The sequence below is a fragment of the Streptomyces sp. NPDC088810 genome (assembly GCF_044750305.1).
Lineage (GTDB): Bacteria > Actinomycetota > Actinomycetes > Streptomycetales > Streptomycetaceae > Streptomyces.
Genome location: NZ_JBIVJQ010000002.1, coordinates 915,592 through 963,957, shown reverse-complemented (window position 1 = coordinate 963,957; position 48,366 = coordinate 915,592). Strand labels below are relative to the sequence as shown.

Here is a 48,366-nt window from a genome sequence, read left to right as displayed (position 1 = left end):
CGGTTCGTCGAGGAACTCACCCAGGCCCAGATCGGCGAACGGCTCGGCGTCTCCCAGATGCACGTCTCCCGGCTGATCACGCGTCTGCTGGCCCGTCTGCGCGAAGGCATGCTCAGCACCACCTGATCCCCACGCCGCACACTGGTGACTCCGCAATCGGCGGGCCCGGCGCAGCTGCCGGGCCCGCCGACCCATGCCCGGGGTGAGGAACAGCCGCAGCCGGCGAGAGCGCCGGGTCACTCCCGAGACGCTGCTCACAGCGGGTCCCGGGCACGACGGGGTATCCGAACGGGGAGACTCACGGCCCCTACTGTTGCCGTTTGACAACAATGGCCGTGAGGCAACAAAGTGTCGGAGTCGTGACGCCCGGGGAAGGATCCGTAATGTTCCGGTGGACGGAGGTCGCTCCGTGCGCCGGCCATCCAAGCCCTGAAGTGCAGGGGCGACCGGTGGCCCGGCCCGGTGTTCAGGCCGTCTGGTCTCCGGCGTGCGGCGCGTTGTCGTGTATCTGCAGCGCCGCCGTGTCGCAGAACGCCTCCAGCCCTTCCAGGAGCGCGGTCCGCTTGGCGGCGGGCATCAGCTCCAGCACCGCCTGCAACTCCTGCTCCCGGCGGGCGCGCAGGTCGTCCAGGAAGGCACGGCCGCGGCTGCTGAGGTGCAGCCGCACCTCGCGGCGGTCGGCCGGGCTGACCGCTCGCTCGACGAAGCCGGCGGCGACCAGGCGGTCGCAGAGCCGGCTGGTGGACGGAGGCGTGGAGGCGAGGGAGTCGGCGAGGGTGCGCAGGTTGATGCCGTCCTGGTGCTCCAGCATGAGCAGGACGCGCATCTGTGACGGAGAGGCGGGCGCGGTCGAGGCCCGCCCCCAGAGGACTTCCAGCAACTCCACGGCCGTCAAGGTCACGCGTGCTACCTCGGCGGGCTTGGGGCGGGGGCGGAAGACAGTCACCGTCACACTCTCGCAGGCACTGGGACGGCCGCCAGCGTACTAGGTGCCGGGAGCGGCAAGAGATGGTTCGGACGATCGGCGCGACCGGCTCCGGGGGCCCCGTCGCCTGGGCGAGGCCCGTGTGTCCGTCGAAAGATTGGTGTATTTACCGTCGTGAACAGATTTGTGACCGCCGAGCGCGCCCTGCGCACGGCGGCGCCGCACGAGTTGTTCGACGCTGTGCGCCGGGTGCTGTCCGAGGAGTACTCCGCGTGCTCCGTCGACTTGTATCTGGCCGACTACGGCCTCACCGTCCTGCAACCGCTGTCGGTGCCGCCTTACACGGCGGAGCCGGTGTCGGTGCACGGCAGCGCTGCCGGCCGTGCCTTCGGCGCCCAGGAACCGTTCGTGGAGGTGGTCCACGAGGGGTCCGCACGTGTCCACCTGCCGGTCACCGTGCGCGGGGACCGGCTCGGGGTCCTGTCGGTCACCCTGCCGGACGGGGGCGGTGGGTCCGGTCTTCTGGGTGAACTCGCGGACATCGCCGAGGTGCTCGGGCACGAGATCGTGGTCGCCGAGCGGGACACGGACGTGTATCTGCGGGCGAGGCGCAAGGACCGGCTGACCCTGGCCGCCGAGATGCAGTGGCAGCTCCTGCCGGGCCGTTCCTGCTCCCGCCCCGAGTACGAACTCGGCGCGCAGCTGGAGCCGGCGTACGCCATCTACGGTGACAACTTCGACTGGTCCGCCACGGCGGACCACCTCATGCTCTACGTCACCAACGGCATGGGCGAGGGCATAGAGGCCTCCCTGCTCACCAACCTGGCCATCAACGCCCTGCGCAACGCCCGGCGGGCCGGTATCGCCATCGACGACCAGGCCGCCCTGGCCGATCAGGCGGTGTACGCGCACTATCAGGGGCGCTGCTATCTGTCCGTGCTGATGTTCGAGTTCGAGCTCGCGACGGGCCGGGCGAAGGTCGTGGACGCCGGTTCACCGCAGTTGCTGCGGCTGCGTGACGGAGCGGTCGAGCGCGTCGCCTTCGAGGCGCAGCTCCCGCTGGGGATGTTCGAGGAGACCGACTACGTGTGCCAGGACTTCCAGGTCGAGCCGGGCGATCGGCTCGTCTTCGTCAGTGACGGGGTGCACGCGGTCGCCTCGCCCAAGGGGGAGGCGTACGGGGATGCCGCCCTGGCCCGGGCGATCACGTCCACTCGGCTCCTGCCGGCCGCCGAGGTCCCGCGTGCCATCCTGCGCGAGCTGACCGGCCATCGGGGCCGGTCCGTCCCGGACGACGACGCCCTGGTGGTGTGCCTGGACTGGCACGGGCGCTGATGCGCCGCTCCGGCCGTCGCGTGCGCGAGCCGGATGTGTCGATGCTGTGTCGTTTCACCGCCCTCGCAGTGCCCATACTTGTCATGAGGCAATAATTGTCGCAGTTGCGTCCGTCTTCGGCGCAGCGGCCTGTCGCGGAAGGAAACGATGCAGGTGTCGGAGCAGGCCGCGCAAGGAGCGGCGGCGCGGGAGCTGGGAGCCTTCCTGGAGCGCCGTCGCGAACAGATCGCCCAGCGGTGGGCGGACGCGCCGCTTTTCCGGACGGTCTTCACCGTCTCGCGCGACGAGGCCGTGGAGGCGTGCAAGGTCGTCGTCGACGCGCTGGGCGAGGTGGCGTCGAGCGGCCGGCTGGAGGACGTCGCGGCCCCCGGGTTCGACCCGGCGCGCGAGCAGCTGGGCCGCATGGCCGCCTCCCGTGCCCGCAGGGGCGTCAGCCCGGCCCGGATCGCGAACGAGGCCGCCCGGCTGCGGACGGTGACCGCCGAGCTGCTGCGCGGCGAGGGGCTGCCCGATCGCGAGGCGCAGGACGCTCTGCTCGCACTCACCGTGCTGATGGGCACGCTGAGACTGGTGATCATGGAGACGACGGTCCTGGCCGGTGAGGAGCTGATAGCCCGGCAGCGGCAGCAACTGCTCGAAGTGGCCACCCCCGTCATCAGCCTGTGGGAAGGCGTCGTCGCGGTGCCCCTGATCGGCACCTTGGACAGTGCCCGCAGCCAGGTGGTCATGGAGTCGCTGCTCCAGGCCGTCGTGGAGCAGCGGGCCCGTTACGCGATCCTCGACATCACCGGCGTCCCCACGGTCGACTCGCTGGTCGCGCAGCACCTGATGAAGACGGTCGCCGCGGCCCGGCTGATGGGCGCCGAATGCATCGTCTCCGGCATCCGCCCGGCCATCGCGCAGACGATCGTGCACCTGGGCATCGACCTGAGCCCGGTCCTCACGCGCAGCTCGCTGGCCGACGCCCTGGCCTACGCCCTCGCCCGGCAGGGCATCGAGATCTCCCGACGCGCGGCCGGTGCGGCCCCGCGATGACCACCTCCCTCCCGGGTGGCTCGGCCACGGTGCCGCCCCCGGCGCCGGGGGGTAGGGGATGACGGCCTCCGACCCCGCCGCCACGACCAGCCTGCCCATCGGCACCGACGCGGATCTCGCGTGGGTCCGTCAGCGGGTGCGGCAGTTCGCGGCCGGGCTCGGGTTCGGGCTGGTCCAGCAGACGAAACTCGTCACCGCGGCGAGCGAACTGGCCCGGAACACCCTGGTCCACGGCGGAGGGGGGCGGGTCGAGATCACCGCGCTCGCCGACGGCCCGCGGCGTGGGATACGACTGGCCTTCCGCGACACCGGACCCGGCATCGGCGACATCGAACTGGCGCTGACCGACGGCTACAGCAGCGCGTGCGGTCTCGGGCTGGGCCTCGGCGGGGCCAAGCGGCTGGTGGACGAGTTCAGCCTGGACAGCCGGCCCGGCCAGGGCGCTGTCGTCACCGTCGTCGTCTGGGTGGCCGGCGTACCCGCCGCTCGGGCGGGGTCCGGATGACGCGGAGACCTCCGGGGGCACGGGCACCGGGCGAACAACCGCTGCGCCGATCCTGCCGGAAGCCGCCCCCGACCGCGATAGCGTGGAGGTCACAAGGGGAGAGGATGGAGACACCGTGAATGCCTCTGAACCGGTCCCGTCCGTGGAAGCCCAGCTGCGCGCGGCTCCGCCCCACGCCCTGGTGGCCACGGCCGGCCGTCTGCTGGCGCAGCGCTTCGGTGCCCGGGACGTGACGCTCCTCCTCGCCGACTACGGCCTGACCGTCCTGCAGCCCGTCACCCATCTGCCGCACACCGGCGATCCGGTCTCCGCGCACGACGGTCCCGCCGGTACCGCCTTCACCACGCAGAAACCGGTGGTCGAAGTGACCACCGACCCGGTCACCGAGCGGGTCCACCTGCCCATCACGGTCCGCGGTGACCGTCTCGGCGTGCTCTGTGTGCGCGTGCCCGACACCGCCACCGACCCGGGCACGGTCCTGCGGCTCGGCGACTTCGCCACCGCGCTGGCCCACGAAGTCGCCACGGCCGGGAGGGACACCGACCTGTACCTCCAGGCCCGCCGCACCCGTCGGCTCACCCTCGCCGCCGAAATGCAGTGGCAGCTCCTGCCGGGCCGGGGCTGCGTGCGCGACGAGTACGTCATCGGCGCCCACCTGGAGCCGGCCTACGCCATCGGCGGCGACAACTTCGACTGGTCCACCAGCGCCGACCACCTCACCCTCACCGTCACCGACGGCATGGGCCAGGGCATCGACGCCTCCCTGCTCACCAGCCTCGCCGTCGGCGCCCTGCGCAACGCCCGCCGCGCCGGCATCGGCCTCGCGGACCAGGCGTGCCTCGCCGACCAGGCCGTCTACTCCCAGTACGGAGGCAAGTCGTACGCCTCCACCCTCCTGCTGCACTTCGACCTCGCCACCGGCAGGGTGCGCGCCGTGGACGCCGGGTCCCCCCAGCTCTACCGCCTGCGCGGCACCACGATCGAACACGTCGCACTCGAGGCCCAGCTGCCTCTCGGCATGTTCGAGGAGACCCTCTACGAAGAGCAGGCGTTCCAGGTCGAAGCGGGCGACCGCCTGGTCGCCATCAGCACCGGCGTCCACGGCACCCGCTCGGCGACCGGAGAGGTGTTCGGCGAGAGCGTCCTGCGCCAGATCCTGAGCGCAACCCGGCAGACACCCCCGCACGAGACCGCCCGGTCGGTCGTCGCCGGGCTGCTCGAACACGTCGGCCACGAGGGTCTGCTCGCGGACGCCGCCGTCGTCTGCGTCGACTGGAACGGCCGCCCTGCCGGGACGTCCCGGGAGGCGCGACCGGACCGCTGACCCTACGGCGCCTCCGGTGGCCGGCACGGTGTCTCGCCGTGTGCCGTGAGGAAAGCCCTCATGCCGCGGACCAGCGCCGCCCGCTCCGCGGGTGCCATGTGCGCCAGCACACCGGCCAGGGCCTGGGTGCGCCGTCGGGCCACGTCTGCCAGCACCCGGCGCCCCTGACCCGTGAGCCTCAGCTGCACCTCACGGCGGTTGTGCGGGTGCAGTGCGCGCTCCAGCATCCCGGCGGCCTCCAGCCGGTCGCACAGCCGGCTGGCGGTGGGGAGCCCGATGTCCAGGCGTTCCGCCAGCCCGGTCAGGTTCACCTCCGGTGCCGACTCCAGGGCCCGGAGCGCCCGCAGCTGGTGCGGGGACAGTCGTAGGGCCGCTTCCTGAGCGGCGAGGGACCACAGGTTCGCAAGGCACTCCACGGCATCGGCGATCTCACGGGCGCCGGCGCTCGGCTCGTCACCCGAGCCCTCAGCGCGATCGTCGGCGCCGCCGGGAAGAGTCACGAACACATCACTTTCCGTAAGATCCGGGTGCTGCGGGGACAACCCATAATCTCTCGCTGTACCCGAGGGGCCGGGGGGCAAGCAGCGTTTGCGGTGCGGGACCACCCGGCCGTGCCGACAGGTACGCCTGAGCGGCCTGCTCACGGTGCGGGCGGCGGCCGTGGGCGCTAAGGGGCGGGTAGGGGACGATCGGCTCCTTTCCGCCGGGCGGGCTTCGCCAGCTCCGCGTTGAACTGGGCGCCGACCAGCAGGGCCAGGTTGGACAGCCACAGCCAGACCAGGAAGACCACGACACCGGCCAGCGAACCGTACAGGCGGTGGTAGGTCGTGACGTGAGAGGTGTAGACGGCGAACCCGAGGGAGACGGCCAGCAGGAGCAGCACCGCCAGGGCGCCGCCCGGCGCCATCCTCCGTACCGGGCGGGAGGGTGCGGGGCCCGAACGGTAGAGGACCAGCACCAGGGTCACGGCGACCACGGCCACGAGCGGCCAGCGCAGCGCGTCCCAGGCGACCTGCGGCCCGGTGCCCAGGTTCAGCGCCCGGCCGAGCCACCGGGTCAGGCCGCCGGTGAGGAACAGCGCGAGGGTGGTCGTCAGGAGCAGCGAGATCAGGACGAGGGCCGTGGCGATGATCCGCGGAGCGGTGCGCCAGACCGGCCGGTCCGCACTGATCCGGTGCATGGCGTGCAGCGCCCGGCGGAACACGCTCAGATAGCTGGAGCCCGACCACAGCGCTCCCGACCCCGCCAGGAAGATCAGCGTCCACGCCGTCGACGGCTGTCCGGCCATCTCCAGCAGGGTGCTGCGCAGCAGCGGGCGGGAGGCGACCGGGGCGGCCTGCGACATCCGGTCGATGACCTCCGGTTCGGCCGTCGGTACGGTCAGACCCACGATCGAGAGGATCACCAGCAGGACCGGAAACAGCGCCAGGACGGCGTAGTACGTCAGCGCGGCGGCCCAGTCGGTGACGTCGTCGTTCCAGACGGTCACCGGCGTGCGGCGCAGCGCCGCCCACCAGCGGGCCGTACGGCCGTCTGCGTCCTCCATGAGGCGGATGCTCTCACCTCCGGCGCTCGGTCGTTCCCCGGCCACGACTGCCGGTCGCCTTCCCGGAAACCCCGCTTTCATGCCCGGAACCCGTCAGCGCGGGCACGGACGTAACCGGATGTGATGGTCCAGTGCGGCTTTTCCGGACGGGTTGCGAGGGCGGGTGCGGGTGCGGGACTGTTGCCGTAAGACATCTATTTCTCCATGGCAGGAAGGTGGTGGGGTGCGCACGTGCGTGCCTCCGCTTGTGTCTTCTTCCCCCGGTACCTCCGCCCGTCCCCCCGATGCCGGCCACCCGGTCGGCGCGACCTGGACTGAGGCCCCCTGTCCCGTTCTCATCGTCGACCGCCACGGCGGCCTCGTCGACGTCAACGGGGCCGCCCGGATACTCCTCCCCGGTGCCGCCGGCGGCGACAGGCTGCACGAGCACGTCCCGTCCTGGCTCTGCGAGGCTCACCAGCGCATCAGTGCCGGCCTGCGCGGTCCGCACGCCGAGCCGCTGAGCGGACCCATCAAGGAGCGCCACTTCGAGGCGCATCCCACGGCGGCCGGCGACGGCGACGTGGTGTGGTGGCTGGTCGACGACACCGACCGCCGCCTGGCCGAGGCCGCGCTGACCGACGCGCAGACGCGTACCGAGATCCTCTCGCAGGTCTCCAGCACCCTGCTGTCCACGCTGAACGTGCCCCGCTGCATGGAGGTGACCGCCGCCATGGCCGCGGAACACCTCGCCGACGCCGCGGTTCTCGTCGCCCCGCCGAAAGGGCGGCGCCACCCCCTGACCTACGCGGTCAGGGGCGGGCCCGTCACCCAGGTCGCCCGGCTGGTCGACGTCACCGGCGTCCCGGGCCTGACCGAGGCCCTGCAGGGCTTCCCGCCCGTACCGGCCCGGTGGATAAACCCCGCCGACATCCCCGACTGGGTCACCCCGGACGGTTTCGCCGGTCCGGTCGGCTCCGTGATCGTCGCCCCGCTCCCCGGTCACGGCGTACCCGCCGGGGCCCTGATCCTGGTGCGCTCCAGCACCGAGCAGTCCTTCACGGAAGGCGAGGAGGTCTTCGCCCGGCTCTTCGCCGCCCGCGCCGGCGCCGCCCTGTCCGCCGCCCGCCTCTACAGCGAACAGGCCACCGTCACCGCCACGCTGATGCGCGAGTTGCTGCCGCCGCCGCTGAGCAGCGTGCACGGGGTGGAGTACGCCGGCGGCTACCGCGCGGCCAAGGACCACGAGCGGGTCGGCGGGGACTTCTACGACGTCCACCCCGGCTCCGACCCTTCCCAGGACACCTTCGTCGTCCTCGGCGACGTCGCGGGCAAGGGCCTGGACGCGGCCGTGCTCACCGGCAAGATCCGCAACACGCTGCACGCGCTGCTGCCGCTGACCGACGACCATCAGCGGGTGCTCGACCTGCTCAACGGCGCGCTCCTCTCCTCCCACCACGCCCGTTTCGCCACGCTGGTCCTCGCCTCCGTCCGCCGCCGCGGCAGCCGAGCCGAGCTCCGGCTGACCAGCGCCGGCCACCTGCCGCCGCTGATCGTCCGCGCCGACGGCACGGTGGAGGAGGTGCCCGCCCAGGGGTCCCTGGTCGGTGCGCTGCCCACCGTCACGGCGCACACGGTCCGCACGGTGCTGGCGCCCGGGGAGACGTGCCTGCTCTATACCGACGGCATCACCGAAGCGCGCGGCGGCCCGCTCGGCGACGAGTTCTTCGGCGAGCACCGCCTGCGCCGGGCCCTGTCGGAGTGCGCGGGCCTCCCGGCGGAAGCGGTCGTGGAACGGGTGCAGATGCTCGCCGCCCAGTGGCTGGGCGCGGGCCGCCACGACGACATGGCCGCCGTCGCCATCAGCGTTCCCCGGACCGGCCCGCTGACCGTTCTCAACGGGCGGGCAGGCGGGAAGACCAGGAGGGGCACGTGAGGTATCCCACCGCGGCGGCCGATCTGCCGGACCGGCTGTGGCAGGCAGTGGCCGACGGCGACGCATTCGCGGCCGTCGACATCCTCCACAAGGCGGCCGACGGTGTGGACGAGGAGACGCTGCTCCTGGAGGTGATCGCACCCGTTCAGGAGAAGGCCGGGACCGAATGGGCCGCCGGCCGCATCACCGTGGCACAGGAACACGCCGCGACCGCCGTCAACGAGCGGGTGGTCGCCACCCTGGCCCACCGCCGCGCGGCGCCCGAACGCCACGCCCCTCGCCCCGGCCGGGTGACGGTCGGCTGCGTCGACGGCGAATGGCACACCTTCCCCGCCCGGCTCGTCGCCGAGGTGCTCCGGCTGCGCGGCTGGCAGGTCGACTACCTGGGCGCCCGGATCCCCACCCCTCATCTGGTCGCCCACATGCACCTCACCAACCCCGACGCCGTCCTGCTGTCCGCATCGGTCCCCACCCGCCTGCCGACCGCCCACGCCGCCGTCACCGCCTGCCAGGCCATCGGCGTCCCCGTCCTGGCGGGCGGCCGGGCCTTCGGCGCGGACGGCCGCCACGCCCGGGTTCTGGGCGCCGACCGGTGGGCGGCCGACGCCCGCGGCGCGGCCACCGTGCTCGAGGCGGGCATCGACCGGCCCGGCCCGGCGGCGATCCGCCAGGTGGCGGACGACCTGCCGCACCTGGCCGACCAGGAGTACACGATGGTCGTCCAGTCCCGGCCGCCACTCGTCAAACAGACGCTGGCCGACCTCGAAACCCGCTTCCCGGGCATGCGCGGCTACGACGACGCCCAGCGCGAGCACACCGCGCAGGACATCGCCCACATCGTCGACTTCCTGGCCACCGCGCTCTACGTCGACGACCCCGGGATCTTCACCGCGTTCCTGGCCTGGACCGCCGACATCCTCGAGGCCAGGCACGTGCCCGCCCGTTCCGTGGCGATCGGCCTGGACAGCCTGGCCGCGCAGCTCCGCGAGTTCCCCCGCACCCTCGGCCTCCTCCGCCGAGGCAGTGCCGTGGTGCTCGACCGCCCCACCCGTCCTGTCCCCGGCCCCCATCTCCCCGCATGACCAACCTGCACCCCACCGAATTCGCCGTCACCGTCTACCGCACCGCCGGCACGCTCACCGTGCGGGTGGCCGGCGAGCTCGGCCACGACACCAGCGACGGCCTGAGCGACGTGGTCGCCCGGCACCTCACAGCCGACGAGGCGGGGCTCAGCGACGTACGGCTGGACTTGACGGTCCGCCGCCGGGCCGGCGCCGTCGGCGCCACGCTGCATCTGGAGCACCGGCCCGACGTCCTGGAGCGGATGCTGCGCCTGACGACCGCGAGAGGTGACGGTTAGTGCCCCGGCTCTCCCTTCGTAAACAAGACGTTGTCGGGGCGTACGCCTCACATGGAAGGGCAGACGGGCGCCAGGAGGTTGATAACTATGGTTCCCCTGCTTCTCGTTCTGCTGCTGGCGCTGATCCTCTTCGGAGCCGGCTTCGCCCTCAAGGTCCTCTGGTGGGTCGCCGTGGCCGTCCTGGTGCTGTGGCTCCTCGGCTTCGTCATGCGCTCCACGACCTCGGGCGGTGGCCGCAGCCGGTGGTACCGATGGTGATCTGACACCCGCACACGCGGTCACTTCGCAGGGCCCGGCCGAGGGACGGCCGGGCCCTGCGCGCGTTCCGGACGCGCGGGCGGCACCGTAGAAGTACCGGGGAGCGCGACTATGGAGGCGGCGGTGCACGTGGAGGATGCGAGGCTCTGTCTGGTGACCGGCGCCAGCGGCTACATCGGCGGGCGGCTGGTGCCGGAACTGCTGGACGCCGGGTACCGGGTGCGCTGCCTGGTGCGCACGCCGCGGAAGCTGCGCGACCAGCCGTGGGCCGGACGGGTGGAGGTCGCGCGCGGCGACGTCACCGACGCCGGCTCGGTGGCGGCGGCGATGGAGGGCGTCGAGGTCGCCTACTACCTGGTGCACGCGCTCGGCACCGGCCGCGACTTCGAGCGGACCGACCGGGAGGCGGCCCACGTCTTCGGCGAGCAGGCCCGCAGGGCCGGTGTCGGCCGCCTGGTCTACCTGGGCGGGCTGACCCCGGCAGGCGTGCCCGAGCGGGAACTCTCCCCGCACCTGCGCTCCCGCGCCGAGGTGGGGCGCATCCTCCTCGGCGCAGGCGTGCCGACGGCCGTGCTGCGGGCCGCCGTCATCATCGGCTCCGGGTCCGCGAGCTTCGAGATGCTGCGCTACCTCACCGAACGGCTGCCGGTCATGGTCACCCCGCGCTGGGTGCACACCCGCATCCAGCCGATCGCCGTACGGGACGTGCTGCGCGTCCTCGTCGGCTGCGCCGGCCTGCCGGCCGACGTCAGCCGGGCCTTCGACATCGGCGGCCCCGAGGTGCTGACGTACGTGGAGATGATGCAGCGCTACGCAGCCGTCGCCGGGCTGCCCCGGCGGCTCATCGTCCCCGTGCCCGTGCTCACCCCCGGCCTGTCCAGCCAGTGGGTCGGCCTGGTCACCCCCGTACCGGCCGCCATCGCCCGTCCGCTCACGGAATCGCTGCGCCACGAGGTGGTGTGCCGGGAGCGGGACATCGAGCGGTACGTGCCCAGCCCGCCCGGCCACCCGATCGGTTTCGACCGCGCCGTCGCCCTCGCACTGGAGCGGGTGCGGGACGCACAGGTCGCCACCCGCTGGTCCTCCGCCTCCGTGCCGGGCGCGCCCAGCGACCCGCTGCCCACCGACCCGGACTGGGCGGGCGGCAGCCTCTACAGCGACGTGCGCGAACGTCACGCCCAGGTGGCGCCCGACGCGCTGTGGGACGTCGTCGAGGGCATCGGGGGCGAGAACGGCTGGTACTCCTTCCCGCTGGCCTGGGCGGTGCGCGGCCGGCTCGACCGCCTCGCCGGCGGGGTGGGCCTGCGCCGGGGACGCCGGGACGCCCGGCGGCTGCGGGTCGGCGACTCGCTGGACTTCTGGCGGGTGGAGGAGATCCAGCACGGACGGCTGCTGCGGCTGCGCGCCGAGATGCGGCTGCCCGGCCTGGCCTGGCTGGAAATGCACGTCGACGCGGACGGGGCCGGCGGCGCCCGCTACCGGCAGCGGGCCCTGTTCCACCCGCACGGACTGCTCGGCCAGCTGTACTGGTGGAGCGTGTCGCCCTTCCACGCGGTCGTCTTCGGCGGCATGGCCCGTAACATCGTCCGCGCCGCCGAACGCGCGCAGCAGCGCGGCCCCGCGTCCCAGAGGGAAGGCTGACACCGATGCGCGTCTCGGTCGTGCTGTTCACCTCCGACCTCCGCTTGTACGACCACCCGCCGCTGCACGCGGCCCTGGCGGCCGCCGACGCGGTCGTACCGCTCTTCGTGCGCGACCGTGCCGTGGCCGCGGCCGGGTTCGCCACCCCCAACCGCAGCGCGTTCCTCGCCGACTGCCTCGCCGATCTCGACGCCGGGCTGCGCGAGCGCGGCGGGCGGCTCGTGGTGCGCTCCGGCGACCTGGTGGAGGAGGTGTGCCGCGTGGTCCGCGAGGCGGACGCCGACGAGGTGCACCTGTCGGCGGCGCACAGCCGCTTCGCCACGCGGCGCGAGGCGCGGCTGCGGCGGGCGCTGGAGTCCGACGGGCGCCGTCTGTCCGTGCACGACGCGGTCACCGTGGCCGTACCGCCCGGCGAGCTGACCCCCGCCTCGTCGGACCACTTCGCCGTCTTCACGCCGTACCTCCGGCGCTGGACGCAGGTCCGGCTGCGCGCGGCCGTCGGCGCCCCGCGCCGCGTCCCCGTGCCCGACCACGTCCGGGGCGAGCCGCTGCCCGTCCGCGGCGCCGTCCCCGGTGTCTCGCCCGCCCTGCCGGCCGGCGGGGAGAGCGAGGGCCGCAGGCGGATGACCGCCTACTGGCGCAACGGGCTGGACGCCTACGACGAGATCCGCGACGACCTGGCCGCCGACGCCACCTCCAAGCTCTCCCCGCACCTGCACTTCGGCACCCTGTCCCCGGTGGAACTCGTCCACCGGGGACGCAGCCACGGCGGTCCGGGCGCCGAGGCGCTGGTCCGGCAGCTCGCCTGGCGTGACTTCCACCGCCAGGTCCTCGCCGCCCGCCCCGACGCGGCGCACACCGACTACCGCACCCGGCACGACCGCTGGCGCACCGAGAGCACCGCGCGGGACGACATCGAGGCCTGGCAGCAGGGCCGTACCGGCTATCCGGTGATCGACGCGGCGATGCGGCAACTGCGCCACGAGGGCTGGATGCACAACCGCGCCCGGCTGCTGACCGCCAGCTTCCTGACCAAGACGCTCTACGTCGACTGGCGGATCGGCGCCGCGCACTTCCTGTACTGGCTGGTCGACGGGGACGTGGCCAACAACCAGCTCAACTGGCAGTGGGTGGCCGGCACCGGCACCGACACCCGCCCCAACCGCGTGCTGAACCCGGTCACGCAGGCGAAGAAGTACGACCCCGAGGGCACCTACGTGCGCCGCTGGCTGCCCGAACTGCGGGGCGTCGAGGCCCCGGCGGTGCACGAGCCCTGGAAACTGCCCGGCCCCGACCGGGCGGCGCTGGACTACCCCGACCCGGTGGTGGAGCTGTCCGAGGGCCTGGAGCGCTTCCGCAGGGCCCGCGCCCGCCCGCAGTGACCTCTCGCTCCCGGGGGCCGTTGGTCAACCGCGGCGGGCCGGTCGCGCCGCCCACCGCAGGGCGGCCGAGCGGCCCCCGTCGGGCACCGTCCACAGCGGGTGGCCGCGCAGACCCCAGCGCTCCAGCAGCGCGTTGGCGGCGAGGAAACCACTGGTCGCGGCGCGTTCCATCAGCGCCACCGGCAGATCCGTGCGCACCGCGTCGCCCGCGACGACCAGGCCCGGCACGGGCGTGCGCACGGTGGGCCGGTCGCGGTGTCCGCCGACCGGGAACAGCGGGCAGTCGGCCCGCCATTCGTGGCGGGCGTCCAGCACACGGGCCCGGCGGGTCTCCGGGTAGACGCGGTGCAGCGCGGCGAGCAGCTCCTTCTGCCACCGCTCCCGATCGGTGTCGCCGGGCAGCGCGTAGGCGTGCAGTTCCACCACCGAGCCGCCGGTGCGGGCGGCCCAGCGGGCGGCCTCGCCCTCCCAGCGCTCCAGGACGCTGACGTTGTCCAGGGGGCCGTAGCCGCTGGTGCCCAGGAAGCCGGGCCGGTCGCCGCGCACCGGCCGGTCCAGCCACAGCCGGGAGACCAGGAACGGCGGCGCGGTGCGCAGCCGCGCCATCCGCTCGCGCCACGGCGTGTCCCCGAGGCGCGCGGAGCGGGCGACCAGGGCGCGCAGGGCGCCCGGGTCCGCGGCCAGCACCACGGCGTCGCAGCGCTCCTCCGCGCCGCCGGCGGCCACGGCGAAGCCGCCGCCGGGCAGGGCCGTCACCGCCTCGACGGCGGTCGCCGTGCGCAGCTCCGCCCCGCGACGGGCCAGATACCCGGAGAGCGGATCCCACAGTGCCTGCGGGAACGGTTCGGTGGGTACGTCGAACAGCAGTCCCTCGGCCGATCCGAGGAAGTAGATGTGGAACATCAGCGCCATCTCCGCCGCCGACAGCACGCCCGGGTCGGCGAAGAAGCTGCGTGAGAAGACCTCGAAGGCGAGATGCCGTGCCGCGGCCGGGAAGCGGATCTCCTCCAGGAGGTCGTGGGCGCTGGTCGCGTCCAGCCGGTCGTACACGTCCGGTACCCGCACGTCGAGCAGCCCGAGCGCGGCCCGGACGTTCATCCGCGCCAGGTCGCGCACCCGGAAGGAGGGGCTGAGGGCGGCGAACCCGAGGGCGCCGAGCGGCGGGGTGCGCGGGACGTGCCGGAAGCCGTCGCGGGCGCCGTCCGCGTGCCGCAGCGGGTAGTCGGGCAGGCCGGTGAGGCGGGACAGGGCCGGGTCGGTGCGGCGCAGCAGGGCGCGCAGGTTGTAGTACTGGCGGAAGAAGGCGTGGAAACCGCGGCTCATGGTGACCGTGCTGCCGTCGGCCAGCCGCGTGGGCCGGCCGGCCAGCCGGCCGCCGAGTGCCTCCTCGCGCTCGTACAGCGTGACCCGTACCCCGCGCTCAACCAGCGCGGTCGCCGCGGACAACCCGGCGATGCCGCCGCCGACGACCGCGGCGTGCGGCGCGCGGGCGGGGTCCGCCCGCAGGGCCCCGGGCGGTGCGGGCAGCAGCCGGGCCAGCCGGTCGCGGCCGGGGCGGGGGGCGCGGCGGGTCACCGGGAGCCCTCCCCGGCGGCCCCGCCGTGCTTCCCGTCGGCCGGCCGGCGGGCCACCACGGTGTGCGTGATGCCGGTCTGCCAGCCGGGCAGCGGCAGCACCCGCACCCGCTCGAAGCCGGCCCGTTCGACCCGCCGGCCCAGCGCGTCGGCGGTGTCGAAGCCGACGACGCTGTGCCACAGGTGGCGGTAGAGCGGCCCGTCCCCCAGCAGCGTGGCGACCGGCAGCACCAGTCCGCCGCACACCGCGGTCCACACCGCGCGGTGCACGGCCCGCCCGCTCAGCGCGTACTCGTGCACCGCGAGGCGGCCGTGCGGTGCGAGGAGCCGGCGGGCGGCGGCGAGTACGGCGTCCGGGTCGGCGGTGTTGCGCAGCAGGTACGCGGCGAAGACCGCGTCGAACGGGCCGTGCACCCCGGCCTCGGCCAGTCGCTCCACCGGCGCGTGCACGAAGCGCACCGGCCGGGGCGTGCGCCGTGCGGCGGCGCGCCGGAGCATGCCCGCGGAGGCGTCGACGGCGGTGATGTCCGCGCCGGGCAGTACGGCGGCCAGCGCGGCCGTGGACGCCCCGGTACCGCAGCCCAGGTCGAGCACCCGCAGCCCGCTCCCGTCCGGCGGGAGGCCGAGCCGCCGGGCCGAGCGGCGCAGCTGGGCGTGGTATCCGGGGTTGGCGGCCACCAGCGTGTCGTAGCTGCGGGCGGCGTGGTCGAAGGCGCCGGCCAGTTCGGCGTCGTGCAGGACGGGGATGCCGGGCCGGGGGGTGCGGGGTGGCGGGGGCATGGGTCGTGGCTCCGGTGGTCAGGCGGCGGGAGGGGTCCGGCGTGGGGCGAGGGGCAGGGTCAGGGCCGAGGCGAGCATGGCGGCGACCGGCACGTGCGCGCCGATGCGCAGGTCGTCCGCCAGGCCGGTGCGGCCGTCCAGGAAGCGCAGCAGCCGCGGTGCGGGCACGCGCGTGAACAGGCGGAAGAAGAAGGCCGGCCCGTCCACCCGGCCGCGGTCGAGGGCGTGCAGCAGGACGGCGTCCATGAGGCGGGCGCGGGCGGAGTGGGGGCGGGGCGGGAGCGGTCGCCGCCCGGTGTGCAGGGCGGCGGCGACCGCGGCCGTCTGCCGCTGTACGGCGCTGAAGGTGTAGCCCGTCGAGGGGCGGGTCGCGCCGGCGCAGGCGCCGATCCGGTACACGTCCGGCGCGGTCCGCCGGGGGAAGCGGGCGTCGGTCATCGGGATCACGCCCTGCTCGCACCCGGTGACCTCGTACTCCTCCAGGCCCAGCACGCGCCCCGCGTAGTCCCGCAGCGCCCGGTCGTACCCGGCACCGTCGAGCACCCGGCCGGAGAACTCCGTGTACTCCACGAGCGCCTCGCTCGGGCCGACCGGCAGCACGTAGCCGAAGGACAGCCCGTGCGCCGGCTGAGGCGTGCGGAAGTCCATCAGCTCCACGACGGACGGATCGAAGACCGGCCGCGCGCTGCGGACGAACCAGCCGCGGAAGTGCTGCAGCAGCGTCGTACGGGCGGGTGGCAGGCGGGGCAGCGGGCGGGAGTCGAACACCCGGCGGGCGCGTACGGCGACCCCGGTGCCGTCCGCGCGCCGGGCGTGCACCAGGGCGCCGCGGCCGGGCACCGGGGTGATCCGGTCCACGGCCGCCTCGACCCGGGTGACCCGGCCGCCGCTCGCTGACATCGCCCGGCCCGCCAGTTCCTCGAAGGCGTCGGAGCGCAGCATCTTGTAGCGCAGCGGGGCGATGCCGGCGGTCACGGCCGTGCCGTCGGCGCCGCGGACGCGCAGCCGCTGCCAGGAGGCGGTCAGGGCCTCGTCGTAGGGGCCGCCGTCCGGTTCCCAGAAGCACCAGGTGCGCGGGGCGGCGCGCGCCGGGCCGGGCGGGGCGGCCAGCAGCACGGTGTCCAGCCGCCGGGCGTGCGCCGGCGGCCGGGCCAGACGCAGCGCGAGCGACAGCCCCGCCGCGCCGGCCCCCACGACGGCCACATCGGCCTCCAGCTCCACGACCCTCGCTCCTCTCGGTGGCCGCCGTCGTCCCCGTGCGCGGCCCGCGTCCCGTGGTGTGACGTGCGTCCGGCCGACCGGACCGTACGGATGCGGCACCCGGCGTGTCGCGTGTCACCCGCCTCGCAGCGCACCGCATCATCCGAACGGCGCAGCCGCTTCGGCGCCCCGCGCGGAAGGGACACATGCAGGGGATGTGACGACCGGCGAGAGGAACCGCGATGCGCTCCACCCACGACACCCGCCGGCGCCCGGCGCCGCCCGGCGCCGCCGCGCCCGCCCCTGGAGGAGTCCGTTGAGCCGAGCCGTGCAGGGGCCCACCGACCACGTGGTGGTCGTCGGTGCCGGGCTGGCCGGCCTGTCCGCCGCCCTGCACCTGCTCGGCGCGGGCCGCCGGGTGACCGTGGTCGAACGCGACGCCGGGCCCGGCGGACGCGCCGGCCGGCTGGAGCGGGGCGGTTACCTGATCGACACCGGGCCCACCGTGCTGACCATGCCGGAGACCGCCGACGAGGCGTTCGCGGCGGTCGGCGCCTCGCTGTACGACCGCGTCGAGCTGATCCCGCTGCATCCGGCCTACCGGGCCCGGTTCGCCGACGGCAGCACCCTCGACGTGCACACCGACGCCGACGCGATGGAGGCGGAGGTGGAGCGCTTCGCCGGGCCCGGTGAGGCCGCCGGCTACCAGCGCCTGCGGCACTGGCTGACCGAGCTGTACCGCGCCGAACGGCACCGGTTCCTCGACGCCGACTTCGACTCGCCCCGGCAGCTGCTGGGGCCCGGGCTGCTCGGGCTGGCCCTGCTCGGCGGCTTCGGCCGCTGGGAGGCCGCCGTCGCCCGGCACCTGCGCGACGAACGGCTGCGCCGCGTCTTCACCTTCCAGGCCCTGTACGCCGGGGTGCCCCCGGCACGCGCCCTGGCCGCCTACGCGGTCATCGCCTACATGGACACCGTCGCCGGCGTGTACTTCCCGCGCGGCGGCATGCACGCCCTGCCGCGCGCGATGGCCGAGGCGGCCGAGGAGGCGGGGGCGACCTTCCACTACGGACACGCGGTCACCCGGCTGGAACGCTCCGGTGACCGCGTCACCGCCGTGCTCGCCGGCGACCGTCGCATCCCCTGCGACGCGGTCGTCCTCACCCCCGACCTGCCCGTCGCCTACCGCCTGCTGGGCCGCACCCCGCGCCGCCCGCTGCGGCTGCGGCACGCCCCGTCGGCGGTGGTCCTGCACGCCGGCTGCGACCGCACCTGGCCCGGACTGGCCCACCACACGCTGTCCTTCGGCCGTGCCTGGCGGCGCACCTTCGACGAACTCACCCGCACCGGCGACCTGATGAGCGACCCCTCCCTGCTGATCACCCGGCCCACCGCGACCGACCCCGCGCTGGCCCCACCCGGCCGCCACCTGCACTACGTCCTCGCTCCCTGCCCCAACTCCGACATCGGGCCCCGCGCCGCCGACTGGCCGGCCCTGGGCCCGCGCTACCGCGACAGCGTGCTGCGCACCCTGGACCGCCGCGGCCTGGCCGGCATCGCCGCCGCGATCGAGGAGGAGTGCCTGGTGACGCCGGCGGACTGGACCGCGCAGGGGCACGCGGCCGGTACGCCGTTCTCCGCGGCGCACACCTTCGCCCAGACCGGCCCGTTCCGCCCCCGCAACCTGGTCCGCGGCACGGCCAACGCCGTCCTCGCCGGCTGCGGCACCACACCCGGCGTGGGGGTGCCGCCCGTACTGCTGTCGGGCAAGCTCGCCGCCGCCCGCCTCACCGGCACCGGCCGCACCCCTCGGCCGGCCGGAATCCCGACCCGCCGGGAAGGAGCCCACGCATGATCGACAGCGCCGGAACGCCGGCCCGTCCGGACGCAGCCCCGCTGGCAAGAAGCCCGCGCACGACTCGCAGCGCCGGGTTGCAGGCCCGCCGGGAAGGAGCCCGCACATGACCGGGACGCCGCACCCCCGCCGGGACGGTCCGCCCGGAGGGTGCCCGGGTGTGGTCCGCCTCGCCGGGGCGCCGCTCCATCGCCCGGATCCGGTGCCGTCCGGGAGGTGCCCGGGTGTGGCCCGCGTCGCCGGGGTGCCGGTCTGCCCGGGTTTCGGCCGGGGCGGAAGGAGCCCAGGTGTGGTCCGCGGTGCCGGGGTGCGGGGCCGCTTGGTTGTCGGCCCGGGCGGAAGGAGCTTGCGCGTGGCTCGCGGTGCCGGGGTGCGGGGCCGGCCCGATGTCGGTCCGGCCGGGAGGTGTCCGCGGGTGATCCGCAGCGCGGGGACGTCGGACCGGGTGTGTGAGGTTCGTTCATGACGGCGCGGGAGTTGGATGCCGCGGGGATCACCGAACCGGAGTTGCGGGCCGCCTACACCCGGTGCCGGGAGCTGAACGCACGGCACGGCCGCACCTACTTCCTCGCCACCCGGCTGCTCACCCCCGGCCGGCGCCCCGCGGTGCACGCCCTGTACGGCTTCGCCCGTTGGGCCGACGACATCGTCGACTCCCTCGACAGCACCGCCGGCCCGCACGCCCGCGCCCGCGCGCTGGACCGGCTGGACGCCGATCTCGCGCGCGGCCTGGCCGGTGGCACGGGAGCCGAGCCGGTGGTGCGGGCGCTCGCGGACACCGCCCGCCGCTACGCCATCGACCACCGCCACTTCGCCGACTTCCTCGCCGCCATGCGCAGCGACCTGACGACCGCCTCCTACGCCACCTACACCGACCTGCGCCGCTACATGCACGGCTCCGCCGCGGTGATCGGCCTGCAGATACTGCCGGTACTCGGCACGGTGGCGCCCCGTCGGCAGGCCGAGCCGTACGCCTCCGAACTGGGCGTCGCCTTCCAGCTGACCAACTTCCTGCGGGACGTGGGGGAGGACCTGGACCGCGGACGCGTCTACCTCCCCGAGGACCTCCTCGCCGCCCACGGCGTCGACCGCGGCCTGCTCCGCCACTGCCGGGCCACCGGCAGTTCCGAACGGCGGGTCGTGCACGCGCTGCGGGAGTTCGCGTCGCTCACCCGGGCCGCCTACCGGCGCGCCGCCCCCGGCATCGACCTGCTCGACCCGGTCTCCCGGCCCTGCATCCGCACCGCGTTCGTCCTGTACGGCGGCATCCTGGACGCCGTCGCGGGCACCGGGTACGCCGTACTGCACCGCCGTGCCGCGGTACCCCGGCGGCGCCGGGCCCTGGTCGCCGCGGACGGCCTGGTGCGGCTGGCCGCGGCCCGCACCGCGGCACGCCTGGCCGGGAGCCGGACGGTGCCGCCCGCCGCACCTCCGGCACCCCACGCCGCCGTCCGCTCCCCGCGCGGCCACGAGGAGGCCGTGTGAGCCCCCTCCCGCCGTCCCGCCCCCGGCGGCTGCCGCTGAGTCTGCGCCGCGCCCCCGTCGCCTGGGAACGGCAGCGCCCCACCTGGCGCGAGGCCCGCCCCGCGCTGATCGCCGACGCGCTCGAACGGGCCCGGGCCCGCCCCGCCGGCAACTGGTACGTCGTCGGCGCCTCCCGGGGCCTGCGCCCCGGCCGGCCGCTGGCCCGCACGGTGGCCGGACGGGAGATCGTGCTGTGGCGGAACGCCGAGGGGCGCCCGGTGGCCGGTCCGGGAAGCTGCCCGCACCTGGGCGCCCCGCTCGGGGACGGCGCGGTGCGCTGCGGCACGCTGGTGTGCCGCTGGCACGGACTGGCCCTGGACGGCGCGCCGTTCGCGGGCTGGGCGCCGTATCCGGCCCACGACGACGGGGTGTTGCTCTGGGTACGGCTGGACGAGGCCGGTGCGGAGGAACCCACCGGCCGCCCGCCGGTGCCGGCGCGCCCCGCGGCGGCCGGGGCACTGACGGCCGTGTACACCGGGGTGGGCCGGTGCGAGCCCGAGGACGTCGTCGCCAACCGGCTCGACCCCTGGCACGGGGCGTGGTTCCACCCGCACTCCTTCACCGACCTCACCGTGGTCCGGGTCCCGGGGCCGGGCGTGGACGGGGACGGGGACGCGTTCACGGTGGACGTGTCGTTCCGGGTCGCCGGGCGGCTGGTCGTCCCGGTGCGCGCGGTGTTCACCGCGCCGGGGCCACGCACGGTGGTGATGCGGATCGTGCGGGGCGAGGGGGAGGGTTCCGTCGTGGAGACCCATGCCACCCCGCTCGGGCCGGACGTGCTGGGACGGCCGCGCACGGCGGTCGTGGAGGCCGTGGTCGCCACTTCCGGCCGGACGGGATTCACCGCGGCCCGCCATGCCGCCCCCCTGCTGCGCCCCTTGGTCCGGGCCGCCGCCGCCCGCCTGTGGCGGGACGACCTGGCGTACGCCGAGCGCCGCTGGACGCTACGCGCGTCCGGGCGTCTCCCCGGCTGAGCGCGGGGGCGGCCGTCCGGTGGGTCCCCGGCTGCCGGAGGGTTTCATCTCGTTGTCATAGACGCGTCACTGAGAGCGAGTTAGAGTTACCCCAAGATCACGCACCGCCGCCACACCGGCAGTCCGTGACATACAGGCAACACCATTGCCGTCCACGGGGGAAGGGGAAAGGCGTGCATGTCACGCGTGCGCTCGTCGCGCCGAGGGAAAGCCACTCCGGGCCGTCGCAGGCGTCGGTCCGCGAGCAGACGGACGACCACTTAGCGCTCACCGACGCCCTGCCGCCCGGGCGAGCGAACTCCCGTCCCACTGACCGGAGTCGGCGGCTCCCACACCGCGAGCAGCGGTGTCCTCACCAGCACGGCGGAGTCCCCGCGACGCACCGGCGACTCGCCGCGTCCGGGGAAGGCCCTTCCGCCGGTACCCGGACCGCCCCGTGTCCGCGCGCTCGGGCGCGCCTCCCACGCTGTCGCACCGGGCAACTCATCGACGGGCCGGGCACTTTCCACGGCTGAGGCCGCGCTCTCCTGACGTCCGGCCGGACGGGGTGGGCAGCACCCCGCCGGCGCACCCGGCTCACGTCCGCGTCCCGTCCCGCGACGGCCCTGCCCCGCGTCCTCGGGCTGCCCGCGCCCTCCCGCGCCCGGGTCCGTCGTCGGCGCGCCGTCGGCACCGCACCACTCGTACCACCTCCGTCACGCTCAACCCGTTTCCGAAGGTGCTCGATGATCTTTCGCAATGCGTACGACCTGGTCCTCGACGACCTTTTCCTCGACCTGAGCGGTTTCATCCCCGGCGTCGACCTCACGCTCAAGATCGAAGGCCTCAACCTCGCGGGGTCCATCAAACTGAAGGCGGCCGTGGGCCTGTTGGAGGACCTGGAGCGCCGTGGCGTGCTCAAGCCAGGCGGCCGGGTCATCGAGTCGTCCTCCGGCAACCTCGGCATCGCGCTCAGCTCGGTCTGCGCGGCCCGCGGCTACCGGTTCACCTGTGTGGCGGACCCCAACACCGCGGCCACCAGCGTCCGTCTGATGCGGGCCTACGGCGCCGAGGTGGTCATCGTCGACCGCCGGGACGCCAACGGCGGCTTCCTCCAGTCCCGCATCGACCACATCCACGCCCGGCTGCGCGAGGACCCCGGTCTGGTGTGGCCCAACCAGTACGCCAACGAGGCCAACCCGCAGGCCCATTACCGGCGCACCGCCCCGGCCCTGCTCAAGGAGCGCGAGGTCGACGTCCTCTTCGTCGGCGCGGGCACCACCGGCACGCTCATGGGCTGCGCCGAGTACTTCCGCGAGCACTCGCCCGGCACCCGCATCATCGCGGTCGACACGGCCGGCTCGGTCACCTTCGGGGCCTCCCCGGCCCGTCGGCACATCCCCGGCCTGGGTACCAGCCGGCGTCCGGAGATCTTCCGTGACGGGCTCGTGGACGAGGTCGTCATGGTGCCGGAGGCCGAGGCGGTGCGCATGTGCCGGCGGCTCGCGACCGGACGGGGCATCCTCGCCGGCGGCTCCACCGGATCGGTGCTCGCCGCGGTCGAGACCCGGCACCGCGACATCCCCGAGGGCGCCTCGGTGGTCGCCATCAGCCCCGACCTCGGCGAGCGCTACCTCGACACGATCTACGACGACGACTGGGTCGGCGAGCGCTTCGGCGCCGTCGACGACTGACCCGGACCCGGTTGCCGTCTCCGCCCCACCGAGCAACACGCACAGAGATTGAAGGAGTCACCATGTTCGAATTCGATGTCGTCAACGGCCGTACCGTCCGGGACATCGTCCGGGACGGCCGCCGGGACATCGTCCGGGTCGTGCGCGACACCTACCTGGCCCACCACGCCGGGCGTTCCGTGAACCCGGACAGCTACTTCCTCCGCTTCCCCGAGAAGCCGGCGGACCGGATCATCGCCCTGCCCGCCTACCTCGACGGCGAGCGCGAGGTCGCCGGCATCAAGTGGATCGCGAGCTTCCCGGCCAACATCGAGCGCGGCATCCCCCGCGCCTCGGCCACGCTCGTCCTGAACGACGCCGAGACCGGCTACCCGTTCGCGCTCCTGGAGGCCTCGCAGATCAGCGCCGCCCGCACCGCCGCCTCGGCCGTCCTGGCGGCGGACGTCCTCACCGGCGGCCGCAAGGGCGGCCGGCTCGCGGTGGTGGGCGCGGGCATCATCGCCCGCAACATCCTGGAGTTCTTCCACGCCGAGCAGTGGACGTTCGAGCAGGTCGTGGTGCACGACCTGAGCCAGGAGTACGGCACGGCCCTGGCGGCCCACGCCACCGAGCGGCTGGCGTACCCGGCGTCCTACGCCGAGACCCTCCAGGAGGCCGTGTCCGGCGCCGACCTGGTCGTCTTCGCGACGACGGCCGGGGAGCCGTACGTCCTCGAACCCGACGCCTTCGCGCCCGGGCAGATCGTCCTCAACATCTCCCTGCGGGACATCGGCCCCGAACTCATCGCCGGCTCCTACAACGTGCTGGACGACGTCGACCACTGCCTGAAGGCCAACACCTCCCCGCACCTTGCCGAACAGAAGTACGGCAACCGGGACTTCATCACCGGCACCCTCGCCGAGGTCATCAACGGCGAGGTCACGGTCGGCACGGACAAGCCGGTCGTCTTCTCGCCCTTCGGCCTGGGCGTCCTGGACCTCGCCGTGGGCCTCGAAGTGCACCGTGTCGCGGCCGAGTCGGGCCGCGTCACCGCCATCGCCGACTTCTTCGGGGAGACCGAGCGGTGGTGACGACTTCCCCCCAGCGGACCGCGGTCGCGGGCACCGTCGGCATCATCGGCCTGGGCTCGCGCGGCATCGGCGTCCTCGAACGCCTCGTCACCCTCGCCGCACGGCCCCAGTGGGCGGGCCGCCGGCTCGTCGTCGAGGTGGTGGACCCGGACGGCAGCGGCGTCGGCATCCACGCCGTGGACCAGCCCGACCACCTGCTGCTCAACACCGTCTGCGCGCAGGTGAGCCTCTTCCCCGACGAGGCGACGGTCGGCGAGGCCGTCGGCGACCGGGGCCCCGACCTGTACACCTGGGTGACGGCCCGGGGCCTGAAGGTGGCCGACGACGGCTACACGCTCGGCCACGAGGGCCGGCCGGTACGACCGGACGACTACCTGCCCCGGCGAGTGCTCGGCGAGTACCTCGCCTGGTTCCTGCGGCGCCTGCTCGACCGCGTCCCCGAGAACATGGAGGTACGGGTCCACCGCGCCACGGCGACCGGCCTGTCCGCCGGCCCGGACGACTCCCGGCAGATCACCCTGGACACCGGCGAGACCCTGCGGGTGGACACGGTCTTCCTCACCACAGGCCACACCCCGCCGGCCGCCCCCGACCACGGGACACCGGGCGCGTCCCGTCGTATCCACGCGATCTACCCGCCCGCCACGGCCTTCGCGGACGTCGCCGCCGGCCGGACCGTCGCCCTCGGCGGCACCGGCCTGTCGGCCATGGACGTCCTCGCCTCGCTCACCCTCGGCCGGGGCGGCCGGTACGAGGCGGTCGACGGCGGCCTGCGCTACCTGCCCAGCGGACGGGAACCACGCGTCCTGCTGTTCTCCCGGACCGGCATCCCCTTCCGGGCCCGGCCCGCCGCCAACCGCACCGGCGGACCGTACCGGCCGGTGGTGTTCACCTCCGAGGCCCTGGACCGCCTGCGCTCCGCCGGGGACGACCGCCCCCTGAGCCTGCACGGCGACCTGCTGCCGCTGATCCGCACCGAGATGCGCATCGCCTTCCACCGCCGCGGCGCCGCCCTCGCCCGGGGATCCGACGCCGAGCACACCCTGACGGCGCGGCTCCGCGCGGCGGCGGACGCGGGAACCCTGGACGACGAGCTGCGGGCCCTGGACCTGGAACACGCCGAGCGGTTCGGCCACTTCGACCCGCAGGAACTGCTCTTCCCCGACGCCGCCGAGTTCGACTCCAGCGACGCCTACCAGAAGTGGTACGAGGAGCGGCTGCGGTCGGACCTGGTGGAGGCACGGCTCGGCCTCGGCGGCAGCCCCACCAAGGCCGGCCTCGAAGTCCTGCGCGACCTGCGCGACGTCGTGCGCCACGCCGTCGACTTCGGCGGCCTGGACGAGGACTCCCACGACGAGTTCTACGGCTCCTTCACCGCCACCCTCAACCGCTCGGTGACCGGCCCGCAGCTCGACCGGCACGAAGAGCTGCTCGCCCTGCTGGAGGCCGGGATCGTCAGCGTCCCCTTCGGGCCCGCGCCGCGCGTCGAGTGGGACGGGACGGCGTGGCGGATCTCCTCCACCCGCCTCGGCACCGGCCACAGCGCACCGGCCGACTGGCTGGCGTACGCCACCTCGGGCCAGCCCGACGTGGAGGCGACCGGCAGCCCGCTGCTGGCGGACCTCGCAGCCGGCGGACGCATCCGCCGGCACCGCCCCGGCGCCCGCAGCAGCCGCGGTGTCGACATCACGGCGGACCAGCATCCCGTCGCCGCCGACGGCCGGCCCGACCGGAAGGTCCGCGTCCTCGGCCCGCTCTGCGAGGGGGCCACCTTCTACAACCACTACGTGCCCTCGCCCGGCGGCCGCAACCGCGCGCTGGCGGACGCCGACCGGTGCGTCACCGCCGTACTGGCCGAACTCGCCGCCGCCACCGAGCCCGAGACCACCAGGAGCACCGCGCAGTGACCCTCATCGTCCCCACCCGGATCGACGCCGTCGACCAGCTCGCCGAGGAAGGCATCACGGTCACCGTCGAGCCCCGCGAGGCCGGCACCGCGACCCCGGCCGTCGAACTCGCCATCCTCAACCTGATGCCGGACAAGCCGGTCACCGAGACCCAGCTGCTGCGCCTGCTGTCCGGCGCCGGCCTCCCCGTCCGCGTCACCCTGCTGCGCCCCCGGGACCACATCTCCAAGAGCACGCCCGAGGCGTACCTGAAGGAGCACTACCAGACGCACGAGGACGTCGCAGACCGCCGTTTCGACGCCCTGATCGTGACCGGCGCCGCCGTCGAGCTGCTGCCCTTCGAGCAGGTGACGTACTGGGACGAGCTGCGCGGCATCATGGACTGGGCGCGGGAGCACGTCACCTCCGCCCAGTACGTCTGCTGGGGTGCCCAGGCCGCGCTGTACCACCGGTACGGCATCCCCAAGCACGAACTGCCCGCCAAGCTGTTCGGCAACTTCCCGAACACGCTCACCGACCCCTCGTCCCCGCTCCTGGCCGGCTTCCAGCCGGTGGTGACGGTGCCTCAGTCGCGCCACACCGAGAACCTCCGCGCCGACTTCGAGAAGACCGAGGAGCTGCGGATCCTGGTGGAGTCGCCCGAGTCCGGGGTGCACATCGCCGTCAGCCGGGACGGCCGGGAGCTGTACGTCTCCGGGCACCCGGAGTACGACCCCGACACCCTGCTGCGGCAGTTCCGCCGCGACCAGGACAAGGGCGCGGACATCGCCCTCCCGGTCAACTACTTCCCTGACGACGATCCGTCGGCGGCCCCGGTGGAGAACTGGCAGGATCACGGACGGCTCTTCTACCGCAACTGGCTGCGCGGTCTCACGCGCGACGGAATCCCCCTGGCCGACATCACGGCCGAGAAGTCAGGAGTGTAAGCGTGTCGGTTCTTCAGTCACTGGTGTCGTTCGCCCTGGTGTCGGCCCTGTTGGTGATCATGCCGGGTGTGGACACCGCGCTGGTCATCCGCAACACCGTGGCGCGCGGGCGGCTCCACGGGTTCATCACCGGTGTGGGTGTGGGCGTCGGCGCCGTCATCTGGGGCGGGGCGATCGCGGTGGGCATCGGCGCGCTGCTGGACGCCTCCGAGACGGCGTACACCGTGTTCCGGATCGTCGGCGCCGCCTACATGGTCTGGCTGGGCATCGGGCTGTGGCGCTCGGCGAGGGCCATCGGCGCGGGACAGGAGAAGGACACCGAACTGGAGCCCGAGTCCGCCTCGCTGTGGCGCTCCTTCGGCCGCGGCATGCTCAACAACCTGGCCAACCCCAAGGTCGGTGTCTTCTACGGCGCCACCATCCCGCAGTTCATCCCGTCCGGCGTGTCACCCGCGTTCATGGGCACCGCCCTGGCCGCCGTCAACGCGGTGGAGGCGGTGATCTGGTACGGCCTGATCAGCCTCGGCGCCCACGGCCTGCGCACCTGGATGAAGCGCCGCTCGGTCCGCCGCAACGTCGACGCCACGGCGGGCACCGTCATGATCGCCTTCGGCATCGTGATGGCCGTCGAGAGCTGAGCCGCGGCACCGGGGCGGCCGGGGCGGAACCGCAGTCCCGTCTCCGGCCGCCCCGGGTGCACGGCACTCCCGCACCGCCCAGCAGCCCCACACCCGCTAGGGAGAATCCGATGACTTCCCGTGTTGTCCTGGTCGCCGACCCCCTGCCGGCGGCCGCCCTGGAGCGCCTCGGCCCGGGGTACGAGGTGCGCCACTGCGACGGCGCCGACCGTGCGCGGCTCCTGGCCGCGGTGGCCGAGGCCGACGCCCTCCTCGTCCGCAGCGCCACGACCGTGGACGCCGAGGTCCTCGCGGCGGCCCCCCGGCTCGCCGTCGTCGGCCGGGCGGGGGTGGGGGTCGACAACATCGACGTCGCCGCCGCCACCGCGGCCGGTGTCGTCGTGGTCAACGCCCCGGCCGCCAACGTCGTCAGCGCCGCCGAACTGACCTGCGGGCTGCTTCTGGCGGCGGCCCGCGACATCCAGGCCGCGGGCACGGAGGTGAAGTCCGGCGTCTGGCGGCGCAGCACCCACGTCGGCACCGAACTCGCGGGCAAGACCCTGGGGATCGTCGGGCTCGGCCGCATCGGCCTGGCCGTGGCGCGTCGCATGGCCGCCTTCGACATGACGGTCCTCGGCCACGACCCCTACGCCACAGCGGAGACGGCGGACCAGCACGGCATCAAGCTCGTTCCCCTGGAGGAACTGCTGTCCCGGTCCGACTTCATCACCGTCCACGTGCCGCGGACACCGCAGACCGTGGGCCTGATCGGCGAGGCCGAACTCCGCCTGGTCAAGCCCACGGCCTACCTCGCCAACGTCGCCCGCGGCGGCATCGTGGACGAGGCGGCCCTGTACACGGCCCTGCGGGAGTCCCGGCTGGCGGGCGCCGCCCTGGACGTCTTCGACGACGAGCCGTGCACCGACTCGCCCCTCCTCGGACTCGACAACGTGACGGTGACCCCGCACCTGGGCGCCAGCACCCAGGAGGCCCAGGAACGCGCGGCGACGGACGTCATCCGCGCGCTCCTGCAGACCCTCGGCGGCGAACCCGCCCCGGAGGCCCTCAACGCCCCCCGCTCAGCTCGCGGGTGACGGCGGCGTACGGTCCTCGAACGCCGCCAGGATGCGTTCCGCGGCCAGGGTCGCCGTCAGGCGGCCCTCCCTGACCTGGCGTTCGAGGTCGGGGGCGGTCGCACGGACCGCTGGGTCGGCGTGCAGGCGGCCGAGGAGTTCGTCCCGGACCATCGCCCAGGTCCAGCCGACCTGCTGGTCCCGGCGTTTGGCGGCCAGCCGGCCGGTGGAGTCGAGCAGCGTGCGGTGCTGTTCCAGGCGCTCCCAGACCGTGTCGAGGCCGGTCGACTCGCGGGCGCTGCAGTGCAGCACCGGCGGGGTCCAGAAGGCGTCCTTGCCGTGCATCAGGCGCAGCGCGCCCGCCAGTTCCCGCGCGGCGGCCCGGGCGTCGCGCTCGTGCGGGCCGTCCGCCTTGTTGACGGCGATCACGTCGGCCAGCTCCAGGACGCCCTTCTTGATGCCCTGGAGCTGGTCGCCGGTGCGGGCCAGGGTGAGCAGCAGGAAGGAGTCGACCATCTCCGCGACCGTCGTCTCCGACTGGCCGACGCCGACGGTCTCCACGAGGATCACGTCGTAGCCGGCCGCCTCCATCACCACCATCGACTCCCGGGTGGCCTTGGCGACCCCGCCCAGCGTGCCCGCGCTGGGGGAGGGCCGGACGAAGGCGTCCGGGTCGACCGCCAGGCGCTCCATCCGGGTCTTGTCGCCCAGGATGGAGCCGCCGGTGCGGGTGGAGGAGGGGTCGACGGCGAGGACCGCCACCCGGTGGCCCAGCGAGGTCAGCATCGTGCCGAACGCGTCGATGAACGTCGACTTGCCGACACCGGGCACCCCGCTGATGCCGATCCGCCGCGCCCGGCCGCTGTGCGGCAGCAGCTCGGTGAGCAACTGCTGCGCCAGCGCCCGGTGCTGTGGCCGGGTGGACTCCACGAGCGTGATGGCGCGGGCCACCAGGGCCCGCTTCCCGTCGAGCACACCCTTCACATAGGTGTCGAGATCGATCGCGGCCATGCGGGGGCTACAGGTCGTGGCCGAGGTCGGCCGACAGTCGCTGCACCAGGTCGTACGCCGCGTCCGGGATCACCGTCCCGGGCAGGAACACCTCCGCCGCGCCCATCTCCCGCAGCGTCGGCACGTCCTGCGGCGGGATGACGCCGCCGACCACGATCATGATGTCCTCGCGGCCCTCCTCGGCGAGCTTCTCGCGCAGCGCCGGGACGAGCGTGAGGTGACCGGCGGCCAGCGAGGACACCCCGACCACGTGCACGTCCGCCTCGACCGCCTGCCGGGCGACCTCCTCCGGCGTCTGGAACAGCGGGCCGACGTCGACGTCGAAGCCGAGGTCGGCGAAGGCGGTCGCGATCACCTTCTGGCCGCGGTCGTGGCCGTCCTGGCCCATCTTGGCGACCAGGATGCGCGGCCGGCGCCCCTCGGCCTCCTCGAACGCGTCCACCAGGGCCCGGGTGCGGTCCACGGACGGGGACTGGCCTGCTTCGTTGCGGTACACACCGGAAATCGTACGGATCTGGCTCGCGTGCCGCCCGTACACCTTCTCCAGGGCGTCGGAGATCTCACCGACGGTCGCCTTGGCGCGAGCCGCGCGCACGGCCAGCTCCAGCAGGTTGCCGTCGCCGTCGGCGGCCCGGGTGAGCGCGTCCAGCGCGTCACGGCACGCGCTCTCGTCCCGCTCCTCCCGCAGCCGCCGCAGCTTCTCGATCTGCTGGGCCCGCACGGAGGAGTTGTCGACCTTGAGGACCTCGATCTGCTCGTCGTTCTCCACCCGGTACTTGTTCACGCCGATCACCGGCTGGCGCCCGGAGTCGATGCGGGCCTGGGTGCGGGCCGCGGCCTCCTCCACGCGCAGCTTGGGGATGCCGGCGTCGATGGCCTGCGCCATGCCGCCCGCCTGCTCGACCTCCTGGATGTGCGCCCAGGCCTTGCGGGCGAGGTCGTACGTCAGCCGCTCCACATAGGCGCTGCCGCCCCACGGGTCGATGACCCGGGTGGTGCCCGACTCCTGCTGGATGAGCAGCTGCGTGTTACGGGCGATGCGCGCCGAGAAGTCCGTCGGCAGCGCGAGCGCCTCGTCGAGGGCGTTGGTGTGCAGCGACTGGGTGTGGCCCTGGGTCGCCGCCATCGCCTCCACGCACGTGCGGGTGACGTTGTTGAAGACGTCCTGCGCGGTCAGCGACCAGCCCGAGGTCTGCGAATGGGTGCGCAGGGACAGCGACTTGGTGTTCTTCGGGTCGAACTGCTTCACCAGCTTCGCCCACAGCAGGCGGGCCGCGCGCAGCTTGGCGACCTCCATGAAGAAGTTCATGCCGATCGCCCAGAAGAACGACAGCCGGGGCGCGAACGCGTCCACGTCCAGGCCCGCCTCCCGGCCCGCCCGGATGTACTCCACGCCGTCCGCGAGCGTGTACGCCAGCTCCAGGTCGGCCGTCGCGCCCGCCTCCTGGATGTGGTAGCCCGAGATGGAGATGGAGTTGTAGCGCGGCATCCGCTGCGAGGTGTACGCGAAGATGTCGGAGATGATCCGCATCGACGGCTTCGGCGGGTAGATGTAGGTGTTGCGGACCATGAACTCCTTCAGAATGTCGTTCTGAATGGTCCCGGCCAGCTTCTCGGGCGGTACGCCCTGCTCCTCCGCCGCCACGATGTACAGCGCCAGCACCGGCAGCACGGCGCCGTTCATCGTCATCGACACCGTCATCCTGTCCAGCGGGATGCCGTCGAACAGCTGGCGCATGTCGTAGATCGAGTCGATCGCCACGCCCGCCATGCCGACGTCACCCGTCACCCGCGGGTGGTCGCTGTCGTAGCCGCGGTGCGTGGGCAGGTCGAAGGCGACCGACAGGCCCTTCTGGCCGGCCGCCAGGTTGCGCCGGTAGAACGCGTTGGACTCCTCGGCGGTGGAGAAGCCCGCATACTGGCGGATCGTCCAGGGCTGGTTGACGTACATCGTCGGGTAGGGGCCGCGCAGGTACGGCGCGATGCCCGGGTAGGTGCCCAGGAAGTCCAGGCCCTCCAGGTCACGGCCGGTGTACAGCGGCTTGACCCCGATGCCCTCCGGGGTCTCCCACACCGGCTCCGTGCCCCCGGTGGCCCGCTTCAGGGCCGCACGCCACTCGCCGTCGGTGCCGTCGGTGACCGGGGTCCCCAGCTCGATGCCGGAGAAGTCGGGGATTCCCATCAGGACACTCCCATGCGGTCGAGGGTCGCGGAGAGGACGTCGACGGCGTCGCAGCCCGCGAAGACGTACGAGTCGATGCCGGGGTGGTCGCCCCGGCCCGCCAGGAACACGTGCCGGGCACCGGCCGCGCGCAGCGACTCGGCGGCCTGCCCGGCCTGTTCTGCGTAGAGCGCGTCGCTGGAGCACAGCACGGCCTCGGTCGCGCCGCTGTCCTCGAACCGGCCCTCGGTGACCGGTTCGATGCCGCCGGCCTGGAAGAGGTTCGCGGCGAAGGTCGCGCGGGCGGTGTACTCGGCGGCGGAGCCCAGCGTGGCGAGGAAGATCCGGGGCCGGGCGCCGGTCGCCGCCAGATGGGCGTCGGAGCGGGCGCGCAGTTCCTCGTACGCCTCGTCGCGGCGCACCCGCGGCAGACCGCCGGACGGCGGCTCGGGCGCGGGCTCGCGCTCCACCGGCTTCTCGGCCAGCAGCGGGAACTCGCTGACCCCGGTGATGGGTTCGCGCCGCTTGGCGAGCCGCTTGGAGCGCTCCGCCCAGGTCGTCGCCAGGTCGGTGCGCAGCCGGCCGGAGCGCAGCACGGCCGCCTGACCACCGTCGCGCTCGACCGACCGGAAGAACTGCCAGGCGGCCTCCGCGAGTTCGTCCGTCAGCCGCTCGACGTACCAGGAGCCGCCCGCCGGGTCGATGACCCGGGCCAGGTGGGACTCCTCGATCAGGATGGTCGAGGTGTTGCGGGCGATCCGCCGGGCGAACGTGTCGGGCAGCCCGAGCGCGTGGTCGAACGGCAGCACGGTCACGGAGTCGGCGCCGCCCACCCCCGCGGCGAGCGTCGCGACCGTCGTGCGGAGCATGTTCACCCACGGGTCGCGGCGGGACATCATCACCGGCGAGGTCACCACGTGCTGCACCTGCGCGCCCGCCTGCGGCGCCCCGCACACCTCGGCGACCCGCGCCCACAGCCGGCGCGCGGCGCGCAGCTTGGCGATGGTCAGGAACTGGTCGGCGGTGGCCGCGTAGCGGAACTCCAGCTGGGCGGCGGCCTGCTCGACGCCGAGCCCGGCCTCGGTCAGCTCCCGCAGGTAGGCCACGCCGGTGGCCAGCGAGGCCCCCAGCTCCTGCGCGGCCGAGCCGCCCGCCTCGTGGTACGGCAGCGCGTCCACGGTCAGCGCGCGCAGCCCCGGGTACTGCTCGGCGCAGCGCGCGGCCAGGGCGGCGTACGGCGCGAAGTCCAGCGGGGTCCCGGTACGGGCCTCGTACCCGAGCGGGTCGCCGCCCAGGTTGCCGCGGACGGCCCCGGCGGCCACGCCCTTCTCCGTGTACAGCCCGAGCAGCGCCTCGGCGGCCTGCGCGGTGTCGCGGCCCGCGTCCAGGACGACCGGCGCCAGGTCGAGGTAGACGCCGTCGAGGGCGCGGCCCAGCTCGGAGACCGGGATGCCGCCCTCGCCCAGCACCAGCCAGAGGGAGGTGCCGCCGTTCTCCAGGTCGGTGAGGACGGCGTCCGCCGTGCCGCCGGCGAGTGCCGTGTGCCGCTGCCGTACGTCCCAGCCGCTCGTGAGGGTGCCCTCCGGGCGGCTGCCCCGCACGAAGGGGGCGAAGCCCGGCAGTCCGGGGTCGGGCGCGCTGTCGCGCGCGGTGTACAGGGGCCGGGTGCGCAGCCCGTCCTCCAGCGTCGTGGACAGGGCGTCCTCAGCTGCCGCGCCGGTAAGTTCCTTGCCCGACTTGCGCAGTACGCCCTCGACCAGGCGTTGCCACTGCTCGTGTGTCGCGTCAGGGAACTCGGCGGCCAGTGAGAGCCCGTCGTCAGGCAGGACCGTCATGGCTCGGATGCTAGGGCAGGCGGCTCACACCTAGGCGGAGCAGAGGCTGTGAGGTTTCTCTTCTTGCGGTTGTGACCTGTGCCGCTCCGGTTCCGCGCGGCCCGTCCGGCGGCTCACTGGGCCTCGTCGTCCAGGTCCGGTACGAGGGCGCACATCGCCGCCCGCTGCTCGGGCCCCATGGAGCCGGCGAGGGCCTGGCGGACGGTGCCGGCGAGCCGGGCGGAGGCCGTGCGGGGGAGGAGACCGGCCCGCTGGAGGCAGGCGATCTGGTGGAACCAGCTGCGCATGATGCGCGCCCTGGCCGCCGTGACGGCCGCGCTCCGCTTCACCCGCGCGGCGGTCTGAGGCCCAGCTCCGCCCGGCGCAGGTCCCGGGTGGACAGCGTCTGCGGGCTCCCCGTGAAGGCACGCAGCCGGAGCCGGGCGCTCTTCTTCGCCGGCACCGTGAAACCGCCCGAGGGTGCCCGCAGTTCCACGGTCGCCGTGGTGTGCGCGGCGAGCGTGGCCGGGCCGCGCGCCGGCGACCAGTACCGGCTCATGCCCTGGCTGGTGGTGAGCATGTAGTGCGGGGTGAGCGCGGTGCCGCCCGTGTTGGTCACCCGCAGGGTCAGCCGGGACACCGTCTGCGCCGAGGTGAGCCGGGCCGCCGTGACGTCCATCCGCAGCGGCGGCCTCCCGGTCGCCGCCAGGGCCGCGCTCACCAGTGCGGGCGCCAGCAGCACCACGACGGCCGCGGCCAGCGCGGGCCGCCGGCGCGGTCCGGTCAGCGGGCGCGGGCGCGGCTGCCAGGCGTGGGCGAACTCCGGCAGCGGCGCGGTGACCGCCGCCGCCAGCCACAACGGGGTCATCATCAGGTAGTAGCCGTCCTGGGACCGGGTCGCCAGGTAGAACGCGCACCAGGGCAGCACGGTCGCGGCCGGCCCGAGCCGCCGGACGAACAGCACGAACACCGCCAGCAGGGCGGCGGCGAGCAGCACGCTCGCGTGGCCGTACCAGTCGAGCCGGTCGCTGCCGTGGGTGAAGTACAGCGAGACGTCCACCAGGCCCTGGCCGTGCAGCACCGCGCCCTGGGTCAGCGGCAGGGCGATGCCCTCCAGCCAGGGGCCGGGCTCGCTCACCGCGAAGTACGCGTTCACCAGCAGCCAGGTGAGCACCGCGATCCCCGTGATCCGCAGCACCACCCGCGCCGCCGCCCGGCCGCCCAGCTCGCCGCGCCGCACGGCGTAGATCCCGGCCAGCAGGAACGGTGTGACGAACCACGGCAGCTGCTGGGCCGCGCACGCGGCGCCGAGACACGCGGCCCGCGCGACCCCGGCCGCGCCCAGCCGGCCGCGCGCGCCCAGCCGGGGCCAGCGCACCACCACCGGCACCAGCAGGGCCAGGCCGACGATCGCCGGGTAGCCGTGCCGGGCGTACCCCGGCAGGAATCCGAAGCCCAGGCAGACCATCGTCGCCGCCGAACGCCACGGCACCGGCAGCAGCCGCCACAGCACCACCGCGCCCACGACCAGCGCCGCCGTCGCCGCCGCCGTCGCCGGGGCGCCGCCGTGGCCCAGCCACAGCAGCGGGGCGGTGAGCAGGGGGGTCAGCGGGGGGTAGCCGTACGTGAAGTCGTACCCGCCGTCCATGGTCGGCGTCACGGCGACGCCCTTGGCGTGGAACAGCCAGGGCCAGGGCTGCCCGTACACCGGGTGGCCGGCGACGAGTTCCCGCGCGGCCTGGGTGGTCAGGGCCGCCTCGTCGCCGCCGGCGTGGTTCAGCGTCCAGGCGCACAGCACGAGGGTGACCGCGGTCGCCAGGACCACCAGGTCCAGGCGGGCCAGCGAGCGGGTGCGGCGGACCGTCAGGGCGAGCACGCCGGTCACCAGGATCGAGGCGTAGCAGACCGAGATGATCCCGGCGATGACCAGCTGGTGCGTGGCCGCCTGCGTCCACACCGCACGGGTGCCGATGAACAGGCTCACGTCGGCGAGGAGCGTCAGCACGCGGTGCCACTGCGCGGGACTGTCCGGGGCCTGGGGGGCGGTATTCGGTACGGCGGACACCGCCGACAGCATCCGCCGACCGGGTGTCACCTGCTGTGTTTCTGCCAAGTGCACGGCACGGGACGCTATCGGTACCGAGTGAGCGGGGCGCGGAGGCCCGGTGAAGAGTCCGGTATGAGCCGGGTAAGAAACGGGCGATTGTGACTATATGACTCCGGCCGGGGCGGAGGAGGAGCTGCCGGATCGGTCGCGCACCGTGTCGCTGTTGGGCCGAACGGGTGACTTGGCGTAAGAATTGGCTGGTGCAGGCAACGAGTGCGAGTCAGGTCGGGGGGAGCCGGTGAGCCGCTACGACGTCACCGATGAACAGTGGGAAGGGCTCGCCCAGGTCGTGCCGCTGCGGGGCCGGGACGCCTGGCCGTCCGCGGTGAACCACCGCTCGCTGCCCGACGCCGTGACCGAGACCCGGCGCCGGTTCGTGGTCCTGCGCGTCAACGTCTTCGCGGACGCCCGGGAGGTCGCCGAGACCCTGATGGCCGGCGTGCCGGTGCTGCTGGACCTGTCCGGCGCGGAGGGCGACGTCGCCAAGCGCGTCCTCGACTTCAGCACCGGCGTCGTCTTCGGCCTGGGCAGCGGGATGCACCGCGTCGACCGCAACGTCTTCCTCCTCACCCCGCCCGGCACGGAGGTCAGCGGCCTGATGGAAGGCGCGGGCCTGTCGGGAGGCTGAACAGCCGAGCCGAGCAGTCCGAGCCCGCCGTGTGTCCCGGTGGGGGAGCGGGGCGTCCCCCGATCGTAGGAACGTCTCGACGCCGAAACGGTTTGCCGTGGGGGCGGAGTCCTACGGTCCGCCTATGGCCGTGCCCTCCGCGCCCTCCGCGCCCGCTGAGCCGCCGGCGGCCGACGTGTCCGCCGCCACCGTCCCCGCGCCGGTCCGCGCGTCCCTCGATGTCCGGTCCCGGATCACCGAGTTGCGCCTGTCGGCCTTCGCCGGGCACCGACGGGCCGGGTTTCCGCTGGGGCCGGTCACGGTGTTCGCGGGGCCCAGCGGGTCGGGCAAGACGACCGCGCTCGCCGCGTACGAGGCGCTGGCCCGGCTCGGCGGCGGCGCCCCGCTCACCGAGGCGTTCCCGGACCCGGTCGCCTGCGTGCCGGAGCGGGCCCGGCCCGACGCCGAGGGGCGGCGCGGCTTCCGGATCGGCTGTACGGCCGACGGCGCGGAGGGCCCGGTCCGCCTCGACATCGCCGTCCAGGCCGAACCGTACCTGCGGATCGTGGGCGAGCGGCTGACCGCGCGCGGGGTCGTCCTGCTGGAGACCGCGCTGCGCGACCCCGGGCGCCGGACCGTCCAGGCCGCCTGGCACACCGCGGGTGCCGCCCCGGTGACCCGCGCCCCGCTCCCCGACGACCGCCTGGGTACGGCCCTGCTGCCGCTGCGGGTGGCCGGCAAGACGGACGGCCAGCGTCATGTGCTCGCCGCGGCCGAGCAGATGGTCGTCGCGCTGCGCTCCGTCTTCGCCTGCGATCCCCGCCCGGAGCACATGCGCGTCCCCGTCCCCACCGGCTCCGGCCGGCTGCTGCCCGGCTGCGACAACCTCGCCGACGTGCTGTGGCGCACCCGCGCGGAGTGCGGCCGGCGGCACGGCCTGCTGGTGGAGGCGCTGCGCGCGGGCTGCGCCGGCCCGGTGGCCGACCTGGTCGCCGAGCCGCTGGCCGACGGCACGGTACGGGCGCTGCTCGACCGCGGCGACGGCTTCCGCACCGAACTCGCCCGGCTCGGCGATGGCGAGCTGCGCCATCTCGCGCTGACGCTGGTGCTGCTGACCGGTCCCGGCGTGCTCGACGTGGACACCCCGGGCGAGGTGCCCGACGCCCTGCGCACCCTCACCGTCCTCGCCGACGGCTTCGACCGCAATCTGGACCCCCGCCAGCGCCGGGAGTTGCTGCGGATGGCCGCCCGGATGGGCGAGCGCGGGCACGTCCGCTGCGTGGCCGCGGTGCAGGACGCCTCCTGGGCCGCCGGGACACCCGGGATCACGGTGGTACACCTGAACCCGTGACGGAACATCCCGACCTCGCCCGACTCCAGCGCCGGCTGGCCGAGTTCGCCGCCGCGCGGAACTGGCAGCCCTACCACACGCCCAAGAACCTCGTCGCCGCCCTCTCGGTGGAGGCCTCCGAACTGGTCGAGATCTTCCAGTGGCTGACGCCGGAGGAGTCGGCCCGCGTGATGAACGACCCCGGTACGGCACACCGCGTCACCGACGAGGTCGCCGACGTCCTGGCCTACCTGCTCCAGCTCTGCGAGGTCCTCGGCATCGATCCGCTGGCCGCCCTGGCCGCCAAGATCGACCGCAACGAACAGCGGTTCCCGCTGCCCGGCGCCGGGGACCACCGGCCGGACGCCTGAACCCATCATTACGCACAGTAGCCAAAACGCCTGTCGAATCCGAATTGTTGTCCACAGATTTCCGCCTACCTCTGGCTTTTCGCCCCACGGACCCTCACTCTGGGTAGTGGACAAGGGAGTTCACGCAGCCGTGCGTGACGGCGCGGCGGACGGACGGGGGCATCGCATGGATGCGGTACGGCTCATCCTCACGAGCAGGCGCGCCCTGGCAGCAGGCGCCGACACGGCGGAGATGATGGCGGAGGTCTGGCAGGCCCAGGCCCTGGCGCAGGCGATCGGCAGCCGGCTCGCGGTCTCCGGCCCGCCGGAACTGCGCGGCGAGGCGCTGGGGCTGACCGAGCTGGCGGGCCGGGGCTGCGGAGTACTGGACCCGCCCGAACTCGACCCGGGCGACCTGCGCGCCGCCCAGCTCACCCGGCTGGACGACGCCCGCGAGACCCTGCTCTGCCTCGGCGGCCTGCTCGGTGAGGTCGGCATAGCCCTGGTCGGCATGGCCAGCGCCGCGGCCGACGAGACGACCTACTGGCAGTGCATGGAGGCGATCGACGCGGCCGACGAGTCCCGCGACCGCGTCCTGGAGATGCTGCGCAAGCTGGCGGCACGAGAGGAGGTGTTACCGGAGGACGCCCAGGACAGCCCGTCCGGGGTGTGAAGGGCCGCGGGCCGGCGGTCAGCCCGCGACGGAGCGCGGGCCCTGCGGGCTGGTGCGGGGGCCGGTTCAGTCCGTCTCGCCGGCCGGGCCCGGCGTCGGTGCCCCGCCCTGCAGGTCCGACAGGGCCGACAGGTCCGCGTTCAGTGCCGCCATCAACTCCTCCATCTGCTCCAGCAACCCCTTCGGCCGGCCGGCGGGGCCTGGCTGCGGGGGAACGGACTCTTCGGACATGACGGCCTCCTCGGCCCCGGCCCGGCCGGGCCGGCGCGTTGACGCGCGACGGCGTCCACCGTCCGGCGCGGGCGCCGGACGGTCCGGCTCCGACGGCCCAACGATCATCGTCGGGGCCGGTCACTGGCCCGCGGCGAGGCCGGCGCGCGGGGCGGGGGATTTTCACCCGACCGGGGACGGCCGTGCCGGGCGGCACCGGCGCGGTTGACGCGGCCGGCGCCGTGCAGGATAGGTGTATGGACCTTCGAATTTTCACCGAGCCCCAGCAGGGGGCTACCTACGACACCCTGCTCACCGTGGCGAAGGCCACCGAGGACCTCGGGTTCGACGCCTTCTTCCGCTCCGACCACTATCTCCGCATGGGCACCGCGGACGGGCTGCCCGGTCCCACGGACGCCTGGATCACGCTGGCCGGCCTGGCCCGCGAGACCAAGCGCATCCGCCTCGGCACGCTGATGACCGCCGGCACCTTCCGGCTGCCCGGCGTGCTCGCCATCCAGGTCGCCCAGGTCGACCAGATGTCCGGCGGCCGGGTCGAACTCGGCCTCGGCGCGGGCTGGTTCGAGGAGGAGCACAAGGCCTACGGCATCCCGTTCCCGAAGGAGAAGTTCGCGCGGCTGGAGGAGCAGCTCGCGATCGTCACCGGGCTGTGGGCGACCGAGGTCGGCAAGACCTTCGACTTCCACGGCACGTACTACGACCTCACCGACTCGCCGGCGCTGCCCAAGCCCGCCCAGCGGAAGGTCCCGGTGCTCATCGGCGGCCACGGCGCGACCCGGACCCCGCGGCTCGCGGCCCGGTACGCCGACGAGTTCAACATCCCGTTCGCCTCGGTCGAGGACAGCGAGCGGCAGTTCGGCCGGGTGCGGGCGGCCGCGGTGGAGGCGGGCCGGGCCGCGGACGACCTGACGTACTCCAACGCGCTCGTGGTCTGCGTCGGCAAGGACGACCGGGAGGTGGCCCGGCGGGCCGCCGCGATCGGCCGTGAGGTGGACGAGCTGAAGGCCAACGGACTGGCCGGTTCCCCGGCCGAGGTCGTCGACAAGATCGGCCGGTACGCCGCGATCGGCTCCCAGCGGCTCTACCTCCAGGTGCTGGACCTCGACGACCTGGACCACCTGGAACTGATCGCCGGCCAGGTCCAGTCGCAGCTGCCGTAGCCACCCACGACGACGCCAATCTGACTGCGCGTCGAGGGCCGGTGCCGGTGGTGCGTGGGGCGTGGCGTCGCGGGTGGGTGCCGGTCGTGGGGTTTCGCGTCGCGGTCGGTGCCGGTCGTGCGTGGGGCTTTGCGTCGCGGGTCGCTGCCGGTCGTGCGTGGGGCTTGGCGTCACGGGTCGGTGCCGGCTGTCCGTCGGGCTTCGTGTCCCACGTGGCTGCCGGTCGTCCGTGGGCTTCGCGTCCCGCACCGCTGCCGGTCGTTCGTCGGGCTTCGTGTCCCACGTGGCTGCCGGTCGTGCGTGGGCCTTCGCGTCCCGCACTGCTGCCGGTCCTGCGTGGGGCTTCGCGTCGCGGGTCGCTGCCGGCTGTCCGTCGGGTTCGCGTCCCGCGCCGCTCCCGGCCCTCCGGCGGAGTCCGTGTCCCGGGCCGCTGCCGGTTGTCCGTCGGGTCCGTGTCCCGCGCCGCTCCCGGCCCTCCGCCGGAGTCCGTGTCCCGGGCCGCTGCCGGTTGTCCGTCGGGTCCGTGTCCCGCGCCGCTCCCGGCCCTCCGCCCGAGTCCCTGCCCCGCCCGCTCCCGGCTGTCCGTCGGCCCGGGGCGGTCGCAGTAGCGGAGAGCGAGTGGTGGGCGAGCGGGCGGGCCGTGACGAGGCTGTGACCGGAACTGTGGCTTCCGCCACGGCTCCGGCCCGGCGGCCCTGCTGGGATCGCCCGATGGACGACGACTCCCCGCTCAGCGCCCTCCTCGCCCTGCTCAGCATCCCGGTCTGGCTCGCGGTCCCCGTCTGGGTGATCGCCGTGATCTTCAAGCTGCTGTCCGTCGCCGTGCCCGGCCGGCGCCCGGACTGGCGGCTGGACCTGCTGCGCTGGTCGGCGTGGATGGCGGGCTTGGCCGCCGTCATGGTCTATCTGCTGGGCGCCGGATCGGTCGCGTTCTCCGTGCACGACTCCTCCTCGGGCGCGGACTCGACACCGGCCCAGGAGTGCCGCGACGACTTCCCGCCCGGGGTGCTCGTCGGCCAGCGGGCCGCCTACGTGCCGCTCCGCTTCGACTGCGTCCTCGCCGACGGCAGCGCCCACCCGAGCAGCGCCTTGTACTTCTGGGCCAACACGTGTGTCGTCGGGCTGGCCCTGGCCGCCGTGGTCCTCGGGGTGTGCGCCACCATGGCGGCCGGAAGGGGTGCCGGGGGGACCCGGTGATCCCCCTCCGGCGAGCCTCAGCCGCGCTGGGTGAAGCCGTAGTCGAGGATCTTCGTCGCGTCCTTGAAGCGCTGGTCCGGCGACGTGTCCGCGAGAATCGTGCCCACGACCGTCTTCGTGCCGCGGGTGGCCGCGAACACGAGGCAGAACTTCGCCTCCGGCCCGGAGCCGGTCTTCACGCCGAACGCGCCCCGGTACGAGCTGAGGAGCTTGTTGGAGTTGTCCCACTGCTTCATGGCGTGCGTGCCGCCGCCGGGCCGGTACGACTTCATGTCGTCGTAGACCTTCGTCCCGACGACCTTCTTGAACGTCTTGTTCTTCAGCGCGACCCCGGCCAGCTTGGCCAGGTCGCGCGGCGAGGAGTAGTTCTTCCCGTTCGACACCCCGTCGAAGGAGTCGAAGTGGGTGTTCTTCAGGCCGAGTTCACGCGCCTTGGCGTTCATCTTGCCGATGAACGACTTGGTGCGCTGGGCCGTCGTCGAACCCGTGCCGTAGGTGTCCGCCAGCGCGTAGGCCGCGTCGCAGCCCGACGGGAGCAGCAGGCCGTACAGCAGGTCGCCGACCGACATCGAGTCGCCGAGGATCAGGTTGGCGCTGGAGTAACGCTGCTGGTCCGTGACCGGGTCGATGACGTAGTCGGTGTACTCCTTCTTGATCTTCACCTTCTTCCCGAGGTTCACGTTCCGCTGCGACAGCACCACCAGCGCCGTCATGATCTTGGTCGTGGAGCCGGTGCGCAGCCGCCCGTCCGGTGCCTTGCCGAAGAGCTGCTTGCCCGTGGCCGTGTTCATGGCGTACGCGCCCTGGGCGGACACCTGCGGCGCCGCCGCGGCGGAGCGCGGGGCGGAGGCCGCGGCCGGCGGTGTCGCCGCCTGGGCGGGAGCGGTCGCGAGGACGCCGGCGCCGAGGACGGCTCCGGCCGTCAGCACGACGGCGGCTCTCCGGCGTCGGCGGATTCCCTGGCCGTGAGTCATGTTTTCCCCCTCTGTCACTGGTCAGTTGACGGGGGCTCACTCCATCAGGTTCGGGGCCCGGGAGCCGTAACGGAGATCACATGAAGGACACGCGGAGTTCACAACAGGCCAACGGTGGACGCCGTGGGGCGGAACTGTGGGCTCCGCCACAGCGCACATGATCTCCGGCTGATCCGATGACCCGGTGCGCAAACTCCTCCCCCTCGCCCTCACCGGTCTGCTCGCCGTGTCGGCCTGCCAGTTCGTCGGCGACGACGACCCCGACGGCGAGGCCCGCCGCCTCAACACCATGAAGTCGTTCCCGCTGAACGCCTACGTTCCGGACGCGACGACCCGTGACGGCAAGGCGGTCGGCACGGCGCAGTGGATCCTCGCCAAGAAGTGCATGGTCCGGCTCGGGTTCAGCGGCTTCAAGACGCTCGACATCAGGACGGTCGAGTCGACCTACCCGGTCCGGCAGGGCACCGTCTCGAGCAGCGGCAGCATGGTCGGCGACGCCAGCCCGTACGGCGTGGACGACCCCGACCTGGCGGCCGAGCACGGCTACCACAACGCACGGCGCAACGAGTCCGACAGTCAGCCCATGGAGTGGCCGGCCGATCAGTACGCGGCCCTCACCGGCACCTTCGAATCCGGCGACAGCCACCGGGCACACGGAAACCCCATCCCCAAGAAGGGGTGCATGGGGGAGGCGCTCAAGAAGATCTACGGCACCGAGCCCAAGCCCACGAAGATCGGCGGCGTGCAGCTGAGCGGTTACTATTCGCTCCCCCTGCAGTACTGGTACATGGCGCACAAGGAAGCGCGGAAGGACCCGGCCTGGAAGAAGGCCGACCGTGCGTGGTCGAAGTGCATGAAGGACGAGGGCTTCCGCTACACCGACCCGGACCAGGCGTCCACCGACTCCGACTGGTACCGCGGCGACAAGCCGTCGGGCAAGGAGAAGAAGACCGCCGCCGCGGACGCCCGCTGCAAGCTCGACACCCAGTACATCCAGGCGGTGCACGCCGTCGAGAGCCGCGCGCAGAAGAAGGCCATCACCGAGAACAAGAAGGCGCTGGAGGACCGGCGCGCCGACGACCGGCGGGCCACGGCGAACGCCCGGAAGATCGTCGACGCCGCGTCCTGAGCGGGCATCCCGCGCATCGCGGCCGGCCCCTCGCGGGCCGTCCGCCGTGCGTGGAAAACCGGTGGTCGACGGGGGTGCCGACCGGGGAGACTCGACAGCATGTTCGTGACGATCTCCACCACCGGTACGGCCGGGAACCCGGCCACCGACCTGGGGTACCTGCTGCACAAGCACCCCGGCAAGGCACAGGCCTTCTCCACCTCGTACGGCACGGCGCACGTCTTCTACCCCGAGGCGGACGCCGAGCGCTGCACGGCCGCGCTGCTGCTGGAGATCGATACGGTCGCGCTGGTCCGGCGGGGCAAGGGCAAGGGCCGCGGCGGCGCACCCGACGCCGCCCTGGCGCAGTACGTCAACGACCGCCCCTACGCGGCCTCCTCGCTGCTCGCCGTCGCGCTGGGCAACGTCTTCTCCAGCGCCCTGCGCGGGGTGTGCACCGCCCGCCCGGAGCGGGCCGCCGCGCCCCTGCCCCTGCGCATCGAGGTGCCGGCGCTGCCCGCCCGCGGCGGGGCGGACCTCGTACGCGGACTCTTCGAACCGCTCGGCTGGGCCGTCACCGCCGACCCGGTGCCGCTCGACACCGCGTTCCCGGAGTGGGGCGACTCGCGGTACGTGCGGCTGGTGCTGGAGTCGGACCGGCTGACCCTCGCCGAGGCGCTGCGCCACCTGTACGTGCTGCTGCCGGTGCTGGACGACGCCAAGCACTACTGGGTCTCCGCCGACGAGGTCGACAAGCTGTTGCGGGCCGGTGAGGGCTGGCTGGCCGAGCACCCGGAACAGAAGCTGATCACCAGCCGGTACCTCGCGCGCCGCTGGTCGCTGACCCGGCAGGCGAGGGAGCGGCTGGAGCTGGTGCGGCTCGCCGAGGCCGACGACAGCGAGGTGGAGGACCTCGACAACGCCGTCGCGGAGGACACCGGGGCCGAGGAGAAGCCGACTCCGCTCGCCGTGCAGCGACGGGACGCGATCACCGAGGCGCTGCGCGCGTCCGGCGCGGCCCGGGTCCTCGACCTCGGGTGCGGGCAGGGCGAGTTGGTGCAGGCGCTGCTCAAGGACGTGCGGTTCACCGAGATCGTCGGCGTCGACGTGTCGATGCGCGCCCTGACCATCGCCGCCCGGCGGCTGAAGCTGGACCGCATGGGCGAACGGCAGGCCGCGCGCGTCCAGCTCGTCCAGGGCTCCCTCGCCTACACCGACAACCGGCTCAAGGGCTACGACGCGGCCGTGCTGAGCGAGGTCATCGAGCACCTCGACCTGCCCCGGCTGCCCGCCCTGGAGTACGCCGTGTTCGGGCACGCCCGCCCGCGCACGGTCGTCGTGACCACCCCGAACGTCGAGTACAACGTCCGCTGGGAGACCCTGCCCGCCGGCCACGTCCGGCACGGCGACCACCGCTTCGAGTGGACCCGCGAGGAGTTCCGCGGCTGGGCGGCGACCGTGGCCGAACGCCACGGCTACGACGTCGGGTTCGCTCCCGTCGGCACCGAGGACCCCGAGGTGGGTCCGCCCACCCAGATGGCCGTGTTCACGATCAGGACCGAGAAGGAGGCGAAGGCGGCATGACCGGCACACAGCACGAGGGACGGGTCCTGCCCGTCACCGACCTCTCCCTCGTCGTCCTCGTCGGCGCCTCCGGCTCCGGCAAGTCCACCTTCGCCCGCCGGCACTTCAAGCCCACCGAGGTGATCTCCTCCGACTTCTGCCGCGGCCTGGTCTCCGACGACGAGAACGACCAGAGCGCGACCCGGGACGCCTTCGACGTCCTGCACTACATCGCAGGCAAGCGGCTGGCCGCCGGCCGCCGTACCGTCGTGGACGCCACCAGCGTGCAGCAGGACAGCCGGCGCAAGCTGGTCGAGCTGGCCAAGACGCACGACGTGCTGCCCATCGCCATCGTGCTGGACGTGCCGGAGGAGGTGTGCGCCGAGCGCAACGCGGCCCGCACCGACCGGGCCGGCATGCCCCGCCGGGTGATCCAGCGGCACGTCCGCGAACTGCGCCGCTCGCTGCGCCACCTGGAGCGCGAGGGCTTCCGCAAGGTGCACGTGCTGCGCGGGGTGGAGGAGACCGAGAACGCCACCGTCGTCACCGAGAAGCGCTTCAACGACCTGACCCACCTCACCGGCCCCTTCGACATCATCGGCGACATCCACGGCTGCTCCGCCGAACTGGAGACGCTGCTGGCCAAGCTGGGCTACGCCGACGGGGTGCACCCCGAGGGCCGTACCGCCGTGTTCGTCGGCGACCTGGTCGACCGCGGCCCGGACAGCCCCGGCGTGCTGCGCCGTGTGATGGCGATGGTGAAGTCGGGCAACGCGCTGTGCGTCCCCGGCAACCACGAGAACAAGTACGGCCGTCACCTCAGGGGCCGCAAGGTCCAGCACACCCACGGGCTCGCCGAGACCATCGCGCAGATGGAGGGCGAGAGCGAGGAGTTCAAGGCGGAGGTCCGGCAGTTCCTGGACGGACTGGTCAGCCACTACGTCCTGGACGGCGGCAAGCTGGTGGTCTGCCACGCCGGCCTGCCCGAGAAGTACCACGGCCGCACCTCCGGCCGGGTCCGCTCGCACGCCCTGTACGGCGACACCACCGGCGAGACCGACGAGTTCGGGCTGCCCGTGCGCTACCCCTGGGCGGAGGACTACCGGGGCCGCGCGGCCGTGGTGTACGGCCACACCCCGGTGCCCGAGGCCACCTGGCTCAACAACACCATCTGCCTGGACACCGGTGCCGTCTTCGGCGGCAAGCTCACCGCGCTGCGCTGGCCGGAGCGCGAGCTGGTCGACGTACCGGCCGAGCGGGTCTGGTACGAGCCGGCGCGCCCGCTGCGCACCGAGGCGCCCGGCGGGCACGACGGCCGGCCGCTGGACCTGGCGGACGTGCACGGCCGCAGGGCCGTGGAGACCCGGCACGCGGGCAGGGTGGCGGTCCGGGAGGAGAACGCGGCGGCGGCCCTGGAGGTCATGAGCCGCTTCGCGACCGACCCGCGCCTGCTGCCGTACCTGCCGCCGACCATGGCACCCACGGCGACTTCACGGGTCGATGGCTATCTGGAGCACCCGGTAGAGGCCTTCGCGCAGTACGCGCGGGACGGCGTCGAGCGGGTGGTGTGCGAGGAGAAGCACATGGGCTCCCGGGCCGTGGCCCTGGTCTGCCGGGACGCGGAGGCGGCGCGGAAGCGGTTTGGCGCGGCAGGCCCCACGGGTTCGCTCTACACCCGTACCGGCCGGCCGTTCTTCGACGACGAGAAGGTGACCGAGGAGATCCTCGGCCGGCTGCGCTCGGCGATCGACGGCGCCGGACTGTGGGACGAACTGGCCACCGACTGGCTGCTGCTGGACGCCGAGCTGATGCCGTGGTCGCTGAAGGCCTCGGGACTGCTGCGCGGCCAGTACGCGGCCGTCGGAGCCGCCTCCGGGGCGGTGTTCCCGGGCGCGCTCGCCGCCCTGGAGGCGGCGGCCGCGCGCGGTGCCGACGTGGGCGGCCTGCTCACCCGGCAGCGGGAACGGGCCGCCGACGCGGCCGCGTTCACCGCGGCCTACCGCCGCTACTGCTGGACCACCGAGGGCCTGGACGGCGTCCGGCTGGCCCCCTTCCAGCTGCTGGCGGTCCAGGGCCGCAGCCTCGCCGCGCTGCCGCACGACGAGCAACTGGCCCTGATCGACCGGCTGGTGGAGCACGACGGCACCGGACTGCTGCAGACCACCCGGCGGCTGTACGTCGACACCGGCGAGCCGGAGTCGGTGCGCGCGGGCGTCGACTGGTGGCTGGAGATGACCGGCCGGGGCGGCGAGGGCATGGTCGTAAAGCCGCTCGGCGCGCTGGTGCGCAACGCCGAGGGCCGGCTGGTGCAGCCCGGCATCAAGTGCCGGGGCCGCGAGTACCTGCGGATCATCTACGGTCCTGAGTACACCCGGCCGGACAACCTGGCCCGGCTGCGGCAGCGGTTCCTGAACCACAAGCGCTCCCTGGCCCTGCGCGAGTACGCCCTCGGCCTGGAGGCCCTGGACCGGCTCGCGGACGGGGAGCCGCTGTGGCGGGTGCACGAGGCGGTGTTCGGGGTGCTGGCGCTGGAGTCGGAACCGGTCGACCCGCGGCTGTGACCCCGCCCGTCACGGAACGCCCTTGTGCCGCACACACATCTGTCCATATGGTGGACAGCCGTGCGGCGCAAGGGCGTTCGCATGCCCCGAGGGGAGTGCTGATCGTGGAGATCAAGAAGATCGTGGTCCGCGAGGACCAGGGCGGCACCACCCGCCGGCCGGCGATCCTGGAGAAGCGGCCGACCCGCTGAGCATGCGCGTCCACCTGGTCACGATGCCGTGGCATCCGCTCGACCTGCCCTCGCTCCAACTGGGCCTGCTCCACCGGATCGTGCGGCAGGCCCGCCCCGGCGACGAGGTCGCCGAGTTCCACGGCTCCCTGCGCTGGGCGGAGTTCCTGCTGGAGCACTCCGGCGGCCGGTTGCGGCCGGCGGACTGCGTGGCGGTCGGCAGCGACGCGATCTTCCACGGCCTCGGCGACTGGGTCTTCTCCGGCGCCCTGTACGACGACCCCGGCTGGGGCACGGCCCGGCTGCGGCAGTACGCGGCCGACCGGGGCGTCTTCATCGACACGGCCCTGGAGATGCGCCCGTACGCGGCCCCGTTCGTCGACGCCTGCGCCACCGAGGTCCTGGCCGCCGGCCCGGACGTGGTCGGGTTCACCACCACCTTCATGCAGAACGTGCCGTCCCTCGCGCTGGCCCGCGAACTCAAGCGGAGACGCCCGGAGTTGGTGATCGTCTTCGGCGGCAGCAACTGCGACGGGCCGATGGGCCACGCCCTGCACCGCAATCATCCGTTCGTCGACCACGTGGTCCGCGGCGAGGCCGAGTACGCCTTCCCGGCCCTGTTACGCCACCTGGACGCGGGCAGCGCGCCCGTGGACGTCCCCGGCCTGTGCTGGTGGGACGGCACGGTGTCCCGGGCGAACACCGAAACCCGGCGTACCGTGGCCCCGGCCGACATACCCTCGCCCGACTACGACCAGTGGCAGGCCGCCCTGGACGCCTCCCCGGTCCAGGAGTACATCCACCCGAAGCTCGTCGTGGAAGGGGCCAGGGGCTGCTGGTGGGGCGAGAAGCACCACTGCACCTTCTGCGGGCTGAACGGTTCCGCCATGGCCTTCCGGGCCAAACCGGGGGAGCGGCTGTGGACGGAGATCGACCGGCTGGTGCGCCGCCAC

Annotated in this window: 44 protein-coding genes (1 of these 44 only partly in view); 31 read left to right on the top strand and 13 right to left on the bottom strand. The window is 73.8% G+C overall.

The genetic code is table 11. The features are described 5' to 3' along the window. The coding region (locus ACIP4Y_RS10790; RefSeq protein WP_401390687.1) for a sigma factor-like helix-turn-helix DNA-binding protein at positions 1–126 on the top strand (126 nt) is incomplete at its 5' end. A 340-nt stretch (positions 127–466) separates the two neighbouring features. Here ACIP4Y_RS10790 and ACIP4Y_RS10785 read toward each other — a convergent pair. Next, complete coding sequence (locus ACIP4Y_RS10785; protein WP_401390606.1) at positions 467–901, bottom strand: MarR family winged helix-turn-helix transcriptional regulator; 435 nt, start codon at positions 899–901, stop codon at positions 467–469. Positions 902–1,099: 198 nt separating this feature from the next. Between ACIP4Y_RS10785 and ACIP4Y_RS10780 the strand changes: the two genes are divergently transcribed. The 4 genes from ACIP4Y_RS10780 to ACIP4Y_RS10765 all read left to right on the top strand — a co-directional run bounded on the left by ACIP4Y_RS10780 (position 1,100) and on the right by ACIP4Y_RS10765 (position 5,124). Beyond that, positions 1,100–2,260 carry a PP2C family protein-serine/threonine phosphatase gene (locus tag ACIP4Y_RS10780; RefSeq protein WP_401390603.1) on the top strand — a complete coding sequence of 387 codons (1,161 nt, stop codon included), beginning with the start codon at positions 1,100–1,102 and terminating at the stop codon, positions 2,258–2,260. Between the two features lie 147 nt (positions 2,261–2,407). Beyond that, the gene (locus ACIP4Y_RS10775) at positions 2,408–3,295 is read left to right on the top strand and encodes an STAS domain-containing protein (protein ID WP_401390600.1); all 888 of its coding nucleotides are present in this window, start codon (positions 2,408–2,410) and stop codon (positions 3,293–3,295) included. A 58-nt stretch (positions 3,296–3,353) separates the two neighbouring features. Further along, entirely contained in the window at positions 3,354–3,800 is a 447-nt protein-coding gene (locus ACIP4Y_RS10770; RefSeq protein ID WP_401390597.1) for an anti-sigma regulatory factor, read from the top strand. A gap of 115 nt (positions 3,801–3,915) precedes the next feature. Continuing rightward, positions 3,916–5,124, top strand: a complete 1,209-nt coding sequence (locus ACIP4Y_RS10765; protein WP_401390594.1) for a PP2C family protein-serine/threonine phosphatase — start codon at positions 3,916–3,918, stop codon at positions 5,122–5,124. Positions 5,125–5,126: 2 nt separating this feature from the next. On the opposite strand, the gene ACIP4Y_RS10760 is transcribed toward ACIP4Y_RS10765, so the two are convergent. Together ACIP4Y_RS10760 and ACIP4Y_RS10755 are read right to left on the bottom strand one after the other, a co-directional pair. Further along, a complete protein-coding gene (locus ACIP4Y_RS10760; RefSeq protein WP_401390591.1) occupies positions 5,127–5,630 on the bottom strand; it encodes a MarR family winged helix-turn-helix transcriptional regulator in 504 nt (167 codons plus the stop codon). A 161-nt stretch (positions 5,631–5,791) separates the two neighbouring features. Beyond that, complete coding sequence (locus ACIP4Y_RS10755; protein WP_401390588.1) at positions 5,792–6,670, bottom strand: YihY/virulence factor BrkB family protein; 879 nt, start codon at positions 6,668–6,670, stop codon at positions 5,792–5,794. 247 nt (positions 6,671–6,917) lie between these two features. Between ACIP4Y_RS10755 and ACIP4Y_RS10750 the strand changes: the two genes are divergently transcribed. The 6 genes from ACIP4Y_RS10750 (at position 6,918) to ACIP4Y_RS10725 (ending at position 13,226) form a co-directional block, all read left to right on the top strand. Further along, a complete protein-coding gene (locus ACIP4Y_RS10750; RefSeq protein ID WP_401390585.1) occupies positions 6,918–8,585 on the top strand; it encodes a PP2C family protein-serine/threonine phosphatase in 1,668 nt (555 codons plus the stop codon). Continuing rightward, positions 8,582–9,667 (top strand): B12-binding domain-containing protein, encoded by a 1,086-nt coding sequence (locus ACIP4Y_RS10745; RefSeq protein WP_401390582.1) that lies wholly within the window; start codon positions 8,582–8,584, stop codon positions 9,665–9,667. Before ACIP4Y_RS10750 ends, ACIP4Y_RS10745 begins: the two co-directional genes overlap by 4 nt. Next, positions 9,664–9,945 carry a hypothetical protein gene (locus ACIP4Y_RS10740; protein ID WP_401390579.1) on the top strand — a complete coding sequence of 94 codons (282 nt, stop codon included), beginning with the start codon at positions 9,664–9,666 and terminating at the stop codon, positions 9,943–9,945. The genes ACIP4Y_RS10745 and ACIP4Y_RS10740 overlap by 4 nt, the downstream gene beginning before the upstream one ends. An 87-nt stretch (positions 9,946–10,032) precedes the next feature. Beyond that, the gene (locus ACIP4Y_RS10735; protein WP_358648297.1) at positions 10,033–10,203 is read left to right on the top strand and encodes a hydrophobic protein; all 171 of its coding nucleotides are present in this window, start codon (positions 10,033–10,035) and stop codon (positions 10,201–10,203) included. A 111-nt stretch (positions 10,204–10,314) separates the two neighbouring features. Further along, complete coding sequence (locus ACIP4Y_RS10730; RefSeq protein WP_401390576.1) at positions 10,315–11,844, top strand: SDR family oxidoreductase; 1,530 nt, start codon at positions 10,315–10,317, stop codon at positions 11,842–11,844. Between the two features lie 5 nt (positions 11,845–11,849). Further along, the gene (locus ACIP4Y_RS10725; protein ID WP_401390573.1) at positions 11,850–13,226 is read left to right on the top strand and encodes a cryptochrome/photolyase family protein; all 1,377 of its coding nucleotides are present in this window, start codon (positions 11,850–11,852) and stop codon (positions 13,224–13,226) included. A 24-nt stretch (positions 13,227–13,250) separates the two neighbouring features. Here ACIP4Y_RS10725 and ACIP4Y_RS10720 read toward each other — a convergent pair whose 3' ends face one another. From ACIP4Y_RS10720 to ACIP4Y_RS10710, 3 genes are read right to left on the bottom strand one after another with little or no spacing between them, the layout of a single operon-like run. Then, complete coding sequence (locus ACIP4Y_RS10720; protein ID WP_401390570.1) at positions 13,251–14,801, bottom strand: FAD-dependent oxidoreductase; 1,551 nt, start codon at positions 14,799–14,801, stop codon at positions 13,251–13,253. Then, the gene (locus ACIP4Y_RS10715; protein WP_401390567.1) at positions 14,798–15,580 is read right to left on the bottom strand and encodes a methyltransferase domain-containing protein; all 783 of its coding nucleotides are present in this window, start codon (positions 15,578–15,580) and stop codon (positions 14,798–14,800) included. Before ACIP4Y_RS10715 ends, ACIP4Y_RS10720 begins: the two co-directional genes overlap by 4 nt. Positions 15,581–15,598: 18 nt before the next feature. Further along, positions 15,599–16,801, bottom strand: coding sequence for a lycopene cyclase family protein (locus ACIP4Y_RS10710; protein WP_401390564.1), 1,203 nt, complete (start codon positions 16,799–16,801; stop codon positions 15,599–15,601). Between the two features lie 295 nt (positions 16,802–17,096). Here ACIP4Y_RS10710 and crtI point away from each other — a divergent pair, with 295 nt between their 5' ends. The 9 genes from crtI (at position 17,097) to ACIP4Y_RS10665 (ending at position 28,417) form a co-directional block, all read left to right on the top strand. Beyond that, positions 17,097–18,632 (top strand): phytoene desaturase family protein, encoded by a 1,536-nt coding sequence (gene crtI, locus ACIP4Y_RS10705; protein WP_401390561.1) that lies wholly within the window; start codon positions 17,097–17,099, stop codon positions 18,630–18,632. Between the two features lie 462 nt (positions 18,633–19,094). Further along, positions 19,095–20,117 (top strand): phytoene/squalene synthase family protein, encoded by a 1,023-nt coding sequence (locus tag ACIP4Y_RS10700; protein ID WP_401390558.1) that lies wholly within the window; start codon positions 19,095–19,097, stop codon positions 20,115–20,117. Then, positions 20,114–21,130, top strand: coding sequence for a DUF5914 domain-containing protein (locus ACIP4Y_RS10695; protein ID WP_401390555.1), 1,017 nt, complete (start codon positions 20,114–20,116; stop codon positions 21,128–21,130). Before ACIP4Y_RS10700 ends, ACIP4Y_RS10695 begins: the two co-directional genes overlap by 4 nt. Before the next feature lie 725 nt (positions 21,131–21,855). Next, positions 21,856–22,803 (top strand): 2,3-diaminopropionate biosynthesis protein SbnA, encoded by a 948-nt coding sequence (gene sbnA, locus ACIP4Y_RS10690; protein WP_358647873.1) that lies wholly within the window; start codon positions 21,856–21,858, stop codon positions 22,801–22,803. A 62-nt stretch (positions 22,804–22,865) separates the two neighbouring features. Beyond that, positions 22,866–23,873, top strand: coding sequence for a 2,3-diaminopropionate biosynthesis protein SbnB (gene sbnB / locus ACIP4Y_RS10685; RefSeq protein WP_401390552.1), 1,008 nt, complete (start codon positions 22,866–22,868; stop codon positions 23,871–23,873). Further along, positions 23,870–25,780 (top strand): FAD/NAD(P)-binding protein, encoded by a 1,911-nt coding sequence (locus tag ACIP4Y_RS10680; protein WP_401390549.1) that lies wholly within the window; start codon positions 23,870–23,872, stop codon positions 25,778–25,780. Before sbnB ends, ACIP4Y_RS10680 begins: the two co-directional genes overlap by 4 nt. Next, entirely contained in the window at positions 25,777–26,706 is a 930-nt protein-coding gene (locus ACIP4Y_RS10675; RefSeq protein WP_401390546.1) for a homoserine O-succinyltransferase, read from the top strand. Before ACIP4Y_RS10680 ends, ACIP4Y_RS10675 begins: the two co-directional genes overlap by 4 nt. Positions 26,707–26,708: 2 nt before the next feature. Continuing rightward, on the top strand, positions 26,709–27,344 hold the full coding sequence (locus ACIP4Y_RS10670) for a LysE family translocator (protein ID WP_358647881.1): 636 nt from the start codon (positions 26,709–26,711) through the stop codon (positions 27,342–27,344). Positions 27,345–27,454: 110 nt separating this feature from the next. Continuing rightward, positions 27,455–28,417 carry a hydroxyacid dehydrogenase gene (locus ACIP4Y_RS10665; protein ID WP_401390542.1) on the top strand — a complete coding sequence of 321 codons (963 nt, stop codon included), beginning with the start codon at positions 27,455–27,457 and terminating at the stop codon, positions 28,415–28,417. On the opposite strand, the gene meaB is transcribed toward ACIP4Y_RS10665, so the two are convergent. From meaB to ACIP4Y_RS10640, 5 genes are all read right to left on the bottom strand, one after another. After that, positions 28,403–29,407 (bottom strand): methylmalonyl Co-A mutase-associated GTPase MeaB, encoded by a 1,005-nt coding sequence (gene meaB / locus ACIP4Y_RS10660; protein ID WP_401390539.1) that lies wholly within the window; start codon positions 29,405–29,407, stop codon positions 28,403–28,405. The two genes, ACIP4Y_RS10665 and meaB, sit on opposite strands and share 15 nt — an antisense overlap. Before the next feature lie 7 nt (positions 29,408–29,414). After that, complete coding sequence (scpA, locus tag ACIP4Y_RS10655; RefSeq protein WP_401390536.1) at positions 29,415–31,589, bottom strand: methylmalonyl-CoA mutase; 2,175 nt, start codon at positions 31,587–31,589, stop codon at positions 29,415–29,417. After that, positions 31,589–33,403 carry a methylmalonyl-CoA mutase family protein gene (locus ACIP4Y_RS10650; protein WP_401390533.1) on the bottom strand — a complete coding sequence of 605 codons (1,815 nt, stop codon included), beginning with the start codon at positions 33,401–33,403 and terminating at the stop codon, positions 31,589–31,591. The genes scpA and ACIP4Y_RS10650 overlap by 1 nt, the downstream gene beginning before the upstream one ends. A gap of 113 nt (positions 33,404–33,516) precedes the next feature. Next, entirely contained in the window at positions 33,517–33,690 is a 174-nt protein-coding gene (locus tag ACIP4Y_RS10645; RefSeq protein ID WP_401390531.1) for a hypothetical protein, read from the bottom strand. A gap of 38 nt (positions 33,691–33,728) precedes the next feature. Beyond that, entirely contained in the window at positions 33,729–35,459 is a 1,731-nt protein-coding gene (locus ACIP4Y_RS10640) for a hypothetical protein (RefSeq protein ID WP_401390684.1), read from the bottom strand. 268 nt (positions 35,460–35,727) lie between these two features. On the opposite strand from ACIP4Y_RS10640, the gene ACIP4Y_RS10635 reads away from it, so the two are divergent. From ACIP4Y_RS10635 to ACIP4Y_RS10620, 4 genes are all read left to right on the top strand, one after another. Then, complete coding sequence (locus ACIP4Y_RS10635; RefSeq protein WP_401390528.1) at positions 35,728–36,117, top strand: cell division protein SepF; 390 nt, start codon at positions 35,728–35,730, stop codon at positions 36,115–36,117. Positions 36,118–36,241: 124 nt separating this feature from the next. Next, positions 36,242–37,447, top strand: coding sequence for an ATP-binding protein (locus ACIP4Y_RS10630; protein ID WP_401390525.1), 1,206 nt, complete (start codon positions 36,242–36,244; stop codon positions 37,445–37,447). Beyond that, on the top strand, positions 37,444–37,797 hold the full coding sequence (locus tag ACIP4Y_RS10625; RefSeq protein WP_401390522.1) for a nucleotide pyrophosphohydrolase: 354 nt from the start codon (positions 37,444–37,446) through the stop codon (positions 37,795–37,797). The genes ACIP4Y_RS10630 and ACIP4Y_RS10625 overlap by 4 nt, the downstream gene beginning before the upstream one ends. Positions 37,798–37,963: 166 nt before the next feature. After that, a complete protein-coding gene (locus ACIP4Y_RS10620) occupies positions 37,964–38,449 on the top strand; it encodes a DUF6099 family protein (RefSeq protein ID WP_358641485.1) in 486 nt (161 codons plus the stop codon). 66 nt (positions 38,450–38,515) lie between these two features. Here the strand turns inward: ACIP4Y_RS10620 and ACIP4Y_RS10615 are convergent, their stop codons facing one another. Beyond that, positions 38,516–38,680: a hypothetical protein gene (locus ACIP4Y_RS10615; RefSeq protein WP_401390518.1), complete on the bottom strand. Its 165-nt coding sequence runs from the start codon at positions 38,678–38,680 to the stop codon at positions 38,516–38,518. 236 nt (positions 38,681–38,916) lie between these two features. On the opposite strand from ACIP4Y_RS10615, the gene ACIP4Y_RS10610 reads away from it, so the two are divergent. Both ACIP4Y_RS10610 and ACIP4Y_RS10605 read left to right on the top strand, forming a co-directional pair. Continuing rightward, positions 38,917–39,840, top strand: coding sequence for an LLM class F420-dependent oxidoreductase (locus tag ACIP4Y_RS10610; RefSeq protein ID WP_358641489.1), 924 nt, complete (start codon positions 38,917–38,919; stop codon positions 39,838–39,840). Between the two features lie 711 nt (positions 39,841–40,551). Beyond that, a complete protein-coding gene (locus ACIP4Y_RS10605) occupies positions 40,552–41,037 on the top strand; it encodes a hypothetical protein (protein WP_401390515.1) in 486 nt (161 codons plus the stop codon). A 17-nt stretch (positions 41,038–41,054) separates the two neighbouring features. On the opposite strand, the gene ACIP4Y_RS10600 is transcribed toward ACIP4Y_RS10605, so the two are convergent. Further along, entirely contained in the window at positions 41,055–42,011 is a 957-nt protein-coding gene (locus ACIP4Y_RS10600) for a D-alanyl-D-alanine carboxypeptidase family protein (protein ID WP_401390512.1), read from the bottom strand. 184 nt (positions 42,012–42,195) lie between these two features. Here ACIP4Y_RS10600 and ACIP4Y_RS10595 point away from each other — a divergent pair, with 184 nt between their 5' ends. The 5 genes from ACIP4Y_RS10595 to ACIP4Y_RS10575 all read left to right on the top strand — a co-directional run. Then, positions 42,196–43,140, top strand: coding sequence for a hypothetical protein (locus ACIP4Y_RS10595; RefSeq protein WP_401390510.1), 945 nt, complete (start codon positions 42,196–42,198; stop codon positions 43,138–43,140). Positions 43,141–43,239: 99 nt separating this feature from the next. Beyond that, positions 43,240–44,703 carry a 3' terminal RNA ribose 2'-O-methyltransferase Hen1 gene (locus ACIP4Y_RS10590; RefSeq protein ID WP_401390507.1) on the top strand — a complete coding sequence of 488 codons (1,464 nt, stop codon included), beginning with the start codon at positions 43,240–43,242 and terminating at the stop codon, positions 44,701–44,703. After that, a complete protein-coding gene (locus ACIP4Y_RS10585; RefSeq protein WP_401390504.1) occupies positions 44,700–47,243 on the top strand; it encodes a polynucleotide kinase-phosphatase in 2,544 nt (847 codons plus the stop codon). Before ACIP4Y_RS10590 ends, ACIP4Y_RS10585 begins: the two co-directional genes overlap by 4 nt. Before the next feature lie 47 nt (positions 47,244–47,290). Next, entirely contained in the window at positions 47,291–47,434 is a 144-nt protein-coding gene (locus ACIP4Y_RS10580; protein ID WP_401390501.1) for a hypothetical protein, read from the top strand. 2 nt (positions 47,435–47,436) lie between these two features. Continuing rightward, positions 47,437–48,366: the 5' portion of a RiPP maturation radical SAM C-methyltransferase gene (locus ACIP4Y_RS10575; protein WP_401390498.1), read on the top strand. 918 nt of this gene lie beyond the right edge of the window; only the first 930 of its 1,848 coding nucleotides appear in the window; its start codon is at positions 47,437–47,439; its stop codon lies beyond the right edge, outside the window.

Excerpts from the sequence above, each read along its gene's own strand:
- ACIP4Y_RS10665 (WP_401390542.1), top strand. The coding sequence starts at position 27,455 with ATGACTTCCCGTGTTGTCCTGGTCGCCGACCCCCTGCCGGCGGCCGCC.
- ACIP4Y_RS10640 (WP_401390684.1), bottom strand. The coding sequence starts at position 35,459 with ATGCTGTCGGCGGTGTCCGCCGTACCGAATACCGCCCCCCAGGCCCCG.
- ACIP4Y_RS10585 (WP_401390504.1), top strand. The coding sequence starts at position 44,700 with ATGACCGGCACACAGCACGAGGGACGGGTCCTGCCCGTCACCGACCTC.
- ACIP4Y_RS10715 (WP_401390567.1), bottom strand. The coding sequence starts at position 15,580 with ATGCCCCCGCCACCCCGCACCCCCCGGCCCGGCATCCCCGTCCTGCAC.
- sbnA (WP_358647873.1), top strand. The coding sequence starts at position 21,856 with ATGATCTTTCGCAATGCGTACGACCTGGTCCTCGACGACCTTTTCCTC.
- ACIP4Y_RS10590 (WP_401390507.1), top strand. The coding sequence starts at position 43,240 with ATGTTCGTGACGATCTCCACCACCGGTACGGCCGGGAACCCGGCCACC.
- ACIP4Y_RS10775 (WP_401390600.1), top strand. The coding sequence starts at position 2,408 with ATGCAGGTGTCGGAGCAGGCCGCGCAAGGAGCGGCGGCGCGGGAGCTG.
- ACIP4Y_RS10630 (WP_401390525.1), top strand. The coding sequence starts at position 36,242 with ATGGCCGTGCCCTCCGCGCCCTCCGCGCCCGCTGAGCCGCCGGCGGCC.
- ACIP4Y_RS10645 (WP_401390531.1), bottom strand. The coding sequence starts at position 33,690 with ATGCGCAGCTGGTTCCACCAGATCGCCTGCCTCCAGCGGGCCGGTCTC.
- sbnB (WP_401390552.1), top strand. The coding sequence starts at position 22,866 with ATGTTCGAATTCGATGTCGTCAACGGCCGTACCGTCCGGGACATCGTC.
- ACIP4Y_RS10615 (WP_401390518.1), bottom strand. The coding sequence starts at position 38,680 with ATGTCCGAAGAGTCCGTTCCCCCGCAGCCAGGCCCCGCCGGCCGGCCG.
- ACIP4Y_RS10580 (WP_401390501.1), top strand. The coding sequence starts at position 47,291 with ATGGTGGACAGCCGTGCGGCGCAAGGGCGTTCGCATGCCCCGAGGGGA.
- ACIP4Y_RS10600 (WP_401390512.1), bottom strand. The coding sequence starts at position 42,011 with ATGACTCACGGCCAGGGAATCCGCCGACGCCGGAGAGCCGCCGTCGTG.
- ACIP4Y_RS10735 (WP_358648297.1), top strand. The coding sequence starts at position 10,033 with ATGGTTCCCCTGCTTCTCGTTCTGCTGCTGGCGCTGATCCTCTTCGGA.
- ACIP4Y_RS10610 (WP_358641489.1), top strand. The coding sequence starts at position 38,917 with ATGGACCTTCGAATTTTCACCGAGCCCCAGCAGGGGGCTACCTACGAC.
- meaB (WP_401390539.1), bottom strand. The coding sequence starts at position 29,407 with ATGGCCGCGATCGATCTCGACACCTATGTGAAGGGTGTGCTCGACGGG.
- ACIP4Y_RS10650 (WP_401390533.1), bottom strand. The coding sequence starts at position 33,403 with ATGACGGTCCTGCCTGACGACGGGCTCTCACTGGCCGCCGAGTTCCCT.
- scpA (WP_401390536.1), bottom strand. The coding sequence starts at position 31,589 with ATGGGAATCCCCGACTTCTCCGGCATCGAGCTGGGGACCCCGGTCACC.
- ACIP4Y_RS10755 (WP_401390588.1), bottom strand. The coding sequence starts at position 6,670 with ATGGAGGACGCAGACGGCCGTACGGCCCGCTGGTGGGCGGCGCTGCGC.
- ACIP4Y_RS10605 (WP_401390515.1), top strand. The coding sequence starts at position 40,552 with ATGGACGACGACTCCCCGCTCAGCGCCCTCCTCGCCCTGCTCAGCATC.
- ACIP4Y_RS10700 (WP_401390558.1), top strand. The coding sequence starts at position 19,095 with ATGACGGCGCGGGAGTTGGATGCCGCGGGGATCACCGAACCGGAGTTG.
- ACIP4Y_RS10725 (WP_401390573.1), top strand. The coding sequence starts at position 11,850 with ATGCGCGTCTCGGTCGTGCTGTTCACCTCCGACCTCCGCTTGTACGAC.
- ACIP4Y_RS10740 (WP_401390579.1), top strand. The coding sequence starts at position 9,664 with ATGACCAACCTGCACCCCACCGAATTCGCCGTCACCGTCTACCGCACC.
- ACIP4Y_RS10730 (WP_401390576.1), top strand. The coding sequence starts at position 10,315 with ATGGAGGCGGCGGTGCACGTGGAGGATGCGAGGCTCTGTCTGGTGACC.
- ACIP4Y_RS10620 (WP_358641485.1), top strand. The coding sequence starts at position 37,964 with ATGGATGCGGTACGGCTCATCCTCACGAGCAGGCGCGCCCTGGCAGCA.
- ACIP4Y_RS10770 (WP_401390597.1), top strand. The coding sequence starts at position 3,354 with ATGACGGCCTCCGACCCCGCCGCCACGACCAGCCTGCCCATCGGCACC.